The sequence below is a fragment of the Paenibacillus sp. NAIST15-1 genome (assembly GCF_001894745.1).
GTDB classification, from domain to species: domain Bacteria; phylum Bacillota; class Bacilli; order Paenibacillales; family Paenibacillaceae; genus Paenibacillus_B; species Paenibacillus_B suaedae.
Genome location: NZ_BBYF01000023.1, coordinates 1 through 57671 on the forward strand (window position 1 = coordinate 1; position 57671 = coordinate 57671).

Sequence of the window (57671 nt, forward strand, 5' to 3'; positions counted from 1 at the left end):
TAAATCATATACACTCTTAGTGTCCAAGTTCATTAAGGGGCTTATGAGACGGTGGCATCCCTTCCCTTGCCAGTCTAGTTTCAATTCCTTATAGGTACGTTACAAACAACCTGCCGATTTAATGAGACATGTTCCTGATAACGATGTTTCAATTCTTTATATAGGTACGTTACAAACTAATCAGCGCCAGTAAGATTGCAATTATTGCTTCACCGGTTTCAATTCCTTATAGGTACGTTACAAACCTAGTGCAGACCGGGCGTACGGTTACAAAGAGTATTTTAAGTTTCAATTCCTTATAGGTACGTTACAAACCCATTAAAAGCCCACTGTTATGGCATTTGTTGAAACCAAAATAACCCTAAAAAGAAAGAAGCCAACACCAATGCACCACACTTTTCCTTGACGTGATAGGCTTCTCAGTAAAATTCAATTGTCGTCGATCCCCCGGGGTTTTTACGCTATTGGGGGTCGACGACAACATTCCAAACAGTAACCTTGCCGAGTATAGGGTAATCCCTTCACCAACATACAGCAAGTTTACAATCCATCCCTGAGGTTTCGTACCTCATATAGCCCATGCCCGTTAGAATTTTTATCGCCGAGTCCCACATCATAGGTTAATTGAATCAAATCTAAATCGCCTTCCAATAAGAAATCTCCTGTCCATCCTTTAATCAGTGTTGACTTAAACTTAGATGTTATTGGCTTAATTCGTTCCCGATGAAGAGGAGTTAGCAAAAGCGGTTTATCGACCGTCAAAGGTTAATATAATTTTGATTCTCAATATCTTTCCCCCTGCTGGTGAATATCGATACTATCGTTATTTTTTAATTTTCCATTTACGTTTGAATTGCTACTAGCCTAAAATCTCTAAATACCGAAAGCTGATCCGTTACATTTCATTTCCTCGATCACGTTCAATATCAACGATTGGTAAAAATAACTTACATTTAGAATCATTCCTCATAGATACGTTACAAACCCCGTCCCTTTTTCATTAGGAAGGAGGTGAACCAAGTTTCAATTCCTCATAGGTACGTTACAAACTTAAAGTTATGCATGAAATAACTAATGACAATAGAGGTTTCAATTCCTCATAGGTACGTTACAAACCTGGCGAAATAAAGTTGGAAAAAAACGAAATTGGATAGTTTCAATTCCTCATAGGTAAGTTATAAACCCGTGAAAAGCCTGCTGTTACAGCGTTTTCTGAAATTAATATAAATCTTAATTGAAAAGCAACAACATCAATGTACCATACTTTCCCATAATGTCATAGGTTTCGCGACAACATTTAAAAATAAGATCGTTCCCGGTATAGTAAATAGAAAAGTTTTCTTCTATTCATCAATTTACAGCAAGTTCATTTCCAATCCCTGAGGGATCAATCACTTCATAAAATTCTTAGCCTTATAATTTCTGACAATTTATACAAACCGTTAGTCTTGGTAAAATTAACATTCTGAATTTACATTTTATGTTAAGCTTCATTTTCCTCTATCACGTTAATAATCTTGCAACCGCCACACGCTTCTCATCGCCATGCCCTAAATCCAATCCTCATGAATATTTTCAAACGTAACCATGAGAGCATATATTTGAACCATTTCTCTTTTTCCATTCCTTATAGGTACATTACAAACGTCAGGAAATGCACAGCCTGCTGATGTACTTGCGGGGTTTCAATTCCTCATAGGTACTTTATAAACACAGATACGAATACTGCATTGATCCAGGACACGGGGGATTTTAATTCCTCATAGGTACTTTTATAAACGCAAAGCGAAAGAAGATACAGCTAGTAGTCCATCACAATTTCAATTCCTCATAGGTACTTTATAAACCCGTGAAAAGCCTGCTGTTACAGCATTTTCTGATATTAGTATAAATCTTAATTGGAAAGCAACAACATCAATGTACCATACTTTCCCATAATGTCATAGGTTTCGCGACAAAATTCAGTTGTCGTCGATCCCCCGGTTTTTTTACGCTATTGGAGGTCGACGACAACATTTAAAAATAAAGATCGTTCCCGGTATAGTAAATAGAAAAGTTTTCTTCTATTCATCAATTTACAGCAAGTTCATTACCAATCCCCGATCAATCACTTCATAAAATTCTTAGCCGTATTATTTCTAACAATTTATACAAACCGTTCGTCTTGGTAAAATTAACGTCCCGAATTAACATTTTATACAAATCTTCATTTTCCTCTATCACGTTAATAATCTTGTAACCGCCACATTCTTCTCATTTCCATGCCCTGAATCCAATCCTCATAAATATTTTCAATCGTAAGCATGAGAGCATATATTTGAACCATTTCTCTTATCTCAATCCTTATAGGTACGTTACAAACCTGTTGCTGTCACAGAGCATGGTAACGTGTTCTCTGCTGTGTTTCAATTCCTTATAGGTACGTTACAAACGCGATTGCTCGACAACCCAGACGATTATGCAGCGCTCAGGTTTCAATTCCTTATAGGTACATTACAAACGTCACTACGAATCAAAGATATCAAGTTACGGTTGGCGTTTCAATTCCTTATAGGTACATTACAAACTCCAAAACATCATTGCCAACATTGTCCACGCTTGCTAGTTTCAATTCCTTATAGGTACATTACAAACCCGTTAAAAGCCCACTGTTATAGCATTTTTCGAAACCAAAATAACCCTAAAAGAAAGAAGCCAACACTCATATACCACATTTTTCCTTGACGTGATAGGCTTTTCAGTAAAATTCAATTGTCGTCGATCCCCCGGGGTTTTTACGCTATTGGGGGTCGACGACAACATTCCAAACAATAATCTTACCGAGTATAGGGTAAATCCCTTCACCACATTACAAACTTTGCAACCAACACGGGCTACGACCCTCTATGGGAGGATTTCAATTCCTCATAGGTACGTTACAAACCGGCTAACGAGCGTATAGTCGATTTTTTTACCCCTGTTTCAATTCCTCATAGGTACGTTACAAACCTGCTTACACGGGAGCAAGCGGTGGTCATGCTGGCGTTTCAATTCCTCATAGGTACGTTACAAACCATGACCTTATATATTTATACTGGCTCTGTGCGAAGTGGGTTTCAATTCCTCATAGGTACGTTACAAACTTTCATAGTGGGATCATTTGCTGTTCCCTATTTGATGTTTCAATTCCTCATAGGTACGTTACAAACCCGTGAAAAGCCTGCTGTTACAGCGTTTTTCTGAAATTAAAATAAATGTTATTGAAAAGCAACAACATCAATGTACCACACTTTTCCTTGATGTCATAGGTTTTGCGATTAAATTCAATTGTCGTCGATCCCCCGGGATTTTTGCACTATTGGGGGTCGACGACAACTTAAACCTAAACCATTTACTCCCTTTCTGTAAACCTGTACCACTTACTTCTGGGATGTTTTTAAGCGCCAAGACTTTGGATAGCCTCCGCCTTTTCCGTTATTGCTATCCTTGGCTATCTCATCAGCAGCATTATCCCAATTGACATCTTTCGGGTTTTGCTTTGTGCCCGCCCCTCCGGGGATCTTACTCTCTTCCACTTTGCTAAGCACATAGTTTTCGAAATGAACCTTATCAAAATAGGATATATCACTTGCTTCTTTCGTTCTGTACATTGCGTCAATAAACTGTTCAATATACGCCGACCGATTCTCTAATATTTTAATCGGATTCGTGATTAACGCATCGAAGTTGGCATCTTTACGCTCTAATTGAACATGCTTGATATGAATTTGCACCTTGCCGAATCCATACGGCTTCGCCCCGCCGATAAGTTCATATGCCTTATCAGCGAATTCACGATACGCTTCTGTATATTGGCTGTATTTGCTTGAAGATAGCACTTCTTTCCAGTCCAGGCTTAGCAGCAGCAATCCCAGTTCTGCTTCGGACAAATTTCGGAAATTAATTTTCCCTGTAAGACGAACGTCGTTACAAGATATGACTTCTCTAGTGCTTACCATATTTTTAAGCTTTTCATTTTCACTTCGCGGCTCTATCGGTTCAGGCAACACATGATAGTGTTTGTATCCGTTTAATTTAATATTTTCATCTTCATAAGTAAGCTTCTCTTCTGACGTCTGTCGAAGATACATTCCGCTAGCCGTTGCAGAAGGAGTCATAAGCAATAAATTCTCGACCTTACGAATTTGAACTTGACCTCGAATATCAAGCGGACTGAACCGAATTCTGGACTTATAGGCGATCGGGTAGTCATTATTCTGATCCTGTCCGTCTGGAATGAACCCGAATAAAGCATTGGCATAATCTATTTTTCTTTTATCCTGGACACCAATCAATTCGCCCAATTTTCCAATATACGGAATCTTAAAATATGGAGTACGTCCAATGCTTTTCACTTCTCCCTTTTCACACTGGTAGAAAACGATTAACCCATCCTTAATATCCTCTTCATTCTTCTGTGACTTGGCGAATGTTTCAGTTAGCTTTTCATATTCATCAAAAATATTATAAAATGCCTTAACCATGTCTTGTTTTTCGGTATCCGTTATGCGGAATTTATCTAAATTTTGATTATAAGCATTGATAACAGATTGCGGCACTAGAATGGACTGTGCATTTTCAGCAGGGCCCAGAACAAAATAATGGCTTCGTTTTGAGCTTGCATTCGATGAATTGAATAAATATCCTTTTTCTGTTAGTTCTTTCGAGTGGCTACATGCCAACTTTTCAATGCCGCCATTTGCGGTTGATTTGAAGTATACCCCTCTTTGATAAGGGATAAATTTAGAATTCTTATGATTTTTATAAATCATCTCATACATGAAATTTAATTCAGCCTTCAATCCCCATCTGTCCACATATAACCGATAAAGATTTTTCAGCTTTTCGATTTCAGTCTCATCCGCATTCCCAGATTGAATCTTGATTAATTGAGAGAATAGCTCCTCTTTGATTTGATTAAGCTTCCTGTTTCGAACCTCCCGCATTTTCCGATTTAGAGCAAATTCCCGAATAAAAGTATTGTCGATCTTACTCTGAATAGGTTTTAACGTCTCTTTTAATTGCTCTCGAAGCTGTTTGATCTCTCTCGTTTTCTGTTCAATTTCATCTTGCTTTTTATTGAAATCACGAACCCTTTTGTCATCCCAAATACATATGGTAGCGAATTGCTCCCCATGTCCATTCATTTGCATTAAGCGATGTTCTTTAATGGAAAGAAAGAACTTATCTCCCAACTTGCTTGCAGGAGCCACATAAAATTCATTGCCTTTTTTCTTCAAAAATCCAACGTGAATAGCACGTTCAATTCCAATATCACCGTTAGGCGTCCCTAATAACCGATTCCGATAACGCTTATCCGAAATATCCCGATACAGCATCTCCGTACGATTGATGAATTCAGGATAACCGGCACTCAATATTTCAGCATTCGCCCGTACTTTACCTCTGATCGCGCTACCGCTTATAAAGGAATCATCGCTGCTCCATTTCTTCCTTACTTCTATTGCCAGATCGGAATGGGGGCGTATCTCATATTCGATGCATCCGCTCAAACCGGAGAAATCATTATGCTTGGGAAGATCGCCGCCTGACTCTGTACATTCATACGGGAATTCGCGATGCTCCGGTTCGGCAAAAGGAATAAAATCATATGGCAGTGTCACATACGTCGTTTCTTGCTTCTTCTTCCCATATTGATTCCCGTTCCCTGTTCTATTCGGTTTGCCTTTATCCTCCCTCACGCCATTCACTCCTCTGTTAAACGGTACAACACCGTCTTGTCTACATATGCCAGATGACTCTCAGCATCATGTTTCAAATATTCGATTACTTCGACGGCCTCATAAGCCTTTACTTCTTCCTCATTATCCCGTTTCTGATTCACGATCGATGGATCGAGTTTATACGAGCGAATAATTTTCCATTCATCTGATACGGCATGGTCATGCTCCAACGGTTCGTACATCACTAATTTTTGATCTAGCTGACTGATAAAGATTTCTTTATCTTTATTAAAAAAATGCGCTTCAAGCAAGGCGTTCTCATCCATAGCTTCTTGTAAAACCTTCCTATGATCGCGCTCTCTCCCAATCAGCACTTGACTCAGCAGATGGGCAATGACAAAATACTCGCCACCGTCAAGCTGATTCGTCCATTCTTCCCGGTTAAACAACGTATGCGGCATTTTCAGTTGCACCACCCTTTAAATGATTCATAGCACACTTCAAGCCAGTTCCGGTTGTGCTCCGATATTTCGTTGGTCTCGATGCTCCATCGTTCCCCTCCGACATCTACCTCAACCATGTCTGCCGCAAACTGTCCTAGTCCGATGACGGTTCTACCTCCAATCGGCACGTCACCCGCTCCGATTCGACGTAACACATAAATGAGAGGGAATATATAGGGACTAAGCTTACCATCTATTGTGTCGTCGATAATAAGACTCAAGCGAATATCTGCTTCACCTTGAATTTCTTGTTGATGCTTCAAAGCCGATTTATATACGCATCCGGTCAGACGATCAATTTTAATATAGACAGGACATGTTTCTGCTTTCGTTTCATCCTTTTTGCTTGCTGTGTTGCGGTCGATTTCGACTAACCGCGATTTATCAATAATGGCATCGGAAAATACAAGTCTCCCTTTCTTATCGATACTGCCAAACAATTCGGCGCATCTATTTTCAACGAACTCGTTCAATTCCTGAGCATTCATTTCCTCTGCAGTTTTCATCCGTTTGAGTAAGAGACGGATCTCATTTTTGATTAATCCTTTCAAGCTCGTAGAAGGAATGTAGTATTTCCCCTGCTTGTACTGCAATCCCGTCATGTCCTTGCATGAAGGATCGTTAACCTTGAAACTCTGGTAGACACCATACGGAAAACATCCATTCATCGAGAAGGTTACGCTGGCAGAAGACTTTGGCTTAAATCGGTTCAATGTCTTCCAGTCGATGGAGGTTCCTTTTTCTTTATCCCTGTCATCAAATATGTATCCTTCCAGTTCCTCAACGCTATCTAGTCGAAATTCGCGTTTGCGGAGTTCTTTTATCTCAAAAGCGCCAAACCCATTGCTTTTCTGTCCGCCAAGCCGGAGCTGTCGTGTTTCCAATCCCTCGGCCAAGGTCCCAATGATTTGCTCTAATTCGCTGCTTGCAAGCAGCCCCTCATCATTTTGCTGGCTCGAATCATCTAGATCGATTAGCTCATCGCTTTCAATACGGAACGTAATTTCTGTTCCTTCCGGCAAATGATACAGCGTATATTTATGCATATCCTTAGCTGAGCCGTATTGTGGATCTATCGCTGTTCCTTCTTTGACCGCCTCATCTGAACAAACAACGATCCCATCACTTATATATAAGTTGCTTTCTTTAAAAGCCGATACTTGGTCGCCACCCATACTCTTCAAAATAAGCTCTTCCGGAATCGCAGTGCGCTTTAAGTAATCCCGGACGGCTCCTCCAATCGCATTTCCCAGCACAAGCGGTTGGCCATGTGCATTTCTGACTAGTTCCCCTTGCTTGCTATCGCCAAAATACGCTGGCGTTACCGCGCGAATCGTAAATTGATACGTTACTGCCCGATTCATTTGTCCTTCCTCCTTTGCTCAACATGCAGGCCCGTATAGAGAAGTTCGGCTATAAATTGCTGCTCTCGGTAGCGGGCATGAGAGAACAGCAAAGATCCCTTCTTGCCGTTCAACTTATTTTGGGCAAATCGGCTTAAGCTTCCCGAAGAAGAAGCGGATGAGCAAATGAATGTGATCAACTCTTTAAAATGATGACCGGCGATCGAACATAAACGGTTATCTTTTTTATAGGAGCGATCCGTATTATCAGACGGGAGAGAAGGCATATCTCCATTTTTAAGGTGCTTGATTAACGGTTGCAGTGTCTCCTTCATCTGCTGCAGCTGGCTGCTGTTCAATTGATTAGAAACGACGAAACGTTCCCCGCTCTGCTCGCCTTGCTCCTGCAACTTGCATGTCAATAACTCCAGCCAGCGCTGCTTGACAGGCTCAAGCCCCGCCAGAAGAATTGACATCACTTCCTCTTCCTGCGGATTTACGCTGCAATCTGGCTCGGCATATTTTGCGCGATCTTCTCGATATTCCGCAATTGGCTGTATAGAGCGAACCGCCATTCGTTCCGGGTAGGAAAGATTCACGGCAAGCCATCCGTAACCATCCTGAACGCGATAGCCCACTGGCTTGCATTCTAGAGCTTGCTTAACTTGTTTCAATTCTTCTGGTCCAAGTTCGATGTTCAGCTGATAGACCAGAACCGACCCTGCTTTCAAAGTCGTTTCTTTCGGGTATCTGGCTTTCCATTTCATATTGTAACCCTCGGTCATGCCTGCTTGAACATACTGCTTGATTAGCTTCACAGAAACACCCGTTATACGGTGAATCTCGCTTTCCGGCAAATAGTTGACGGGCTGTCCGTATTCATTCCGGAATACGCAATCCGACAAGCAGGTGATCGTGAGTTCGGAGGATGGTGATGATACTTTGCTGTTCAACAATGTGCGTAAGCCAAGCTGTTCTGTTGCTTCTCCGTACTCGGTTACATGAATTTCGAGCGGTTGCATGCGGCATAATCCGTAACCTGAACCTTTCGCGCCGCCCAAATACAAATTCATCGGCTGCTGCATTATAGGCTCGAGTACGCCTGCCAATGATTCGTCATATCGAATGATTGTCCGGAATGTATGTCCAGGCGCCAGAGCCTGATAACGGAACAGATTTTCCCGATCCTTCTCTCCCTTATTGCGGCTTGTATTATGATGAAGGCGATACTCTTTAACAGGATTCAGCCCTGTCAGTTCGCCATTTTGTACAGATATGAATCGAAAGGCCAAAGCATCATGATTAGAGAGATCACTGCCATCATGCAAGTTCGTCAGCGCAATCGTTCCGGCATTCCCGGAATGATCATACCGGCTTTCCGTCTTTGCTCGGCGATATTCGTGCTTGTTAATGCGCAAATTCTGCGGTGCCGGGATATACAAATTTCCATCAGCGCAAGGATAAGCGTTATAGCACTCCATTTGGGTCAGAATAGTGTTCATGCAATCATCAAAGAGCCTTCTCCGAATGAGCTGCCCGATAATCGCCCCCCGGATGGTGGAGCCCGGAATATAATCTTTTGACGGCTCAATTTGATTCGCTTTATTTCCGCCCGCTCCGATCTTCAGTGGTTCCAGATTCGTAATCTCTACCACGCTATACAATTGCATGCTGTTCACCTTCTTTACAACTGACCTTGCAGAAATCCGCATCCTTCCCATCAACGAGCAGCCTTGCCGTCACTTCGCCCCGCCCCCGGTGAATGCCGGCTCCTATCCGGCGGAATGAAGAGACAATCCGCTGTAAATCGGCCAAGTGATCCGACAAATCGTGTTGGTTGATTCGTTCCAGATAGTCCGCATCATAAGCATATGGTTCCATCGTGATGGATGAATAAAAAACTAGTCCTTGCTTGACCGTATGATACGTAGTAAGCATCCCCTCTTTTATCAATCCGTTCTCCAGTTGAATTCCTGTCCGAATGTGGGTTTGCGCCTCGATGAGATCATGCGGTGTAATCCGATAATACCCTTCTTCCTCATCTTCCGCTTGTAGCGCGATGAATCGATTGCGAATGCGTTCATCCAGTTCCAAATGGCCGAAACGCAATATGCCTGGCTGCTGACGGCAATATACTTTCATGAAATCAGCGTCACCTTGAGCGCACATTTCCTTTGCAAAAAGAGCGATTTCTTCCTTGTTGATTCCAAACAAGACCACGATAGACTTAAAAAAGGACTGGGCACGCTCTCCCTTCTTATCGATTTGCTGATACTGCTTTAATAGCCAGAACGCTTGGCGTTTTAGCTGCCCTTTAAAAGATTTAGCATGGAAATAGACGAAGCCGTATCGATCCGTCAACACTCTGGATTGCACGAGGTTGCGCTCTTTCTCTCCACTGCTGAATATCGTTTCACTGCGCAGCCTCACTTCGATTTTATAATCATGATTCACGTACATGAATGGCCGCCTCCCGATTCATATTGATGTAAGGCAAAGCATCGATTACATCATTGAGTAAGTAAGTAAATGATAAGGTCTGGCCCTGCTGTTCACTCATTATGGCAAAGTTGTCGCACGGAAAATGCTTCTGCATGATTTCGACCAAGTTCCGGCTAGCATCAGTCTTGTTCATATCTATAAATAACCGGTATGATTCCAAGCCGGAGTAAACAACCTTCTTAACGCCTTCGAGCAATGAACTGCTTATTTTTGCATTTGCCTGAGCCGACTGAATATCTGCTACCGCATTGAGAAATGCCTCATAGCTGAACACTCCATCTGCAACGGGCTGCTGCTGATCGATCCGAAGCGGCTTCATGTGGAAGCGCTCGATATCCCGGCCATGCTTGACGTAATCTTCGTAAGCATAAGAAGCAAGCACTTGTCCTTGCACGGTATCCCAATGGATGAATGACGCTCCGGACGAATCCCCCTTGACCCGATAGATCGCTTCCTTGGCTTGTTTACAGAGCAGCTCTGCAGTCTTCACCAGTTCAAAAAACGGATAATTATACTTGGCTATCGCCACACCTGCACAGGCACTCAGCTCAGCCTGCCCATCATCCAAGACAGGACGAAGGCGTGAGCCGTAATGGTGTTCGCGCGACAGCGTACGAATATTATTCACGATAGCTGCGGCGATCTGGATCGCATACTCTGCATGAACGATCAGGCAAATATCGTCGCCAGACAGTACGATCGGTGTATATGTGATGTCCTTGTCGACTAACTTAAACTCATTCAGTGCACGGACGACTGCCGATTCGTAGATTTCTTCGATTAGTTCACTGAAATTTCCAAGTTCTTCGAAAGATGAAATTCGGCGTACCATATCCCCCATCTTGTTGCCATCCAAGGCAATGACGCCAATATAGCTTTTTCCTTCTTCATCTTTCTTGTACTCCTTCAGCTCTTCCGTGACCGGAATTCCCGTCTTGGTTTCCAACCTTCCGTACAAGAACTTCTTAGCTAATTGATATTCTCGCTGTAAAGCACCGTTATGTAATACGGGCAATCCCGTCGCATCAATTTCCTCCACGCCATAGCTCCAGCGCTTGAATTTCATCATGCGCTTATCCTTCCATTTGTTCGCTTTATCGCGCAGCTTCTGGCGTATCTCTTTTTCTTTCTCCTCTTGCGCTCCCCCTTGCTCCTGCAGCTCACTCTCGTCTACGATGCTCATATATAATTCCATACTAGGATAAGTTCGATATACCTCAGCCGAATATGTTTGCACAAATTGCTTCGCATGTTCTTCGGTCGAAAATCTAATAATGCTGTTACCTCCGCCGGAATATACGAACTTATACTGATTCGCATGATTTTTCTCTACAAATTTCGTTAGCGAAAAGATCGATAGAGAAGCTTCGGACTTATCCTTGATATCTTCCGTAACTGCCTTAATCGCGAACGAATGATACAGATTTTCTTTCAGCTCATTACGTTTAAAAATAAACTCCTGCTTCTGCGATACATCTATGTACACATATGCAGCCAATTTATCCCCCTCGCTTTCTCAGCTATGTCTCAGTTATTTGCAACCAAGCTTTTTTCTTCTTTCTCACGTACTTTCTCCTGTTCGCGCTCAATGATACCGTTGAATCTTTTCGCATAGGCAAAATGTGGGAACAGCATCGGGTTATTGATGAGCATAAGCAGTTGGTTCAATTGCAGGTTCAGGGAAAGGAACGGATTATCTTTGATATGTAAGTCCTGCAAGGTATTCGTTAAATAAAGTTTTTCATTAAAACTTAATTCTGGATAATCCCTAGCGAGCTCATCTGTTTTTTGTTTATCTGGCAATTCTGACTCTTTTAATGAAAGGTGTTCTAATTTGAGATTCTCATCTCCATCCTTTACCCCGTTTAGCTTTCTTGCCCACCATGCTAATGATTTATCTTCATTTTTCACAAATAATTTAAATCTTGTCTCCTCATCTTGTTGCTTGTGAATGATAAAATCAAAATGTTCCCCTAGACCTAGACTATTTTCCAAGTTATCGGGACCTGACTCTGATTTATAGACTTTATTACTTGCCAAGATTTTAATTGGTCGTGTACCTTTCTGTGTTTGATTCGTTAATCCAGTAACATAACCTGTAACCATGCGCGCGATTCCCGAACTTTTTGTTGTTAAACCATCTATTTTCTCACTCCACTTTATTAAATTTTTTGTTGGTAAGTCCGAGCTCTTGCACTCTATCACGAGTGCTACCGCTTCAATGGGTATAAATTTCAACGTATTATATTGAAATACATAAGGCGTATACTGTTCGTCAAACACAGCAATATCCACTTCATTTGATACGTTACCGGCTGAGTCAATAATCATGACTCCTTGCGCCATCGAGTATTTTTGAGGAATGATGCTTCGAAATAACTTCATCCACATTTCCTCGCGAAAATTCCCGGTTATGCCGCCATGTTCAGAAGCAATGTCCATTTCTTCAACCATCATTTTGTTCAGATAATTGTAATTGTTATGAATACTCCAAAATACGTCCTTCATATTGTTTGTCATTGATGTATTCCTACCTCCCCGATTTCTAGCCAACATAAAAACACCTTGCCAGATTGGCCGCAGCCATTATGGTTCGTAAAGACTATCTATTACATTTCATCTAGTGCTATTATATCATTTTAATCTCATATATTCCCAACATGCGATTGAATTTGTCATATCCCGCCATTTTATTTGCACAAAATAGAATAAGCTTATGCAAGATAAGATCGTCTTATCCGCATAAGCTTATTTGGAGTCATTATTGATAGAGAATGATTGATGTTCTTTTGACGCTTATTTCGTATAGTCATGCTTTTTTTGTAATTTCTCATAGGTACGTTCAAAACTTACAAAAGTGCAGGCAGTACGTAAGCCTGAGTACGAATTTCAATTCCTCATAGGTACGTTCAAAACCTACTGTAGTGCTGGTTCGTGAAGCAAAGGCAATCAGATTTCAATTCCTCATAGGTACGTTCAAAACTGCTGATTATTATGAGTATTACGATAGAGCACTTGAATTTCAATTCCTCATAGGTACGTTCAAAACATAAAATGCCTGATGGATTATATGAGCCACGATGGGATTTATTTCAATTCCTCATAGGTACGTTCAAAACTCATTTTGATCCTGCAATAATTTCACTACGTCATCCATATTTCAATTCCTCATAGGTACGTTCAAAACCCACAAAAGTGCTGCTCTTACGCCAATTTTACTAAACGCTTCTTCTTCGCACAAGCCTAATAGAGGTACATGAACTAGCTCAGAAAATCAAATTATTTCACATCTAATCTACGGTTTCCGCTTATTATCTCCTTATTTCATTTTGTCGTCGATCCCCCGGGAATTTTACGCTATTGGAGGTCGACGACAAAATTTCACAGTCGCAATTCCAGTCACTGTTACTTTCATTATTAGATCAATTCTCACTATTCGGTACATATTCAATCAAGTCAGAAAGCTTACAGTTAAATGTATCGCATAGCTTTATTTAAGTTTCCAGATTTGTAGTTTCGATATTCGTTTCTCGATACAACTTATTAATCGAATTTCTACTAAGTCCTGATCGATTCATTAATTCGGTAATATCATCAATCCGATGTTCCGCCATTAATGTCCTGATATTAGACTTTATCATTTATATAGCTATAATCTGCCCGCACGTTTAAGATATACAATAATTCAGCTGTTAATTCACCTTATAAAGTTAATAATCAACTTCACAATTAACCCTTCAACGTAATATAATAACTCTACAAGGTTACTGAATGTGAGGATATGATCTATTATGTTGGATTCTCTTGAAGTGTTGGTTGAACCACTAATACGAAATCGATTGGATACACTGTACGTGAACTTTCAAAAAGCAATACCTACTACATCAAGCCTTCTACTGAACGTGACCAATATATTCATTCAACAACTACAAGACTCAATTCCTGCAGATTTTCAACCTACTATGTTTCTTCTTCAAGATGTACAAATATCCTTGCAGAATGCTTTTGATTTGAACCTACTGTTTACTTAAGAGGATTTAAAGTTGCTTTATATATAAGAAACGAAATTCAGCACATGTGATTATGATTTCATGATTTCTTTTCAAAGAGCCTAAAAGGCTCTTTTCATTTTTTAATACAAATTCGTACATTATAAAACTCGTGGCGTGATCCTTTTGAAACTAACCACGGCAATGAAATTCGTTATTTTTTAAGGGACGATGAAAATGCGGAATGGCTCTTAAAGTCAAAAATAATGATTGGACGGCTGCTACTTAATATCAGTTCTCAGACAAAAGTTTGCATTCCCGATTATTTCGGTGATAGATCAACCTAATGATATTTAATTCCTTATAGTTACTTTCAGAACTTACAGACATGAGTGACGTTTCTTACTTTATCGTTTCAATTCCTTATAGGTACTTTCAATACTAGTACCTACTATAGACAATATATCTAAATCATAGACGTTTCAATTCCTCATAGGTACTTTCAAAACTATTGGTGCATTTACAATCGACATTCCGATTATCGTGTTTCATTTCCTTATAGATACGTTCTAAACTCTTGTCCGTCAAATCCGCTGGTAATTTCATTGCAGTTTCAATTCCTTATAGGTACGTTCTAAACCAGACGGTCGCCTCGGCAACGTCATGTATCGAAGTGGTTTCAATTCCTTATAGGTACGTTCTAAACCCACAAAAGTGCTGCTCTTACGCCAATTTTACTAAACGCTTCTTCTTCGCACAAACCTAATAGAGGTACATGAACTAGCTTAGAAAATCAAATCATTTCACATCCAATCTACGTTTTCCACCTATTACCTCCTTATTTCATTTTGGTTCACTGTTATTTATTGAATAAATCATCACTTTTCCGGTACATATTCAATCAAGTCAGAAAGCTTACAGTTAAATGTATCGCATAGCTTTATTAAAGTTTCCAGCTTTGTTGTTTCAATATTCGTTTCTCGATACAACTTATTAATCGAATTTCTGCTGAGTCCTGATCGACTCATTAATTCAGTAATATCATCAATTCGATGTTCCGCCATTAATGTCCTGATATTACACTTTATCATATGTGTACCCTCCTATAGCTATAATATTAGCCCGCACATTTAAGATAAACAATAAACCAGCTATAATTTCATCTTGTAAAGTTAATAATTAACTTCGCAATTAACCCTATAATGTCATATTATAACTCTATAAGGTTAATAGAGAGGAGGATATGATCTATTATGTTGGATTCACTTGAAGTATTGGTAGAACCACTAATACGAAATCGATTGGAATCATTGTACGATGACCTTTCAAAAAGCAATGCCTACTACATAAAGCTTTCTACTGAATGTGACCAATATATTCAACAACTACAAGACTCAATTCCTACAGATCTTCAACCCACTATGTTTCTTCTTCAAGACGTACAATTATCCCTCCAAAATATTATTGAACCTTCGGTTTACTTGAGAGGATTTAAAGATGCTCTATATCTAAGAAACGAAATTCAGCACATGTGATTTTTCTGAAAAGGGCCTAAATAGCTCTTTTGTATTTTCTATATACAATCCTCTATTTCACAAACTCAAGACCATCTACTTCTGCATCGTTTAATTCATAAAATTCCCTTTAGGTACGTTCAAAACAAAATGCTGGATTCTACACCAGAAGAGTTATTCCCAGATAGTTTCAATTCCTTATAGGTACTTTCTAAACCAACTAGCCAATCGTTTACCATCGTCTTCTGGTAATCGGTTTCAAATCCTTATAGGTACTTTCTAAACTCGAGAATGTGAAACCAGTAGGGGCTTCGATACATTGTTTCAATTCCTTATAGGTACGTTACAAACGAAGCATTGACCTACGATTCTTTCTTGTATATGCTGTTTCAATTCCTCCATAGATACGTTCAAAACGAGCTCTCTGCCATGCTTTTAATCGCAACTTGTATGTTTCAATTCCTTATAGGTACTTTCAAAACCCAAAAAAGTGCTGCTGTTACGCTAATTTGACTAAATGTCTCTACTTCACACAAGCTATATAGAGGTTATTAGACAAACACAATAAATCGAATATTTTCACATTCTATCTACGATTCTCGCTTATTATCTCCATATTCCAATTTGTCGTCGATCCCCCGGGATTTATACGCTATTGGGGGTCGACGGCAAAAATTCACAACGAACACCAAGCACTAGTATAAAAGTATATACACTATAATGCTACCACAAATCTAGCATTTCAGAATACTTCCTCTATCCCCTATCCTTCAGCCTATACAGACTTCGTCGTAGGAATAGAAAATTGCCGAGATTTTATGGTCGTGCCGGCGTCGCTGGCTGGAGGCCAAAGCCTGCAGCGCATGCTGATACATTAGCGGAAATACATGCAGCATGCCGAGTCGTCCCGCAGCGGAACACATGGCGACAAGTCCTGCCATCCGGAACAAGCGGTCTTGTAGGAGCCTTATCTCCTGTAGCCTACTTTACACACAAGAAGCTTACTTTCGTATTAGCGAGTGCAGTTTCCATATTTCCGTTACGCCAAACTACTTAACCTTTTTTAACCCTCATCAGTAAAGATACAAAGGATTCGTGCCTAAACAAATGAAATTTTAAAATTAAACTATTCATCAAAAAGAGGAGACCAGCCAACAAAATAACCCCTTTTATGTGAATGATTCCACTCAAATATCCTCCAAGTAAAGGACCAATTAGATTTCCTAAAAATAGAGCGCTATGATAATAACCGAATGTTAAACTCTCCTTTTTTTTAGGTGCATATTTTCGTATTAAACTTATTACTGATGGGAGAAGTCCACCTATAAATATCCCCATTAAAAACCTAGCAAGCAGAAATAGCACGATAGAAGGAACCAATGCTTGAGAAACATAACAAATAAAATTTCCTAACAAAGAAATGAACAGAATAATTTCTGGGCCTACTTGATCTGCTTTTCTTCCTAAAATAGGAGAAAAAATCATAATAGAAATACCTGAGATAGAAACTGATAAACCTACCATTGTTGTTAAATAGGCATCACTGTTCCACATACTTTCTACATACGTAGCCAAAAATGGTGAGGTACTCATCGTTGAAAACTGAATAAGGAATCCAACCATAAACAAAGTTCCAATCAGAGGATTCTTCATAATTTCCCGCAGTTCAGAGAAAAAGGTAATACGTCTATTTCTAGATGTCGAAAGTTTCAAGTTATTTGGTTCAGGTTTATTAAGTTCTGTTAAAAAGAATAAAATAAGAGCCCCTGAAATCAACAACATAGCGCTAGACACATAAAGGATTTTATAAAATCCTATCCACTGTCCCAAAATTCCGCCTATCAAAGGTCCAAAAATATTTCCGGCGTAAGCACCAGATTGGGCTCCACCGAGAGCATATCCTATTTTTTCTTGAGGAGTATTCATTGTAATAAATGGAGCAGATGCAGGAATAAATCCACCGAAAATTCCTAAGATAAATCGCAGAACCAATAAATGCAAAACGGATGTACTATAGGTCATTAAGAATGTGGCAAACGCCATCCCAATAGCTGAACGGATAAGAATCGTTTTTCTACTCGTTCGATCTGCAATTTTCCCCCATATCGGCTGAAACAGGAAAGCAGATAAAAAAGTAGCTCCAAAAATCATCCCTGTCCAAAGCTGAATATCGGATTGAGAGTGAACTCCTAAATCATTTTTAAGATAGACTGGAATAAAAGGTATAATTAAGCTAAATGCAGACATGACTAAAAATTGTGCAATGCTCAAAATATACATATTCCTTTTCCAAGCTTCCAACTCTACATCCTTCTTTCACTGATTTAATAACTTCATAGAATGTATAGGATATCGATCACCCGCTGCTGAACCTGCAGGTAGAGCTTTATCAATAAAGTCCTTTACATCCTGTGGCAATTCAATATCTATTGCAGCTATATTTTCTTTTAAGTAGGATTTCCTTTTTGTCCCTGGTATAGGGATGATGTCTTTTCCATTAGAAAGCAACCATGTTAATGCGAGTTGTGCAGGACTAATGTTCAGTTGGTCTGCTATATCTTCCAATGGTCGAATCAATGAAAGATTTTGATTGAAGTTGTCTCCCTGAAAACGTGGGGCATTCCTTCTAAAATCGTTTTCTACGAATTTATCGACCGACTTGATCTTTCCGGATAAAAAACCACGTCCCAAAGGACTATATGGAACAACAGAAATATTTAATTGACGGCAAAGGGGCAAGATTTCCTCTTCGATATCTCTAGTCCATATGGAGTATTCTGTCTGTAATGCTGATATAGGATGTACGTTTTGCGCTCGTTTTATCGTTTGAGAAGAAACTTCTGAAAGCCCAATATGTCGAACTTTCCCTTCTTCAACTAATTCTTTCATAGCACCAACAGTCTCTTCTATAGGAACTCTGGGATCTACACGATGTAGATAATAAAGATCTATGTAGTCCGTATTTAACCGTTCCAGGCTTGCTTCACAGGCCTTTTTTACATATTCCGGTCTTCCGTTGATTTCAATTACCTTCCCAGCCTCATCTCTTACAAAAGCAAATTTGGTAGCTATGTTAACCTGTTGTCTGACACTTTTCAATGCTCGACCGACTAATTCTTCGTTCGTCCCTACTCCATATTGGTCTGCTGTATCAAAAAAATTCACGCCAAGTTCTAAGGCATAATGAAGCGTAGCAATCGATTCCTCAATATTTTGATTTCCATAGTATTCTGACATTCCCATACATCCTAATCCTAAAGATGAAACCTTTAAATCTCCAATAAATCGATATTTCATTTTTTTCTCCTCCTATCTTTCTTCAACAGGAAACAGTATATCGATTAGAGTGCACTTTAAGGCAAGTAAAAATTTTTATGTTCACTAATTATCAAAAAAAGAGACCCTTCAGATTAGGGTCTCTTCAATCTTATTAATTTGTATTACTTAGCTTTTTCCTCCAACTTCTTATAGTAGTCAATTTTTTCATTAATCTTGGTTAAATTATTCTCTAGTCGCCTAATTTGGTTAAGAACATTTTCTTGATGAGCTTCTAATAGTTCTCGTCTTTCAGTCACGGTAGAATCACCTTGATGTCTTAGTTCTGAAAATTTTTGCATATCCCTTATAGGCATTTCTGTGTTACGTAACCTAATGAGAAAATCTATCCATAAAATATCGGTCTTTGAGTATTTACGATATCCATTTTCATCCCTTTCAATCCCCTCTAAAAGACCAATTTTTTCATAATAGCGTAGAGTATGAGAACTAAGACCAGTGATTAAGGATATGTCCTGAATAGGTAATCGATTTTCCATGATTTGATTATACTACACTTGCCTTATAGTTCACTCAAAGAGATTGGTAGATTCAATATCAGCAAGACTATCAGCCGACGCTGGACGACTATCCCTCCCGAAAAACCTTGATACCTTAATGTTTTTCGATCTTCAGTGAAATATGTTTCTACTTCGTATAGGTACGTTCAAAACTGTAAAGCTATCCAGTTCAGATGATACCGTTGCAATGTTTCAATTCCTTATAGGTACGTTCAAAACAAGACGAGCAGCCCAAACGAGGGATCACTGTTAAGCAGTTTCAATTCCTTATAGGTACGTTCAAAACTTCACCAACTACTCTTTCATCTACGGTCACAAAGTAGTTTCAATTCCTTATAGGTACGTTCAAAACCCATAAAGTGTTGCTATTACGCTAATGTTACTAAATGTCTCTACTTCACACAAGCTTTAGAGAGGTGATTAGAAGACAGAATAAATCGAATATTTTCACATTCAATCTGCGATTTTCGCTTCCTATCTCCATATTTCAATTTGTTGTCGATCCCCCGGGTTTTATGCGCTATTGGGGGTCGACGACAATAGTTCACAACGAACACCAACACTTGTACAATAGTATATACACTGTAATGCTACCACAAATCTAGCTTTTCAGGATACTTCCTTTATCCTCTATCCTTCAGCCTTTACAGGCTTTGCCGCAGGAGTGGAAGATTGCCGAGATTTCATGGTCGCGGCGGCGTCGCTGTCTTGAATTCGGAAGGCGGCACATAAGCCAAGGAGCAGAAATCCAGCAGCACCGAGCAGGGCGGCACGATAAGCGAGAAGATTCATTTCAAGCTGTCCAGCATTGGCAGCATCTACAGCTCCGTTCGTTAGTTGGCCACTTGCCATTGCAGCCATAATGGCGGACAATGCGGCCATTCCTATGGCCGGTCCGAGTCTGTTCTGAACCGCGAACCAAGTGGTAGCGCGTCCCATCGAGGCTGGAGATACATTCGAGAAGGCCGCAATCTGAACGGCTCCGACTGTATGTCCTAAGCAGAGGCCAACCGCGAACAGCATGCCTCGTATGAGCCATGGGCTTGTTCCCGCCCCAACCATGCTTAGCATTACGAAAATTGCCGATGTGCAGAGCAGTCCGACTATAATAATTCGCTTGGGCCCGTACCTTGGATAGAACCGTGGTACAAGCTGGGAGGACATCATAAGTCCCAATGCCTCGGGGAAAGTCGTCAAGCCGGCATCTAAGGCCGAGGCCTGCAGCGCATGCTGATACATGAGCGGAAATACATACAGCATGCCGAGCAGTCCCGTAGCGGAGCACATGGCAACAAGTCCTGCCGTCCGGAACAAGCGGTCTTGCAAGAGCCTTAAATCCAGCAATGGCTTCTGCACCCGCAATTCAACGAAGACCAGTGCCGCCAGCAGCACCGTTCCCACACTGCCCGTAACAATTATCACCGGTGAACTCCAGCCCTGCAGCGAACCTTGACTAAGCGCATACATCACCAGTCCGAGCCCTGGTGCTGACAACAGGACGCCCGGAATATCCAGACGGCCTGCCTCTGGCTCTTTATGCTCCTGCAAGTACAGAAGGCCAAGCAGCAAAGCAGCAATTCCAAGCGGCAAATTCACATAAAAAATCCAGCGCCATGAAAGGTGCTCGACCATCACACCGCTCAGGATTGGCCCCACTGCAGGTGCAATTGCGATTGGCAGAACGAGCGACCGTGAGATTTTGGCCCGCTCCTGAGGAGGGAATGTCCGGAACAGCATAGCCATTCCGAGTGGAGTAATTAAACCTCCCCCTATCCCCTGCAGGATGCGGTAGAAGATCAGGGAGTGTACATCTGCAGCCGTTCCACACAGCACCGACGCACCAGTAAAAATCGTAAGTGCGAGCAAGAAGATACGCTTGGTGCCCCATCTGTCTCCCAGCCAGCCTGCCAACGGGAGAACGATCGCAATGCTTACCAGGTATCCTACGTTAAGCGCTCCCGATGCGGCTGGCGGAATGTGAAACTCGTCGCTTATCGTTTTCAGCGCAACGTTGAGGATGGTCGCGTCCATGGCAACTACGAACATAGCTGCCACGTACACGATGCACACTGCTTTTTTCGGATCCAAGCGCCTGCTCATTGAGCCTCTTCCGGCACGGATGCCACTGACGCCACCAAGCTTCGAGGCCTCATATCTATCCAATGTAAATTAATATATTCGATGCTCTCTTCCCGAGAAGCTGGGCCAAGAACCTTGCACCAGCCCTCAGGTACGGCCGCGAAAGCTGGCCAGATCGAATATTGCTCCTCATCATTTCGCAGCACCAAAAACGAGCCGTCTGCTTGCTCAAAAGGATTTGCCATTCTGCAACCCCTCCCCTTCATAAGTAGGTTTCATGTGCATTTCATTGAAAATAATTAGTTCGCACTTTGCCACGAAAATATTGATCCCTTGTTCCCCTTCCCCCTAACTTGCTCAACTAATCACCTCAGAGGGAAAATGGTCTTCTAAAAATAGAGGATACAGAGAATACCCGATACAGAGGATGCCTACACATGCATTTCAGAAACGCCCTTCCTACTGCTCGCATTTCGAAGCTTCTGTAAGATACTTGCCCCAATTTCAGCTAGCGGCCCTGGCTGGCACAAGTCTTTATGCCGGCATGCAATATCATGGCGTTCGATACGGCCGCCCACATAAGGAATCCACATCTCCGGCTCAATCGGATCGAACCAATCTGGAATGATCGTTGAGCGGAAGAACAACAGATCGCCCTCGTACCTTCTCGGCACATAAGCACCCAACAGACGGACTGAATTCTCATATGTAACCTTCAAATTCATAATCGTCGCTTCATCCAGTGTAGCCAAGGCACTGCTGTCGCTGCGCAAAATGCGGATTGCGCTTGCAATTGTCAGCGGCTCATCGCCGATACTGTCACGGTCATAACCTCCCAAGGCAAGCAGGGCGGTCAACGCTTCCTCTTCATCTGGTTCCCCCCGAATCGGCAAGTAGTGGCTCGGATAGGCGTCCAGCATCGCCAGAAACGCAACCTCTTCCCCTGCCTCTTGCAGCTGCACGGCCATCGCATGCGCGACATTGCCGCCCAGCGACCAGCCCAGCAAGCGGTACGGACCCTGCGGTTGAATCATGCGGATGTGGCGAATATAGTCAGCCGTCATCTCATCCAGTGTCTGCGGAAGCTCCTCAGCCTGTGCAATTCCGCGTGCCTGCAAGCCGTAAATCGGGTAATTTACACCAAGTTGCTTCATTAATCCGGCATAGCACCAGCTCAAGCCACCTGCCGGATGGACGCAGAATAGCGGAATTTCTTCGCCATGCGTACGCAGCGGCAGAAGTACTTGGAGCGCGCTGTTCCCGCTGTCCCGATCCAACTCCATTCGCTCCGCGAGTCCGGACACGGTTGGCGCTTCGAACAATACCGCAATGCTAAGCTCTCGTCCAAGCGCTTCGCGGATACGGCTGATGAGCCGAACCGCAAGCAGGGAATGTCCTCCAAGCTCGAAAAAGCTGTCATCGATCCCGACACGGCGAAGACCCAGCACTTCAGCGAACAAATCGCAGAGCACCTCTTCATGCGGCGTTCTCGGATTGCGCCCATCTGCATCAAGGGCAAAATCGGGTGCCGGAAGCGCCTTGCGATCCAGCTTGCCATTCGGCGTGAGCGGCAATGCATCCAGCCCAATAAGGGCTGATGGCACCATGTAATCGGGAAGCATGGAAGCCGCGTGTCGGCGCAGCTCCGCCGCATCCCAAGGGGCATTTGCAGCAGGAACCACATAGGCCACAAGCCGCTTATCCCCTGGACTGTCCTCCCGCACAATGACCGCTGCCTGAGCTACGTTTGGATGTCTGGCAAGCACGACTTGAATCTCGCCCAGTTCGATGCGGAAGCCGCGAATTTTCACCTGATGATCGGCACGTCCCAAATAATCCAGTCCGCCACCAATCACACGCTTTGCCAAATCTCCGGTGCGGTACATTCTGCTTCCAGGCGGGCCAAACGGATCGGCCACGAACCGTTCCGCCGTCAAAGCCGGCCGACCCCAATAGCCGCGTGCCAAGCCTGCTCCGGATACGTACATTTCTCCTGTTACGCCATACGGTACGGGCTGCAGTGCATCATCCAGCACATACACCCTCAAATCCGGAATCGATCCGCCGATCAGGCTGGATGCTCCCGGAACGTCGCAATTGCGATTCAGCTCATTGAAGCTGACATGAACTGTCGTCTCCGTAATCCCGTACATATTAATAAGCCGCGGCGCATCATCCGCATGCCGTTCGTACCAGTCTCTCAGTCGACCCAGCTCCAGCGCTTCTCCTCCGAAGACGATATAGCGCAGCGACAGCGCTTGCCCGAGGTTCGGATGCTCCCTGTCCGCCTGCATGAGTTGATAGAAAGCAGACGGCGTCTGATTCAGAACCGTTACCCCTTCTTGCACGAGCAGTCCCAGGAACTCCTCTGGCGATCTGCTGACAGCGTGAGGCACGATGACAAGTCGGCCACCATGCAGCAGCGCGCCCCATATTTCCCATACCGAGAAGTCGAAAGCATAAGAATGGAACAACGTCCATACATCATCGGCGCCGAAATGGAACCAATGCTCGGTTGCGGAGAACAGCCGCACCACGTTCTGATGCGGAACAAGCACACCCTTCGGTTTGCCCGTCGAGCCGGACGTATAAATGATATAAGCCGGACTGTAAGGAGAGAGCTTGCGTCTGCACACCTGCTCTACAGGATCAGACTCGGAACAGCTTGCTAACTTGCGCATCACTTCTGGATCATCAAGTAGGATGCGCGGCACTGCCCCCATCCCTCCATCTGGGAGCTTGTCAATCGTGTGCCGATCCGTCACGATACATACAGGTCCCGCATCCTCCAACATATAAGCAAGCCGTTCCGCTGGATAATCAGGATCAAGCGGCAAGTAGGCTGCCCCTGCCTTTAATACAGCCAATACGCCGACGATCATTTCCATCGACCTTGGCAAAGCAAGGGCTACAATATGCTCCGGCCCAACCCTGTGCTCCATCAACAGATGTGCCAAGCGATTTGCCTGGTTATTCAATTGTTCATATGTTAAGGCCACGCCTTCATGAACGATAGCAATGGCCTGCGGCGAACGGGCAGCCTGCGCTTCAAACAATTGCGGAATTGTGGCCTGCGCAGCATCTAGGGCAGATGAACTCCATGTCAGCCAATCATTCGCTAGATCGTGCCTCTCCTCTGGCAGCAATATATCAATTTCTCCAATCGGTTTGCTTGGTTCTAAGGCGATGCTTTCCAATATGCGCACATAACGCGCAGCGAGCATCTCAACCGTTTCGCGCTTGAACAGGTCTGCGCTGAACTCCACAATCCCATCCAGACCATCCGGCGCTCCATCTGCGTTACGACGCTCGTTCAATTCCCAAGTCAAATCGAACTTCGCCGTACCCACGCTCTCAAGCTGCAGGTTCGACGACAAGCCTGGGAATTCCAGCGAAGCTTCTGGTGTATTTTGCAGCACCAGCATGATTTGGAAAAGCGGGTGCCTAGCACGCGAGCGAACCGGATTTAATATTTCCACAAGGCGCTCGAAAGGCACATCTTGATGCTCATACGCCTCCAAACTGACCTTGCGCACTCTGGACAGCAACTCTTCAAAGCCTGGATTGCCCGACGTGTCGGTGCGTATGACAAGTGTATTGATGAACAGACCAATCAAACCGTCAAGCGCATCATCATTACGACCTGAGATCGGACTTCCAAGCGGAATATCATTGCCCGCTCCAAGTCGGGTGAACAGCACGGCCAACGCAGCCTGCAGCACCATGAACAAGCTGGCCCGATTGCCTCGAGCAAGCTCTGTCAGCCGACGATGCAGGACAGGATCAATTTGCAGTCGGACGGTGCCTCCCTTATGGCTAGCGGCCGCAGGTCTCGGATAATCGGTAGGCAGCTCCATTTCCTCTGGCAATCCCTTCAGTGCTTCCGTCCAGTAATCGAGCTGGCGCGCGATCAGACTGTCCGCTTGATCGGTGCTTCCAAGCAGCTGTTCCTGCCACAGCGCATAATCAGCATATTGGACAGGAAGCCGTGTCCACGCCGGCGCTTCGCCCCGGCAGCGAGCCTCGTACGCAATCGACAAATCACGAGTCAACGGCGTGAGCGACCAGCCATCGCCTGCAATATGATGCAGCAGCAGCAAGAGCACCTGCTCGTTCGCCGCCGTTCGGAGCAAGTGAACTCGCAGCGACGGCTCCTCCGAAAGACGGAAGCTGTATCGTACTGCTTCCTCTAGCTTGCCGTTCAGTTCCTGCTCACTTACGTCCAGCACCTCGAACGGTATTTGTACACCCTTGGAATGTTGTATCAGTTGACTTGATGTGCCATTCTCATCCGGGAAAATCGTGCGCAGTGTCTCATGACGATCCACCACATCATAAACTGCTGCCTGCAGCGCCTCGACATTCAACTCGCCCGACATTCGGGCAACGAGCGGAATATTGTAAGTAGGCGTTGCCCCCTCCAGCCGGTACAGAAACCATAATCGCTGTTGGGCAAAAGAAAGTGGCAGCCGCTCAGGCCGCTTGCCTAAGCTCGCGCGGATGGCTGGTCTCTGCTCCTGTGCAGAATCGAGACGCCGCACGAGAGACGCTGCGGTAGGCGCTTCGAACAGGCTTCCGATATTCATCTCAACGCCGAATGCCTCTCGTACACGCACCATAACACGTCCCGCGAGCAAGGAATGACCGCCGAGAGCGAAGAAATCATCATCGATGCTTACGCGGGGAAGCCCCAGCACCTCTGCGAATAAGGCGCATATGATTTCCTCTTGCGGTGTGCGCGGTTCGCGTCCCGCTGCTGCGGCAGCGCGATCTGGTGCAGGCAGAGCTTTGCGGTCGATTTTGCGATTCGGTGTCAGCGGCATCGCGTCAAGAACAACGAAAGCGGACGGCACCATGTAATCCGGGAACTTCCGTGCTGCATATTGACGCAGCTCCGCAGGTTCTAGTCCAGACGATGATGATGGAACCACATAAGCCGCCAACCGCCGTTCACCCGCATGATCCTCATATAGGGTAACCGCTGCTTGTAAAATGTCAGGATGGGCACCCAGCAGCGCCTCGATTTCACCCGTTTCAATCCGGAATCCACGCAGCTTCACTTGGTGATCCACACGTCCCAAATAATCGATCGTGCCGTCTGCCAACCAACGCACCATATCTCCTGTACGATACATTCGCGTACCAGGAGATCCGAATGGATCAGCAACGAAGCGCTCAGCAGTCAAATCCGCACGTCCCAAGTATCCGCGCGCAAGTCCGGCGCCTGCAATATACAGTTCTCCCACTACCCCGGGAGGCACTGGCTCCAATGAACTGTCGAGCACATACAGTCTTGTATTCCGAATTGGCCGACCGATAGACGGCTTTTTCGTCTGACTATGGTCAAGCAGCCCCGCGGTCGAATAAATCGTCGTTTCCGTCGGTCCATATTGATTGTTTACCTCGCCGTTCAACTCCTGTAGCGCCACCTTCAGCGCGAGCGAGATCACCTCGCCACCCGTAATCATTTTGAGCCCGGCGAATCGTTCCGGCCTGCTGTCGGCAAGCGCCTGCCACAGTGTCGGCGTCGCCTGCATGATCGTTGCGCCTGTTGCCGCAATGCGGCTTGCCAGTGCGGACGGATCCAGAATCGTTTCTTTGCGGGCAATATCGAGTACGGATCCAGATATAAGCGGCAATAGCAGCTCCATTACAGATATGTCGAAAGATATCGTAGTGACGGACAGCATCCGATCTTGCTGACTCAGCGCCAGCCGTGCCTTCATGTCATGCAGCAGATTGGCCAAGCCGCCAAAGGTAAGCATGACCCCCTTTGGTTTCCCAGTGGAGCCGGAAGTGTAAATGACATATGAAATATGCTGTGCTGAGAGTTCCCTGATCCTGTCCTCATCCGTAGGATTGTGAGCAGGTGATTGCGCCAGCGCAGCTATGGTTGCCGATTCATCCAGCACGATAGTCTTCCTGCTGCAAGGTGGCAAGCTCACGGACGTCTCCTTCGTCGCAATCAGACAGATCGGATCAGCATCCTCCAGCATATAGGCGAGCCGCTCCGCTGGATAATCAGGATCAAGCGGCAAATACGCGGCCCCTGTCTTATGGATAGCCAATATGGCAATGACCGCTTCCACCGAGCGTGGGAGAGACAGCGCGACAATACGATCGGGCCCGACGCCACAGGAAATGAGGTAATGGGCAAGCCGATTCGCCTTCGTATTCAACTCCCCATATCGAAGCTGCTCGTCCTCGCATACGACCGCAACTGCTTCGTGAGCGCGCTCCACCTGTTCCTCGAACAACTCTGGCACACTTATGCTCGGAACATCATGTGCAGTATCATTCCATTCTTCAAGCACCTGTCGGCGTTCTTCAGGCGTAATCACCGGAAGCTGTCCAATAGGCAGATTCGATTCGGCATGCGCAATTCCATCCAATAGATACAGGAAGCGCTGTTGATGGGCATATAGCTCGTCCAAGCTATAGATTTCGGGATTCGCGTCGAAATCGAGACGCAGCCCGCTGCCATCCGCATGGCTGTATACGTTAATCGTCAAATCATCGACAGGCCCTGCAGACAGGTTGCTGACTTTGCCGCGATAACCTGCGAAGCTGACATCTTCGACAAAAGGCATGACATTAATGAACGGGCCGATTAACCTGCGATTGTCGCCAAGCAGCTTCAAGTCTCTGCGCAGATCCTGATGGCGATACCCTTGATGACGCCGAATCATGCGGATCTCGCGTGTCACCTCACGCAGCAGGTCGCCAAGGCTTCTCTCCGGACTTACCTCCACACGCAGCGGAAGCAAATTCATGACCATACCAGGAACGCGCAATGCGGCTGATCCTAGTCGGCACATTACAGGCAGACCAAGAATGATCTCCTCTTCCTGTGTCAACCGATGCACATATATCGCGGTCGCTGCTGCGAGAACATCCGGCCAGCTTGTTCCCGACTCAGCTGCAATCGACTGCCATCCGCTCACCGTGGCAGCCGGAATATGCGCAGTGCGGCGTACGAAGTGACGGGCCGTTCGCTGTGCATGTCCTCCAAGGCTAACTGCTTCCGGCCTGTCGGAGAAGCGCTCCAGCCAGAATTCCCGGTCACGGTTCATCTGTTCCGAAGAACGATATGCCGCATCCTCCTCCAAAATGGATTGCAAGGAACCGAACATTCCGGCTCCATTCGGAAGATCATAGGTTAATGCTGTATAGTTTTGCGCCACACGCTGCATCAACAATGCTGCGCCGAATCCGTCAATGACAATATGGTGAATGCGCTGATACCAGAGGTACCGCTCGGTCTCGATCTTAAATAACGCCTCCGTGAAAAGAGGATCCGAATGCAAATCAACGGGCTTCTCCATATCGCGGTTCATCCACGCTCGGGCTGTGCCTTCCGGGTCAACCTCCCTGCTTAGATCAATCATGTGCAGCACCCAGTCGTCTGTGGGGACGATCTTCTGCCATGGACCGTCTGCATCCTCTCCGAAGCGGACATGCAGCGCCTCGGCCTCTGTCACCGCCTGGCGAAGAGCCGCTTCGAAGCGAGCAGAATCTATCGGCCCGCGGATGTCCACACATTCAGCGGTGTTGAATATAGGGTTGTCAGGATCGAGCTGCTGCGCAAACCAGATTCCAGCCTGTGCTCCCGATAGCGGCCATCGTTCCTTCTCCTGATCGTGCATGATGATGACCTCCTTTTATATCGAGTAATAATCATAATTAGGCACCGAGTTACTGCTGAGCTTGGCGGACAAGAGCTCCCACCAGCTTGCTACCGTCGGCCGTTCCGCCAATTCCACGAAGCTTACCGCAATGCTGCTGCGCTTCCAACGTTCCACTAAGCTCATAATCCGAATGGAGTCCAACCCCCATTGCGTGATTAGATTATCTTGATCGCCAATCGCAGACGGCTCCTCCTGCAGCAGCTCCGCAACCGTTTCACGCACAGTTTGCAGTGTTACTGAACAACCCGCTTCTGCTCCGGCTGTTTCCTCTGCTTCTTGCTCTGCAGCATTCCGGTTAAGAGCGTTCAGAACCCGTTCCGTCGTTGCCACTACTGCACAGCGCTCAGCCGCATAAGTTAACGCCATGCGATGCTTATCGAGCGAAAAATCAGCTACCGCATCTGCAATGAGGAACGGCTGGACATCCTGCATAAATGCCTCGCACGAGGTCATCAGGCAGCCAATATGTGCGTAAATCCCACATACGAGCAGCTGATCCCGTCCGCGTTCCCGTAATGTTTCAAGCAAATTCGTTTTCTGAAAGGCACTGTAGCGCCATTTCGTCACGAGAATATCGTTCACCCGCGGCGCCAGCTCGTCAACGAACTTTTTCTGATATGGCCCATCATTAATTCCCGACCCCCAGAAGTCTTGCAGCAATCCGCGCTGCTCAGGAGTCTGCCCCCCTGGCTGCGCCGAATACACGACAGGTATGCCAAGCTCCGAACAGCGTTCGCGCAGCTCCTTAATATTCGCAATCAGTTCAACCAGCGGCGATTCGCCAGCCTGATAGGCATCGACAAAATACTGCTGCATGTCATGGATGAGCAGTACGGCACGGCTTGGATCCGGACTCCAGTCGACCCTGTTCTCTGGCAGTTCTGCCTCACTTGGCATTCGATATGGAAGGATAGTAGGAAGACCCATCGTTTCTCCTCTTTTCACTAGTTTTTATGGATAAACTCTGCAACAACACGAGACATTTTCATGAACACGAAACCTCATTACTTTTTACATACTCCAATAGAACTTCCATAGTACTGCTTCTAACGAATCGGATACATTCTCAGACAGTCCTATAGGTAGGTATTTTTTGGGTACTCTTTAGGCACCTCTTTAGCCACTTCTTCTGGCACTTTTCCAGCACCTTCATTAGGCTCTTGTCAAGAACTTCCTCTGGTTTCTGCAGTTACAATTTCTAATGTACTTCTAATGCTTCATCACATCTTCAAATGCTTCTCGATCATTTTTTCTCTTATTTTTTACTTATTTTTTTGCTCACTTCTTGCTCAATGCCCCCTGCTTCGCAGCGATCAGCTCCCGCAGCATCTTCTTGCTCACCTTGCCGACTCCCGTCTGAGGAAAGGATTCGACGAACTCTACGCGGTCGGGAATTTTATATAATGCAAGCCCTCTGTCTCTTAGAAAAGCCTTCAACTCGCTGCCCGTTAGGACAGCTTCATAGGGAATGACGAATGCGCATGTGCGCTCGCCAAGAAATTCATCCGGCATAGACACAACAGCGGCATCATGCACACCAGGATGGGCAAGCAAATGATTCTCGATTTCCTCAGCCGCCACCTTATCGCCGCCGCGATTGATCTGATCCTTCGCCCGCCCTTCAATCACTAAATATCCAGCCGGAGTCATTCTGGCCATATCTCCTGTGCGATAAAAGCCGTCAGACGTAAAGGATCTTGCATTGTGCTGCTCTGCTTGGTAGTATCCGCGAATGGTGTACGGCCCGCGCGTCAGCAAATGTCCCACCTCGCCCGGAGCCACTTCGTCATCCTCATCATCGACGATGCGGATTTCATCATACGGAGACATCGGACGGCCCTGCGTATTGATGATCGTCTCTTCGGGGTCGTCGAATCTCGTATAGTTCACCAAGCCCTCTGCCATCCCGTACACCTGCTGCAATGTGCAGCCAATCGTCGTTCGCACCCGCTTGGCAGCTTCTGCGCTGAACTTGGCGCCCCCAACCTGCAGCACTTCCAAGTGAGTGAGGTCGTAGCGGCGCGATTCCGCGGCATCCAGCCAAATTAAGGCGAGCGGTGGCACAACGGCTGCAATGGTGACGCCTTCCTCGGCAATAAGCGGGAAAGCTTCATCAGGACTTGCTCCGCGGGCAAGCACGATCCGCCCTCCTGCATATAGCGTGCCAAGCACGCCGGGAGAGCTAAGCGGATAATTATGCGCGATCGGCAGCACCGCCAGATATACGCTGTGCTCATTCAACTCGCAAACTTCTGCGCTCATACGCAGGCTATATATGTAATCGTCGTGCGTCCGTGGAATAAGCTTTGGCAAGCCAGTTGTCCCGCCAGATAATTGGAGGAAAGCGACATCTCCAGAGCTCGGCCCCTTAATCTCGCCAATGCTAGGCTCAGCATACAGATCATCCAGCGCTGTATATTCACCTGGCTCTCCTACAACAATAACGCGGCTCGAATCTGGCAGCGTGTCCTTCACCTGTGCGGCGAGCTCGCGATAATCAAACCCCGCGTCCTTATCGGGGATTACATACGCTGCTGCCTGTGTGAACTCGCATAAGTAGCCAATCTCGTTCCTGCGGTGCACTGGCAAGGAAAAGACAGGCAGTGCTCCGATGCGAAACAGCGCAAATATAACTTCAAAAAATTGTGGAATATTCGGAAGCTGGACAATAACTCGATCCTGCGCCCTAATCCCCAAGCGATAGAATCCAGCAGCAAGGCGATCCGCCTGCTCATCAAGTTCCGCATAGCTGACTCGCCGATCGCCGCTCACAATTGCGATGCGCTCTCCATATTGGGCTGCACGGTGGCGCAGCATCGTGCCGAATGTCTCTCCCTGCCAGCATCCTTCCTGTCTATAACGTGCAGCAAATTCTTCCGGCCATGTCGGGCATCCTGACAGCATCGTTCATCCCCCCTGCATCATCATCGGTTGTTGTTCATTCAGCCCCATCGCTTGCAGCAGCGTGCGAAGCTTGGCGGACGTCTCGGCAAGCTCCGCTTCCGCGGACGAGCCGACTACGATTCCCGCTCCCGCAAAGAGACGCAGCGAGCGGCCCTCCACTTCCGCGCAGCGAATTGTAACGGCCCATTCTCCGTCTCCGTTCGCATCGCACCAGCCGACCGCCCCCGTGAAGAACCCACGCTCGAACGGTTCAATCTCCCGGATCAAGTTCCGAGCGGCCTCCGTAGGCGTCCCGCAAATAGCAGGCGTCGGATGCAGCGCTAGAGCAAGCTCTAAGGAGGAAATGTCATGATCCGCAAGCTCCCCGTTTATCTCCGTAGACAGATGCCACATTGTCTTCGTAGACACAAGGGACGGGCCTTCCGGCACATGAAGCTTGCTGCAATACGGACGGAGAGCGGATACGACCGCCTCAATGACGACCGCGTGCTCATGCCGATCCTTGTCCGATCTTAGAAGCTGGGCGGCACGCCGCTCATCCTCGTTCGGATCATCGCTGCGTGCTGCTGAACCAGCCAACGGGTTCACCTTAATGTGCATTCCCCGCTTCGTTACGAGCAGCTCGGGGCTTGCTCCAATTAACGTTTGGGCTGTTCCATTAGCAGCAGATATGCCCTTGTCCTTGCTTGTATGCGGGTGCTCCATCGTTAATGGCACTGCAAACGTATATCCACGAGTGTTTTGGCAGAGTAATCGATGCAGCAAGCGCTGCACATCCACATCATGCTTCAATGTCACTTCCAAAGATCGGGACAACACCACCTTCTGGAGCTCGCCCGATTGCAGCCGCTCAAGAACCTGGTTGACGCCCTGCTTATACTGTTCTGGCTCCGGAACAGCTCGTACGCTATAGCTGTCTCGTTCCGTTTCCTGTTGCAAATAATCATGCGCATCCATGCGCAATGGCTTGTACCGGTGCACTTCCTTCGGTACATATAGACACACAGGATCCTCCATGTGAAACGGAATTGCACCGACAACGACCGGGCAATCACGATCCCCCTGCCGAGCTGCATCCAGCAGCTTCGACACGGCCTGAGGCAAGCTCTCTTCATCCACGGCCTGCCAATCCACCAGCCGCGCCCATTCCCCGTGCGTCAGTAATGCACCTTGAGGCGACGAGAATAGAAAGGACGATCCCGTCTGATATTGTTCTAGAAGCCGTATCCCCTCACTTGTGGGAACGGTATCACATTTCAACATGTCAATCGACTCCTTCCGATATATCAGACACCTAGCCTAAGCATCAACATCCCAATGTCGCACCGCCGTCGATACACATGTCGTGCATCGTGATGTGTCTTGCCTGTTCGGATGCGAGAAACAAAACAGCATCAGCAATATCCGATGGCTGCGCGATTCTGCCCAGCGGTATCCCGAGGCGGAACGATTCAGGCGAACCCGCAATCATTGCTTCCGCTCCGTTCTGACCATTCCACAGTGAGCGCTGCATCTCCGTATCTGTAGAACCTGGTGACACAATATTGCAGCGAATATGATGACGAGCATATTCCAAGCCCAAGCACTTCGTGAACATCGTTGTAGCTGCTTTCGATGCCGCATAGGCGGACATCTGTGTGCGCGGTACACCGGAGGCATTGGAGCCTACGGTCACAATCGCTCCCGATCTGCGCTTCGCCATACGCGTTACGACAGCGCGCGACATATAGAATACGCCATTGACATTAACACTGAAGGTCGACTGCCAATCTTCATCGCTCAGCGTCTCAATCGGGCCCAGCCGCAGAATGCCTGCCACATTAACAAGCACGCCGATCGAGCCAAGCTCTTCTTCTATCCGCTCCACCGTTCGATTCACAGCCGCACTGTCGGATACGTCGACTGGATAAGCAGCAGCATGATATCCGCCTGCATTAAGCTCGGCTGCGAGGCTGGTGCAACCAGCCTCATTCCGATCGACGACGGCCACGATTGCACCTTGAACGGCAAGCGCGCGGGCCACCGCCTCTCCGATTCCCTGTGCCGCACCTGTGACAACGGCCACCTTGCCTTCAATCCCTGAATATCTCATTCAACTAACCTCTCTTTATTTGTCCGGATTCAGTGCGAATCGCAGCGCCCGGCTCACCAATATCGGAAGCACCGACACATGGCCTTCCTGCTCGAATTCCTTGTATTCCGCCTCTACTCCTATGTCTGCTGATATAGCCGACAAACGATTCGCCAGCTCGTTCGCGCGCTCACAGTTACGGCATACATGCGTTTTTTCAAGCTCTCCCACACCAAGAAGCACCTGTGCAGGAAATGAGCGTTCTCTCATTCGTGCTTGCGCGATAAATTTCCGCTCCAGCTCTTGCATGTAGTCTGGATTCCAATGGAGTGATGGACTGCCCGCGATGTAATATCGAAAAGCCTCTGGCTTGCTGAACAGCGTATAGATCGTGAACAAGCCGCCCAGCGAGTGACCGAACAGCACCTGACGATTGCGGTCGATCTGGAACTCACTCTCGATCTGCGGCTTCAGCTCCTCCTCAATGAATTGCTGGAAAGCCCCCGCCCCGCCTTGCTCGGGGAGTGGTGTGCCGTCTGAGCGCTGTTTGAAGTCCGAGGCAGGCAGCGGTGTGAAGTCGTAGAAGCGATCTGGTGCATATGGTCCGTTCGTCTCATACCCAATGCCTACCACAACTGCGGGCAGCACACCGGTCTTATCCGGTCTGCGACACTGCAGCCGCAGCGCTTCCACCATCATGCCGAATACGGAATTGCCATCCAGCAAGTAAATAACCGGATAACCGCTTGGTGGAGGCGATCCTAGGGGCTGAGCCACCATTATTTGATACGATCGCCGTTCTGCGCGTGAACGAAGCACCCACTGTTCTGCAAGTGGAATCTCGATCCTGCGGCGTGAAAAGTCGGTAAGCGTCAGCGTTGATTTCATTTGTTCCAACCGCTTTGCCCCCTATTCCGTCAACAGGCGAACCGTGTCGTCAACGATTTTTTCATACGCAATCAAGCCGCTTCCAAGCCAGTACTGGTTGTTCACTTCATAGACATGACCCTGCTTAGCTGCAGGCATGCTCTTCCAAATTGGACTGTCCATCATCTCTTTCATGCGGTCGCTTCCTTGATCGTAAGCGTTGATGACAAAAATATAGTCAGCATCCATTTCAGGAAGGACTTCTAGCGAAAGATTCGCGCTGTTCTCATTGGCCACCAGCTTCGTAATACCAAGTCCCAAATCTTGATGGAGCACATATCCGCACAAATACTTGCCTCCCATCAGACTAATACCTCTTGGCGCAAACCGAATGATGGCGACCTTCTTGTTCTCCACAGCCTTGCTCAGCTTCTCCTTGGCGTCCGTTACCTTTTGCCGATATGCCTGTAATGCTGCATCAGCCTCAGTGGACTTACCGAGCAAGTCTCCTATCGTGACGAGCGATTTCTCGATATTTCCGGACGCATTTTTAAAAACATACGTCGGCGCGATCTTCGCATAGCTCTCATATATTGTTGCGTCCTTGGCGTATGTCTCCGTGTGCAAGATAATTAATTCCGGGTTATAGGACATTAACACCTCCGGCGAAGGAAGCCCTGCCGACAAGTCCAACTTAGGAACATCCTTCAGTTCTTCTTGCAAGTACTCATGCCCCTTCTTCCCGTTAGACCATTGAGCCACAGGCTTCACGCCCAGCTTCAGCAAGGAGTCCTCCATGTTAGGGGCGAATACCCGCTTCGGTGTGGACGGAAGCTTGATCTCATGCCCAAGCTCGTCCGTTACCGTCCGCTCTTCGGTTGTCGCAACATTCTTCGCTCCCGCGGCAGCGGCTGACACATTGGACGTGGCTTCTTTCGGGCTCTGAGATTCGGATGCGGCATTGCCATCCTCCTTTTTGGCCCCGCAGCCCGCGAGCAAACTTCCGATAAGTACACAGCACAATAGTGCTGTTAGTCTAAATTTCCAACCTTTTGCCCCTGCATTCCGTCGATTTAACACGATCCCTCTCCTCCAATGATAACGATTCTCAATCGACTCTGAGTATACTCACGTTGCGAAGGATTCACCATAGCCATAATCCTGAAATGTATTTGGACAATTTCCAGTAAAGAGCAGCAAAGCCTCATCCAGCATCCGAGCTATCGCAACCGCTGAATATTCGAACCAAGGATCTGCGGTTATCGGATGGACATGCCCGTTCCGTACCGCTTGAAGCTGTCTCCATTCGGGCGAATGCTGCAGTGACAGCCAATATTTGCGGGATGAAGCCTCTGGGCACACGGCAAGTAGAATCCGTTCGGGATTCAGCTCACGAAGCTCATCCATCGAGATCGGGGAATGGCCTTGCAGCCCTCTTTCGCAGGCAGCCTTGAGATGCAAGTCATCGTACAGCACTTCCTCTAAACCTCGATTCTGGTACACGAATAATTGAGTCTGGTAGATTCGCAGTGCCATGACGCGATCGTCTCCCAGCTGCTGCGCCGCTTGTGCGCGTCCGGCTCGGGCGTTTTTGTCGTAATGATCGATCCATTGCTGCGCAAGCTCTTCCTTGTTCAAGAAGCGGGCAATTCCCATAAGCTGCTCTCTCCAGCCCGCTTTACTGGATACATTGTGAACAGGAGCGATCCCATTCAGTTTGCTGCTCTCGCGCATTTGGAGCTGATCTGAGGCAATGATAACGTCCGGCCGTGCCCGGCACAGCTTATCCAGATTAATTTCAAATGTGAATTTATGATAAGGATCAGTTAAAAGAAGATGCGTTTTAATTTTGTTGCTGTAGAGGTTGTAATAATAAGGAGACCACTTGGGATCGAGAGGCGCTGCCTCCGGGATGAGTTGGAGCGCAAGCAAGTGGCCTATTGTCGAAGATGAGCATACGGCGATGCTCCTCTTGGAATCTTTAGCGAAATCGGATGGCGACAAGCCGACCTCCTTTTTGAACTTGCGGCTAAAATAGAACTCGTCTCGGTAGCCTACCTTCTGCGCAATGTCTCGCAACTTGGCGTCTGATTCCGTCAGCAAGCGCTTCGCATGCATAATGCGCACATCCGTCAAAAATTCCATAGCGCTCTGACCGAACCTTCGTTTAAATAAATCCACAAAATATTTGGGGCTGATGCTCGCCATCTCCGCCAATTGCCCAATGGTGAGCTGCTCATTATAATGGCGCTCCATGAACGCTTTGATCTCCTTCAAATCCGTCTTCTGCATGTGGCCCATCACGTTCGAGCCGTTATCTGTATGCGCTGTTTCTGTTGCACGCATAAATTCCCCTCCTCTTGAAATCGCGGTGAAGTTGATGAATAATATAAATATAATATATGGTGATAATGATTCTCATTTTCAAACATAAACTAACACACCATTTTAAGGAAGTCAACGAAAATATGAACAAAAAAAGAACCTCAACATCTGTTGAGGTTCTTTTTTTGTCGAATACATAAGAGAACAATGTGAACGAGGTGAAAATCATGCTTCATCAGGAAATGGAAGATGGCCGCTATCAGATTGCGGTTGTTGCTTTAGACGAACTGGTTCCCCAAGATCATTTGGTTCGTAAAATTGAAAAAGTCATCGACTTCTCCTTCATTTACGACTTGGTAAAAGACCTGTACAGCGCAGATCAGGGTCGGCCCAGCATTGACCCAGTGGTCCTCATTAAGATGGTCTTCATTCAATATCTGTTCGGCATTCGTTCCATGCGCCAAACCATTCGTGAAATCGAAACTAATGTGGCTTACCGCTGGTTTCTCGGCTATGACTTTACCCGGTCCATTCCTCATTTCAGTACCTTTGGCAAAAACTATGTGCGTCGCTTCAAGGATACCGACATTTTCGAGCAGATTTTCAGCCAGATCCTGAAACAGACCTGCCGCCATAATTTAGTGGATCCCTCCGTACTCTTCATCAATGCGACACACGTAAAGGCCAACGCTAACAAGAAGAAATACATCAAGCAAATGGTGGAACAAGAGCCGAAAAGGTACCAGACTGAGTTCGAAGCGGAACTGAATCGGGACCGGGCAATGCACGGAAAGAAGCCACTGCCCCAAAAGTCTGAAGCTGCTGTCAAGGAAGTTAAGGTCAGCACAACCGACCCGGAAAGCGGCTGGTTTGTGAGAAATGAGAAAGAGCAAACCTTTGCCTATTCGGTGCATGCTGCCTGCGACCGAAATGGCTTTATCCTTGGAACAAAGGTCACAGGAGCTCATGTCCACGACAGTAAGATGTTGCTTGAGGTTTTAAAAGAAGTTGCAGATAGCTTTGGCTGCCCCCAAGCGGTAGCTGCAGATGCCGGATACAAGACCCCACACATTTGTAAAACGTTGCTGGTAAGCAGATTCGCCCCGTTATGCCCTACACCCGTCCACATACGAAGGACGGATTCTTCCGGAAGCATGAATACGTCTATGATGAGCATTACGATTGTTATCTCTGTCCGGCTGATCAGGTGTTAATCTATGAGACTACAACCCGGGAAGGATATAAGCAATACCGTTCGAATCCGAGTATTTGCAGAAATTGCCCGTTACGGAGCCAGTGCACGGAGAGCAAAGACGTGATCAAGCGAGTGACCCGTCATGTCTGGGCGAGGTATGTGGAAGAGGTTGACCATCTTAGGCACACACCGGATAACAAGCAGTTATATGCTAAACGAAAAGAAACGATTGAACGTGTCTTCGCCGATCTCAAAGAAAAGCATGACATGCGATGGATCACTTTACGAGGACTTCAAAAAGTGGCCTTGCAGACGATGCTTGTTTTCAGTGCCATGAACCTCAAAAAACTGGCGAATTGGATGTGGAGGAAAAAAGGACCTTTCTCTATTTTCAAGCTCTGAAAACCATTTTTTTGAAAAAATGCCCCGGTTACACATGTAACCTGAGGCATTTGTCGACAGTCTGAAAGCACCTAAAGGTGCTTTTTTTATTAATAACATCTAACTGCGAGTGTCTATTACCAGTCTGTACGGTGTGTTAGGATCATAATCCGAAGGGTATCTCCCTCGCACTAATACATACACGTCTTCACCCGGATTAATAGTGGTTGTCAGAAAACGCGTTATTGCAGGACTATTGCCCTCATCTTTGAACGAAATAACTTGTCCGTCATTTTTGAATACAATAAACATCAGATCATACGTTCCACCACTATTAGGTGGGATAAATAACGCTGCTACTGTACGCATGCCTGGAGTAGTGTTCTTTACATGGTAGAAATCAAGATCATCGGGAGCGTCGAGGTAACCGCCATGCTCATGCACATAGCCAAGGTCAACCTCAATTGCAGTATCAAAGGTATCTGCAACACCTTTTTGCGCAAAAGCAGATGGTGCAAAAGTTAGTAGTAGCACGGAAGTAATCAAGGCTGTTATTACTTTTCTTATTCTCATAAACATTCGCCTCCAAATGCAATATGAGTCGGCCGAACTCTTAACAAAATATTACCAATTAATCAACCTTCTGGTATATAGTGCGATAGGACTAATATTTTGTCGGTTATTAAACATTAATGTAATATTCTATAAAGAAAACTTAATCTAAGTGGATTGTGGACATAGCGAGGGTGTAAAATAGAGTATGCCTTTCTCAGTTACTTATATTACTGTTGCTCCAGAATAAATGTAGTGACTTGTACACATAAAGAATCGGTGATATGAAAGAGCGTTCGAACATTCGGAATACAGGGGCTCGGTACACAAAAAGCCCCGTTCAATTGGCGGCAGCTTCTTTAAACTTCAATTCCTCATAGGTACGTTCAATACCCCAAAAATGCCGTCACTACGCCCATTCTAACAAACAGTCTCCTTTGTATAATTAGTCGTCGATCCCCAAGACTTTTTACGCTATTGGAGGTCGACGACAAGTTTTTACGTATACTAAGATTTATCGTCACCTTTATGATTTCTCTTTTCAATATTATAATATAGAACCATAGTAGCATACATAAATCAGTTCCTTCATCGTTCTATTAGAAAAAAATGCGGTTGAACTGATGGCAAAAGTGTGAATGGAGGGGCAACATGAAAGTAATTGGTTTGCTTGGCGGAATGAGTTGGGAGTCTTCGGTTGAATATTATCGGATAATTAATGAAGAGGTAAAAAGAAAACTGGGAGGGCTGCATTCAGCGAAATGCCTTCTATACAGTGTTGATTTTGATGAAATCGAACAGTACCAAGCAGAAGGAAATTGGGAAAAAGCCGGTGAAGTATTAGCTAACGCTGCTCGCTCTTTGGAGAAAGGAGGAGCCAATTTTATCGTTATTTGTACAAATACGATGCACAAAGTTATAGATGATATCCGATCCAAAATCAATATCCCCATTGTACATATAGCAGATGCAACGGCAAATCGAATTAAAGAAAAAGGGCTTCGAACCATTGGGTTACTTGGCACCAAATATACGATGGAGCAGGATTTCTATAAATCCCGCTTAGAGCTGAATGGGATAAAAGTTATTGTACCGAATGCCGATGAAAGAGAACTTATCAATAAGATTATTTATGAAGAATTATGTTTGGGAAAAATTCATCAAGAATCAAGGGACTACTATAAAAAAGTGATCCAGGGGTTAATTGAATTAGGAGCAGAAGGAATTATATTAGGTTGTACAGAGATTGGATTATTGGTAAAGCCGGAGGATTCCAAAGTGCCTGTATTTGATACAACCTATATACATGCTGTTGAAGCTGTAAATTTATCTCTAAATAAGGGACAATAAAAGACAATAAAATAGCCATATCCCTGGAATGTTATGAACTGGTGGAAGCCTTTCTCAAAGTAGCAACTCTCAATCGGATATGAAGTCCATCTCGTTGATGGAATTACCTAAGCCTTAGTCAATTGACTAGGGCTTCTTCCTTTCATGAACTCGAATATGTAGTTTACAATTCAATACTTCGATGCAACAATCTCTCCCACACTCACGTTATGTAGAATGAGGTGATGTGAATGAAAAAATCAATCATGCTGCCACTGGTATGGGTAAGCACGCTTATTTTTCTAGTCGGCAGTACGCAAAGCGCATATGCGGCCAACCAGCAGCAGTCGCAATCGAAGCATCAAGTTCAACAAATCAAACCGTTGCCCGCCAAGGGCAAGGATAAAAAGGAATCGAAGCCTGCATTGCAAACTACTTTATCAACCGAGAAAAAGAAAGACCGCCTGCTCATTCATATGAAACTCCGCAACACGTCTGGCAAAGATATTACTCTCTCTTACAGCTCACAAAAATATGAAATCATCGTTAACAATGAAAACAATGAAGAAGTGTTCAACTGGTCTGACAACAAAGCATTCACGCAAGAACTGATCATCCATGATTTGAAAAAGGATGGTGAGCTATCGTTTACAGCGGAATGGAATCTCAAGGACAAGGCGAAAAAGAAGGCACCGAAAGGACGGTACACCGTTCAGGTAAAGATGTTAGTAGATGTCACTTCTGATACTGATTCCTCAGCTTCTCCGAAATTGATTGCCAGTACGATCGTTGAGCTAAAATAAACCTTATCAATGATTCGAAGTTCCCCAAAAAAGTGAGAAAAATAAAAGCACCTTCTGATGAGTGTTCTTATCGCAAGATAAAACATAATCTTGAAGGTGTTTTCGTGCTGTGCTGGATCTAAATTTCTTCCCATCTTCTATTTGTCGGCGTTTCTCGTTAACTTTTCATGGTATACGGTGGCAGCAATAACAAGAAAGAGACTAACATCAACCATCCTATCCCCCATTGCAATATGATAATATTGTTAACAGGAGAAGGAGGCATCTATGAAGAAACTATACATACCTTTCCTGCTTTTGGTCGTATTGCTGACAGCTTGCACACCAACAAGTACGGAAACTCAAGGAAACATCCAGAAAGAGAAGCCTAAGCAAGAGAAGCCTAAGGCGCAATCGTCAGACGTATTGAAAGTATATTATCTGGACGTTGGTCAGGGAGATTCAACCCTAATTCGCACGCCCAAAGGTCAGCATGTCTTAATTGACGGTGGGGACAACAGTCAAGGTGAGAACGTGGTCAAATATTTGAAACAGTACGGGGTTAAACAACTTGACGCAGTCATAGCCACTCACCCTGACGCCGATCATATTGGTGGTCTGGATACCGTGCTTAATGCGATTCCAGCCAAATCCGTATATGCGCCCAGAGTATCTCACACAACGAAGACCTATGAGGATTTCCTTGTAGCGGTCAAAAAGCAAAAACTCAAGATCAAATCCGCAAAAGCAGGGGTCGAGCTCCCGCTCGATGGCGTACAAGCTGAGTTCCTTGCTCCAGTCGGAGACTACGGGAAGGACTTGAATGCATGGAGCGCAGTTCTTAAGGTTACATACAAAAATACATCGTACTTATTCTCTGGGGACGCTGAGCGTAAAAGCGAAACCGACATGGTCAACAGCGGTGCGAATTTAAAAGCAGATGTATACAAAGTCGGCCACCATGGGTCGGATACGTCTACCTCAGCTGAGTTCCTAAAAGCAATTCATCCAACGTATGCGGTAATCAGCGTTGGCAAGGATAACAAATATAATCATCCGAAAGATGTCATCATGAAACGCCTCAAGAAAGCCAATGTCAAAGTGTTCCGAACTGATAAAGAGGGCACTGTCATTTCAATAAGTGACGGAAAATCAATAACATTTGAGAAGGCGAGGTAACAACATTGATTCAAGGGGTAATCGACCAGATTGAATGTGATATCGTAACCATTGAAGTAGAAGATGGACATACCATCGAATATCCGAAGCATCTGCTCCCCGCAGAAGCTGAGGTTGGAGATGTTGTTCATATTGTCGGAAATGTAATCACGATTGACAAACAAGCTACAGAAGAACGCAGAAAAGAAGTCGACCAGCTGATGGATGAGTTATTCGAAGACTAATCATTTGCTTTCACAATATGCAACCATAGAATAGAAAACGGACTGCGATAACCTGCAAGCATCCTTAGCCTGGGATAGATATTCCCCTGCTAAGGATGCTTTTTCTTTTGCCATGAATACGGGAACGATGAGACTTAATCTCTCACATATAAGCTGTATAATCTGTATATAAGTATTAATCTCCTTAGTCTATTCATTTCATAGTACCCTGCTGCACAAATTTGTGCTCTCGTTCGTAAAAAGCTAAGAAATGATTGATCACCGCCACATAAATGGGTGTAGCTTACACATCCATTTTGCTCAGTCGGTTTCGGACTTGCCAGCATACTCTAGTAAATGTAGTAAATGTCGTGTAGAAAAGAAAAGTGCTTCATACAGCTATTCCCTACTAATAAAAACAGCCTTGCTTCATCAGCAAGGCATAACACGATGATGTCGATCATTGAAGTCGGTAACGATATTGTTCAATCCTATCGTATTATATAGAGCAAGAGCACAAGATGATAACCAACAAGATAAACAGAACTAAGATTGCGCCTGTGCTCGTAAAGCCTCCAAATCCACAGCTTCCACAGCTTCCAGCAAATTCACCCATTGAGATGACCTCCTTTCGCTAGGTACACAACATAGTATGATGCAGCACAAGGATAGACACGGCGCTTTGCCCATGCAGAAATAATTAGGCATTCACATAAGACAAGCAGCGTTTGTCCCTTAGCAAGACCCCTGTACTCTTTTCTTCTGTAACCAACAGAGCCAAGAAGCAAGCACAAATACCGCCAACGAAATTCGTTGGCGGTACTGTTGTGTATATTGCAAGTAAGCATAGCTGCCTTTCCGACTCTACCCACTGTTACCCCTTCACTGCTCCTGCCAGCATCCCCTTCATAATCTGCTCTTGGAAGATCAGGTACATAATGATCGTCGGAACGACCGACAGGCTGAGTGCTGCAAGGGTCAGACTGTAGTCCGTACCGTAGCCATCCGCGAAGATGGAGAGGCTGAGCGGCAATGTCTTCAGCAGCGGATTGCTAATGAAGACGAGCGGGAATGCGAAGTCGTTCCAGAAGCGCAGGAAGCCAAGTACAGACACGGTTGCGAGCGCCGGCATCGACAGCGGCAAAATAACCCGCAAGAAGATCCCTGTATATCCTGCACCATCGATCAACGCCGCTTCCTCCAGTTCTTTCGGGAAGGAGGTCATATACGCGGACAGGACAAATATCGCAACTGGCAGTTCAAATGCCGTATAAGGCAGTACAAGCGCCGCATAGGTGTCGAGAATGGACATTTGCTTCATCATAATGAACAGTGGAACCAGTGTACTATGAATCGGAATGAGCATCCCGAGCAGGAACAATCCCATGATGTACGGCTTCCACTTAAACTTGAATCGTGACAATACAAAGGCTGCAAGTGCGCCGATCAGCAGGGTGGACACGAGTGAAATTACCGTAACAGCCAGAGAATTGCCGAAGGCAACATTCATGCTCGCTACATCCCATGCTCGAACGAAGTTATCCCATCTCCACTCGCTTGGCATGCCAAATGGAGAGGAGAAAAACTCTTCGTTGCTCTTGAAGCTGCTGATGAACAGCCATAGCAATGGATACAGGGTCAATAATGCATACAGGGTTAGCAGCAACCAGACCAGTCCAGCTACCCCCTGCTTCCACACCCGGTTGGAAGCGCGTCTCCTTGTAGAGGAAGGCATGCGGCCAAGCTGTTGAACGGGTTGGTTCCCCATGTTCCTCTCCTCCTATCTTCTTGGACTTATAAGTGGTAACCATCGAAGCATGATCGTGTCTGATCAAAAATCCGCTCCTATGTTACTCATCATGTTCGAGTCCTTCCTCTACTTAGAGCGCATCCTTCTTCCGATTCATCAGCAATTGACTGACTACAATCAGGATTAAGCTTAGAATGACAATAGATGTCGATACGGCACTTCCATACCCATATCGGAAAATATTGAATGTGTTATTGTACATATACGTGGCCAGAAGCTCGGTTGAGTGTGCCGGACCACCATGCGTCATGATAAAGATGAGATCGAATGCCTTCAAACTTCCCGAGATGCAAAGAATAACAGCCACCTTAATCATGCCCCAAATCATCGGCAGTGTAATGAGGGACAGCTTCTTCCACCCTTCAGCACCATCCAGCTTGGCCGCATCATTCACTTCGCTCGGAATATTTTGCAATGCTGCGATAAATAAGATTAGATACGGCCCGATATTACTCCATATGATCGGCGGTCCAATCGACAGCATTGCCACCTTCGGATCGGACAGCCAGCCGAGCTTCCAAGAAGACAGTCCGAGCGAATCCAGAAGGAAGTTCAATATCCCGATCTGAGGATGATAGATATATCCCCATACTAAGCCGATCACGACCGAGGACAGCACCATCGGCATGAATACCGAAGCGCGGATGAACTTCTCGAACCAGCGATTGCGCACGAGCAGCAGCGCCAGCAGCAAGGCAATTGGAACTTGACCGAATACAGAATAAGCCACGATATACAGATTGTTGCGGAATGAACCCCAGAAGATTGGATCGCTTAGAACTTCTATATAATTTTTCAATCCAATGAACTTCATATCGCCCATGCCTTTCCAGCTAAACAGGCCATAATACGATGACCAAATCACCGGAATGACGACGAACACCAAATAAATAAGAAGCGCGGGCAGCAAGCCAAGCATGATAAACATCCGCGCTCGCGATGCAGCGGTCATAGTCATCTATCCTTTTCTTTTGTTAGGCTGCATGATCCCAATACGTAAGTAGGGTCAGTAATGGCCTTACGTCCAAACACAAGCTACTCCTTCAACCCTTGCTCCTGCGCATCCTGAATCTTCTTCGCGATATCTTCCGCCTTCCCGCCGAGAAGCAGCTCCTGCAAGCCGTTATTGACGACCTCTGTTGCTCCAGACGTTAATTTCGCATCATAGACAGGTGTACGCTTCACTTGATTCACGAGATCATACAGCTTGGCGAACAATGCGTTCACTTTGCTTTTATCGAGATCTACCTTGAAGCTGACGAGCTGGTTCGCCTCTAATGTTGTCTTCTGAGCTTCCGGACCAGCCAGTGCTAGAATGAGTTCTTCCGCTATCTTCTTCTTATCGCCTTCTACCTTGCTGCTCAGCGCAGGTCCAACCCCGATCGCGCCGGACACCGAGTTCGGATCTCCCTTGCCTCCCGGAATGGATGGCAGCACAGCAACGCCTGTGGCGTCTAGTACCTCTTGAGGCGCCGTTGCGACTAGATTCGTTACCGCCCATCCGCCTTCAATGATCATCGCGGCTTTGCCCTGTGAATACAATTGTTCCATTTGTGTCCCGTCGATCGCGTTGAAGCCTTCCTGGAACGCACCAACCGTAGCAAGCTCCTGCAAATGCTCAAGCGCCTTCACGAATTCAGGATCTGTGAACTTCGCTCCGTCTTGTGCAACCGCCTTGTTGAACCATTCTGTTCCCGTCACGCGATCTGCCAGCGAGCTGAGAATACTGGATTGTGCAAGCCATGGAGCTTTATTGCCAAGCGCGATTGGAATGATATTTTTGGATTTAAGCGTTTTAACTGCGTTCAATAATTCATCCCAAGTCTTCGGTACAGTCAGGCCATTATCCGCTAGTATTTTCTCGTTGTAATACAAAATAGACGTTGGAGACAGTCCCATTGGCGCACTGTATATTTTCCCGTCAAACGTGAAGTCATCGAAGGAGTTCGGCATGTAGCCGTCTTTCCAATCCTTATTCGCATCAAGCAATCCATCAAGCGGCTGAATCAAGCCTGCAGCTGAGAACTCCTTGGCAATCGTACCCGGATGCATAATGAATACGTCCGGCATCTCATTTGCAGCCGCAACCGCTTTCAATCGTTGGCGATACGCATCCGGCGGAATTGCTTGAATCTGCAAGTCTACATTCGTGTTATCCTTCTTGAACTGTTCAATGATCCCCCGCATCGCCTTGGCGCGCAAATCTTCCCCAGTGAAGTTATGCCACAGAGTAAGCTGAATCTTACTCTTCGGATCCACTTTCGCCCCTGAGCTCGAATCTGATGGGGATGTCGATCCACCTCCGCAGCCTGCCAGCACCAATGTAAGCATCATCACAAGCATAACCATTTGGCTCCAACGCATTTTGTTTTTCAACATGTGCAGCCCTCCTTATGACTTCAGTTCATTTTTCACAAAAGTGTTTGCCCAACAGTACCATCGGCCCTCTATCCACGCTGTACACTACTGTGGAAGTGTCGCACTTTTATGAACGATATCTCTTTGGTACCACTATAAAAGAAAGACATTGGTAAAGCAGGTGATATTCTTCGGTGAAAGGGGAGACTTTTTTCAGTTGTGCTGCCGAAACTGAGAAGGGGATAATCCGATATGCTTTTTGAACAGCTTGCAAAAATATTTCACATCCTCGTAGCCGCAATCGCTTGCTACCTGACTTATCTTCCGCTCCGATCCCGTTAGCAGTTCCTTCGCAAGCCCCATTCGCTCCAATGTTACGAAGTCAATGTAATTCATGCCGGCTTCCCGCTTGAACACCTCACTGAAATGATTCGGATTCACATGCACATAAGCAGCTACCTGTTGTAGCGAGAGACTCTCATGCAAATGTTCTCGAATATAGAACATCGCACGCTGAATATAGGAATTCGCGCGATTCCGTTCATCGTATTGCTGATAGCGTTCCATGACGGCGCAGCAGGCGCGATACAATCCCGCTTCTACTTCATGATTCGGCAGAAGACGATGGCGAAATTCACTGAGCGTACGTTCTTCGGGCACCATTCGCTCCAGCCAGCGGCAGGCTGACACCAATATAGACTGCAAATAGGCCAGCAGCGATTCAGGCGTTGTCTGTTCATCTAAGACTTGCGCCTTCACAATCTCCTGAATCCAGTGTGCCAGCGTCGCCCGATTGCCTTGTGTTAATATCGTGGCGAGTTCATTCTCTTCCTCCCGTGTACATACCGTTCTACCGCCTGTTCGATGCTGAATGTCTTTATACTGGATGACCCTTCTATCGCTAACGATATGCGCATAGGCCAATGCTCGCTCGGCTTCCACGTAGGATTGCCGTATCTTCTCATAGTGAGGAACAATAGATCCAAATGCCGCTAAGATCGAGCATTTTAGAAGATTCTCACAATTGGCGAACGTCGTAGACAGCATTCTCGTCTGCTCATGCTCCGTCTTCTGCTTCCATAATAGAACCATGTGATTGGGGCGAAGCGAGATATCACAATGCAATGCTTCGCCTATAATATTTGAAGATGCAAACAGCAGCAGTTGTTCATCCTTCCAACCTGATACAGTGAGGAAAATAACCTGATATGCTCTGCTCTCCGCCTTAAGCTCCAGAAGCTCCAATACTTGTCCGCGCGCAAGTTGTTCTTCCGAGATTCCTTGCGTCAACAGCTGTTCCAGCAGCTGCTTCTTGAGCAAATGGACATTCAAATGTCCGATCCGATCATGCTGCTGTCTTGCCTCCCATCTCTGCTTCGCCTTCAAGACCGCCTCCATGATCTCCTCTGGACGGCTCGTCTTCAAGATGTAATCCTGCGCGCCTACGCGCATCGCTTGCTGTGCATAGGCAAAGTCATCATACCCAGACAGCATGATTACCTCTGTTGCTGGATATTGTTTTCTCACTAAGGACGCCAGCTCCAACCCACTCATTGCTCCCATTCGAATGTCCGTCATCACGATATGGGGCTGTTCATTATGAATCTGCTGCCATGCCTCTTCTCCCGATGCAGCAGGCTGCAAAGCCGTGATCCCGATCGCAGACCAATCAATGACTTGATGAATGCCTGTACGAATAATAACCTCGTCATCCACGATTAGCAGTTTCATTGTCTTTCAACCTCCTTTTCGATAAAAGGAATCATAAAGGATACGGTCGTCCCCCCACCTTCTACGCTATGAATTTGCAACCCAGATGCCTCCCCATAATGCAGCTTGAGCCTCTGGTTCACATTTCGCAGCCCATAGCTGTGCTCTGGCTTTCGTGTCTGGTCTAATGGAAGTTCGATCTGCTGAAGGAGTGCGTCCAACTGTTCCTGCGGCATCCCTTGTCCGGAATCTTCAATCGTGAAGTGTATATAGTCATCTGCAGTGTGTTGTGCAATTACCGTAATTCGGCCTTTTGATCGCTTGCCAAGTATTCCATGAATGATTGCATTCTCGATCAGCGGCTGAAGAAGAAGCTTCAGCATCCACTGCGATTCAAGCTCAGGACTGATATGGAACGTGATGTCGAATTGATCCGGGTACCGAATCTGCTGAATCGATGTGTAGTGCTGTGCATGAAGCACCTCCTGCGTGACCTGACAATACTCGCTCCCCTTATTCAAGCTGAAGCGCAAGAAATCGCTTAATGCCCCGACCATCTGCGCAATCGTGGCGTCTTTGTTCATGAGCGCCATCCAATGGATGGATGCCAGCGTGTTGTATAAGAAATGAGGGTTGATCTGGGCTTGCAGCGCCTGCATATCGGCTTCTTTCTTCATGGATTCATGCCGCTTCACCTCTTCCATCAGCACATGGACACGTTCTCCAAGCTTGTTATAGCTATGCACGAGCATGCCAATTTCATCGGATGAGGTAATCGGAAGCGCAATGATATCCCCCTCGGGACGAAACCCCTTCAAGGAGACTGCCACCGTCTGCAGCGGCCTCGTTACCCGCATGATAAGGAACAGCACGATACCCGCGATGATAACCATCGCTAGTCCAATCGTCATGGCCGTTATCGTTACGACATATTGATTCTGCGCCTGATACTGCTCATAAGGAATCACTGCCAGCAGACGCCAGTCTACATGCGGAACTGTCGTATACACGATTGTTTTCTTGTCTTTCCCTTCCCCATAGGTGACAAATCCCTGCCTGTCTTGCATCCCTGGTACATCCCACTTCGGAAGCAGTTCCGTCACTGACTGCGACAGACTATCCCGAATCGTACCTGAGAGAATTCGATTGTCCCGATCTACTAGCAACAAGCTCTCTCCACTGCTCAGAGCCGGCTTCATCATAAAATCAGCAATCGCTGCTTCGCTTATGCTGATGGATAGCATCCCCTTAGGCTGATAAGTCGTGATGCTCCCTATCGGCCGTACGAAGGAAATGACCTTCTCTGCTCCGTTCGTCGTCACGTTCGTGTAGAGAGAGCTCCACCATTTATCCTTTACCTGTTGGATGTTCGTGTTCTTGTTGTCTGTGAAGAGTCCGTTGTTGAAAATCGTCGTGTTGGATAGCGTATGATTGCCGTTGTTTGGATAGATGGAGATGTTGGAGATGTATGATTTGGAAAAAGCAAAGTTCGATAAGAATCCCATCAGTTTAATTTGCAGCCCGCTGCCCTGATTCGTGGACGCGAGATATCGCTGAATGTCCTCCTGTGCAATTAGGAAAATGGACATATTCTCAACGTCCTGCACGATGAACTCCAGATTTGTCTTGATCTGATCCAGCAGCCCCAGACTGGACTGCTTCGTTCGTTCTTCGGCCTCCTTCGCTGCAATGCTGTACAATACAAATCCCAGTGACAACAATGGCACAAGGATGGCACCTAGCAGCATTATCGATAACTTGCGCTTCAATGACTTGCCTAACCAACGCTGCATAATGAAGCATTCCTCCTAATATCGACATTTCAGTTAGGTAAAATTATACAAGGTATGGGCAAACTAAAATATACCACAGCCGGTCTACTATACAATCTATCAATTTCCTGCAGATTAAATAGCCGAGAAGACAACCTTCGGGCCACGAAAAGAAAATAACCCGCAAGAGGAGCTCTCTATTTTGCAGAGCGTCCGTCTTACGGGTCTTTGTCTTTTAACTAATTGTCGTTAACTATGATTAGCGATTCTGTTGCCTCTCGTCATGCGCCCAAGATACATCGCCGAATTAATGCGTACCTGTTACTCTAAAATCATCAACCGATGATTGATCCGCTCGGTAGAACATGACATCCCCATCCTTTAGTTGGAACGTAACGCCATACGGATCTGTGAATTGCGGGTGGGAACCCTCCCGCTTCCATTGATTTGTGAGCGGTGCTTTTATGTATTGCAAATGCGGCTTCCCCTTCTGCCCGTCCCGTACCGTCTCGATATCAACGTTCACGATGAGGAACCCATCGCGCAGGAAGAATGGCGCCTTGTCGTTAAAGCTGAACTGTTTCGATAAATCAAAGCCCTTCGGCACGATATACAGCTTCGCGGGCAGATTGTATTCTCCATACCACTGTTGAATCGACGAATATGCACGTGCTTCCGAGACTCCAGTTGGCACACTTGTCGGCCCCATAAATGTCCGGACATGGTACGGCAGGAAGAGATCACTGTAGCTGCCAATTGTCGTCGGCTTCTTCGCTGCCCTTGCCCATTCCTCGATGTAAGCTTGACGGCTTGTCGATATGCTGCTGGCGAACAGCTCATAGAAGGCGCCCGCTGCATCTAAGATGCGCTGCTCTGGCACATTGCGAAGTCGCGCATTAAGCTCCATACTCCGCCTTACCTTGTCCTCTGCTGAGCCAATCCGAATAAATTTCCGTTCATCAGTATGGTAATAGACGTCTACTTCCTGCCGCTTCTGCCCCTTGCTGTCCGTGAAGTAGAAGGTAGGCTTAAGATGGATGCCATCTCCTGAGCCAAACATATTCCCCTTTGTCTTCAGGTCGAACTTGAACGCATATCCCGTCTTCACAGCTACATTTTTATACGAGGAATCTGGATGGCTTCCTTTGCGGACAGGAAGCTCATAAGGAAAGGCATTGCCGCGCGCTTCTCCGTCAATCCCTTTGCGCCCCACCCAATAGGAGTTTCCAGTAGGTTCACTGCTTCCCTTCTGCTTGCGAAATACCGTCTCCCAATTGAAGTCCATAATGTCCGTCACATGGAAATCGTACACCCTGCCAATGACCTCGACCGCGATTTCATAGGTCGCCACATGGTTCTCCCAATTCGTATTGGCTGTTGGCTGATGCGTGAAGGAATCCGGCGCATTTTCCGCAATCGTGCGGTATAAGACCGAATAATCCCCCTCATCGACCCAGACAGGCAGGAAGAATGTCGTATCTAATTGGTTAACCGGTATGTCCGTCCACGTGCGCTTCGGGATGAATCTGCTGCGATCTGCGGTATAGACATCGAATGGGAACCATACCTGCTTCATTCGGAAATATTTCGCATAATCACGATCTCCGTATCCCGGATAGTTCACATGCTGCCCGCTCGTAGGCATTCGGACGGTAAATGGCCGATCCAGTATCAAGGCGGCACGATTGTAGTTGGGTGTTGTCTTTTGGTTATGTTCACGATCATCCGTAATTGAGGAGTAATTCACAACAGGTGTATGTACGGTAACGGTATTGATACCGTTGATTGGGAATTGCTTGTCACTGCCGCCATTTATGTTGCCGGGAACAAGATTGTAGTAGATTGCGCCAGAGCTTGGGGTGTTGGCAGCATTGACGAGCTTGCTGCTAATGAGCATACCGCTTCGATAGAGAACATTTTGACCAATGATCGTAGGTGAAGGGATATTTCCAGGTGTCGTTCCATGTTTCGTCGTCCAGCTATTGCTCATAATCGTTGTGCCGTTGAAGGTCACAAGATCATTTCGTACTTCTGGCTCTCCCGTTTGTGATTCAGCCCTGCTTTTGAGTTGTGATTCATCATTTGGCACGCTCGGCCTTGTATACATTCCTGGTACTGTTGCTGGTGTAAATGAAATTGTACCACTATCCTTCGGCTTGACGTGAGCCGATGCATCCGAATTGTGATCCGTTGAAAGAGAAGGGGCTGAGTACCCTGATGGCTGCAGCGTCACTGTCCCATTAGGCAGTGCGTAGTTGTTCAAGCTCGCTCGTTGAATTCCGTATACTTCGATGTTGTTGATCTGCCAATACGAATAGTCACGTTGGAAGGAAAAGCTGTAGGTCTTGGATTCTGTATCTCTCATCGTCAAATCCGGTTGCGGCGTGCACACACGCTGCCCTTGTTTATTCGTCGTGCACACATCTGGTTGCTTCTGCTTCCACTCCAGCGCATAGGTAACCTCTACCTGGCACTGATAGTTTACTTTGCCTGACATTTTAGCAAACGTATGTTGGAATAGATACTGATTCGCAAACACATTAGCATACAAATTCTCGGAGGTTGGAATCCCTCTGAGTACATCGAATATCTCATTGCCACGGTTGTCTGCTTTGATCATTCCTGTTACATCTGGATTCATCTTATTCCCGGTTACTGAGCTTCCCGATGAAGGAGCCGCAATCGTGTACTTGCACTGCCCCGTCCCCCCACCAGGGTTCCCTCCGCTGTTATCGTCGTTACAGGAGTTCCCTGTTCCCACGGTCATAGAGAAGTCTGCCTTTTCATCTAACGCTTGAGTAGAGTCAGCAAAATGAGCAGTAATGGATGATGTTCCGGTAGATGCCACAGCTGTAACCAGGCCTGAATTGTTGATGGTCATTACACTAGCATTTGAGCTTGTCCACGTTAGTTTAGCATGGTTTTTCAGCTCCCATGTGGTGCCATCAACTTTCGTTAATTTGGCAACCAATTGTGTAGTCCCACCAGGGGCAACACATTTGTTCCCCGTAATCTCTAGTCCCGATGTTCCATCGGCATATGTAGCGATAAGTAATTTGTCTTTGTATCGGTATGTAACTGAGTTGAAGTCAACAAAGAATTTAGAGAAATACCAGACCTGCTTGGCCCCTGGATTTGCCCAGTATTTATTGTAGGTATCGTTATTGAAGGTTTGCTCGAAAAAGATTGTGATTTGGTCTAAGTTTAATAGCCTAGCTACCTTGCCCCCTACTGTACTAGGATCAGTTTTACCAGTGGATCCATGTACATCATATATATCAGTAGTTCTATCTATGTTAACGTTTGAAGCAGTAACATCTTTCAGTTCTTTAGAAATTGCAGATGTTTTTATCCAATCTCCAAGCATCGGATCATTAGATTCGTTAATCTTGAATGGCTGATTTCGCGGAATATCCGCTTCTAAATATGGATCCGTACAACCAGGATACCTTGGCAATAGATGGCCATTTATATTTTCTTTTGGAACATTAGCATCACACCCTCTGCTATCTGCAACACTAACTCGACCAGCGCCAGCACGCCAATGCTTACCATCCCAGTTACCAGGATCATTGATAGACCAACGATCCCAATAATATACACCACCGAAGTTAGTATTTCTTTCAGATGTCACCTTCAATCGAGTCCCTTGCAAGGTATCTTTTAATCCATCTGTACTTTCATATTTTGATTTACCTGGTGTAAAACCATTTACAGTTCTAAGAACAAACTTTGTTTCTTTATCAATCCACTCTAGTTTTTTTATAACTTTTCCAGGCTTAGAAGGCACAATAATTGGATTTGTTTCAAGAGATGATTTAGACGAGAACAAATATCCTTTAAAATCATACTCATCAGCAGAGGCATTCAAAGAGAATAAGATTTCCTCGGTTACTTCCCCAGCAGCAAAAATACGAGTGTAATCAAGTAATGATATAGATAAGTTAAGAAAAAGTGTGAATAGAATTGCTATCGAGGTTATTTTGACATTCCACTTCAAACCATCACACCTCTACTTCCAACAAAGTGATGTTGACAAGTTACTAGAATATAATGGAGCATTAAAAGGGATAGTTTCAGCCATGATAAATATTTTTCCATTTGTTTTGAAGTTTTCTTTTGGTATTACTAAACCATACACATTCTTGTTTGGATCGAGTGATTTAATGGCAATGGACTGATTGATAATTTTAAATTCACCAGTATACCCTACTATTGAGAGAGATAAACGATTAACAGGATATGCCTTTGGTTTCTTATTAACCACTAACTGTGAGTCAATAAGAACTACATAAACCTTCATTTCATCGGTCATTTTAATCTGCTTACCTGCTAAATCTAAGACCAGCTTATCTTTATTAGGCAGTAGTTTTCGATTTGGATCCTTTGGATCGTTCCAGTCAATTGCTGTAAGACTATTAACCTGACCGACCACTGTATTATTGGGGGCTGCCACGGTTAGATTTTTTGTTTTCCAAGAATAAATACCGAAGTTCCCTTTTGAATACTTATCATTCTCCGGAGAATTAAAAATCTCTTCAGCGACCGTGAAAATATTCGTTTTGTGCCAGTACATCTCGGCCGCAGCAACAGCATATTTATCGACGGCTAATTTGTCGCCTTTCTTTGCGGACAGCAATCGTTCAATAACGGTAATCGCTTGTGCTCGCGTTGTGCTCCCCTTAGGTGTTAATTCTCCCGGCGCCGTACCGGACATAATGCCATTTTTCGTTGCGAGGTACATCCATTGCTTATCCTCTACTTGATCTATGCCCAATGCTCTCACTGCCATCTTCGACATTTCTTCACGCGTCAACGTTTGGGTCCAATTCGTATCTTCCAAGTCACCAGCCTTGTATATCCCGGCTGCTTCAGCTGCATGTACATAGGACTCATACCATTTCCCATTCGATTCCTGTACTTCAATTCCCAGAGCAGAAATGGTCATCTTTACGAATTCCGCGCGAGATACATTCTTATTAGGAAGAAAATTGCCATCAGGATAACCTTCCACATACCCCTTATTGATCGCTTGCATAATACTGTGTTCTGCCCAGTGTCCGGAAATGTCCAAAACCTTCGGCGTTGTTGCACGATTTGAACTATTATCATTACCGCTTGAGGTGATAGTGGGTTTGTCTACTTGTGGAAATGCATTCACTGTGATGGGATGTATGGAAGCTTGCGCGGATAAAAGCAATAGGGCTGCCGTTCCTATTAACAATGACTTTTTCATGTTATCCTCCTAATCCATAATTTCAAATTCCATTTCTTGTGTTCCTCATGTAAATACTCGTATCTCTTTTATGCAGCCTCCTTCACTCCGAAAGTAGTGATACGGTTCGCACCGAATAGGATCATCACCCTAATATTTGATATCAGACACAAGTCCTGAATTTATAGGTTAATTATACCAAATTATCTTGATTTTCGGAACATTCCGACGAGGTTTAGAGGAAATATTTTACTCGATTACGTATAAAAGTGGATAGACAAAGGAAATCAAAATAAAAAAACCGTGAAATTTGTTGCTTGGTTAAGAAGCCCTTACGAAAGTACAAAAGTTACTTTTCTTAAACTTAGGACAATTATCCTTTCGATTGCTTAAATTATGGAATTTTGAAATAATCGTTATTAAGTGAAAGGTACCGTTTTATAAAAAGAGTATGTAAAATAATCTAATCTTAATAGAGAGTAGGAAAATGAATGAAACAAGAATTTCCGATAATTGAAACGGAAAGGTTAATTTTAAGAGAAGTATCAACAGAGGATGCTAATGATATGTTTACCTATTTATCTGATAAAGATGTTGTGAAACATATGGGGTTAGCACCTTTCCAAACCGTTACAGATGTTTGTGATGAAATTAATTGGTATAACTCTATTATCGAAGAAGGCACTGGCATTAGATGGGGAATTACATTAAAAGATTTTGGAAAAATTATAGGAAGTTGTGGCTTTCTTAATCGGGTTACCAAACATCATCGAGCTGAAGTTGGATTTGAGTTAAGCAAAGATTACTGGGGAAAAGGAATAGCTAGTGAAGCATTAGAAGCAGTTATTAAATTTGGGTACCATCACTATCAGTTGGAAAGAATTGAGGCTTTAATAGAACCAGCAAATCTCCCGTCGCAAAAATTGGTAGAGAAGCGAGGATTTATAAGAGAGGGGTTGCTAAGACATTATGAATATACTTGTGGTAAATTTGATGATTTATATATGTACTCAATCTTAAAAAGAGACCTTAACCTTTTGTAAGGAATGTATTCAACAAATACCAGCTAATATGAGTTAAATGAATTTTTGAAAAGGGGGCTTTGATGAAATAAAAAGGAGAATGCATATTATATATGTCTAATATGTTTTCTCCTTTATTTTTTTTGGATTTTTATAAGTTAGATCTTGATAACTATTAGGCTGCCCTCAGAATCTATGCTTCTACAAAAGTCTTGATGCCCTTAACTTCGTACACAGCGTGTTGCGACCCCAGAATATGCTCTGGTTTCGGCTTGCCGCGGCTCTGTCTGTGGCCTTCAATATGTGCCTCGCTTGTCTCCCATTTCTTCCACGCTTCTTCGGATTCCCAGCGAATGAGAATGACGACTTCTTCATCTCCTCTGCTTACCTTCTTGACGCAAATGCTCAAGTCAATAAAGCCCTCGGATTTCTCAATGACTCCCTCTCCGCTGAATCTGTCGACCACGAGCTGTGAAGTCCCTTCCTTCACTTGGATGGTTTTCGTCTCGATAAACATATCTCTATCTCCCTTCATCGCATGATGCATTTCGTAGAATGATCTTCGTTCCTACCCTTGAAAAAGTTCCCATTCTCCCTATATTACAAAAAGAGTGCATGTGAAATCCATGGAATATTTCCTGATGGAAAATGGAGATTTCGAGCTATTTTCGTCTAATTCTGCTGATTAACTTCTTGATTGGCTAGGCTTGCAATTTGTTCGAGTACATACTCATAATAACCTGCTCTGGAAGGGACAAAGTCCTGTATCGTTAAGTCTACCTTAATCCCGCTCTCTCCACTCGATGGCACGAATTCCTCGCCAGTAATTTGCTGTGCCTC

Annotated in this window: 38 protein-coding genes, 2 pseudogenes and 2 CRISPR repeat arrays (1 of these 42 running past the window's edge); of the genes and pseudogenes, 7 read left to right on the plus strand and 33 right to left on the minus strand. The window is 45.6% G+C overall.

The genetic code is table 11. The features are described 5' to 3' along the window. Positions 1–540 precede the first annotated feature (540 nt). The 10 genes and pseudogenes from PBN151_RS27680 to PBN151_RS27730 form a co-directional block, all read right to left on the minus strand. Entirely contained in the window at positions 541–762 is a 222-nt protein-coding gene (locus PBN151_RS27680; protein ID WP_072731877.1) for a CRISPR-associated endoribonuclease Cas6, read from the minus strand. Positions 763–2893: 2131 nt separating this feature from the next. Then, a CRISPR array of direct repeats spans positions 2894–3188; the repeat unit is 30 nt; unit sequence GTTTCAATTCCTCATAGGTACGTTACAAAC. A 210-nt stretch (positions 3189–3398) separates the two neighbouring features. Further along, entirely contained in the window at positions 3399–5720 is a 2322-nt protein-coding gene (locus PBN151_RS27685; RefSeq protein WP_072731879.1) for a hypothetical protein, read from the minus strand. A 5-nt stretch (positions 5721–5725) separates the two neighbouring features. Beyond that, positions 5726–6178 (minus strand): hypothetical protein, encoded by a 453-nt coding sequence (locus PBN151_RS27690; RefSeq protein WP_227775159.1) that lies wholly within the window; start codon positions 6176–6178, stop codon positions 5726–5728. Continuing rightward, complete coding sequence (locus tag PBN151_RS27695) at positions 6166–7569, minus strand: RAMP superfamily CRISPR-associated protein (protein ID WP_072731881.1); 1404 nt, start codon at positions 7567–7569, stop codon at positions 6166–6168. Before PBN151_RS27695 ends, PBN151_RS27690 begins: the two co-directional genes overlap by 13 nt. Beyond that, positions 7566–9227 (minus strand): hypothetical protein, encoded by a 1662-nt coding sequence (locus PBN151_RS27700; RefSeq protein WP_175560817.1) that lies wholly within the window; start codon positions 9225–9227, stop codon positions 7566–7568. The genes PBN151_RS27695 and PBN151_RS27700 overlap by 4 nt, the downstream gene beginning before the upstream one ends. Continuing rightward, positions 9205–10008, minus strand: a complete 804-nt coding sequence (locus tag PBN151_RS27705) for a hypothetical protein (protein ID WP_072731885.1) — start codon at positions 10006–10008, stop codon at positions 9205–9207. Before PBN151_RS27705 ends, PBN151_RS27700 begins: the two co-directional genes overlap by 23 nt. Next, complete coding sequence (locus PBN151_RS27710; RefSeq protein WP_072731887.1) at positions 9992–11548, minus strand: Cas10/Cmr2 second palm domain-containing protein; 1557 nt, start codon at positions 11546–11548, stop codon at positions 9992–9994. The genes PBN151_RS27705 and PBN151_RS27710 overlap by 17 nt, the downstream gene beginning before the upstream one ends. Before the next feature lie 29 nt (positions 11549–11577). Next, positions 11578–12570: a DUF6602 domain-containing protein gene (locus tag PBN151_RS27715; RefSeq protein ID WP_072731888.1), complete on the minus strand. Its 993-nt coding sequence runs from the start codon at positions 12568–12570 to the stop codon at positions 11578–11580. A gap of 299 nt (positions 12571–12869) precedes the next feature. Continuing rightward, positions 12870–13237: a CRISPR direct-repeat array (repeat unit 30 nt; unit sequence ATTTCAATTCCTCATAGGTACGTTCAAAAC). Between the two features lie 235 nt (positions 13238–13472). Then, positions 13473–13691: pseudogene (locus tag PBN151_RS27720) on the minus strand (helix-turn-helix domain-containing protein). Between the two features lie 1226 nt (positions 13692–14917). Next, on the minus strand, positions 14918–15130 hold the full coding sequence (locus tag PBN151_RS27730; RefSeq protein WP_072731890.1) for a helix-turn-helix domain-containing protein: 213 nt from the start codon (positions 15128–15130) through the stop codon (positions 14918–14920). Between the two features lie 1228 nt (positions 15131–16358). On the opposite strand from PBN151_RS27730, the gene PBN151_RS32165 reads away from it, so the two are divergent. Further along, complete coding sequence (locus PBN151_RS32165; RefSeq protein WP_227775161.1) at positions 16359–16610, plus strand: hypothetical protein; 252 nt, start codon at positions 16359–16361, stop codon at positions 16608–16610. Here PBN151_RS32165 and PBN151_RS27740 read toward each other — a convergent pair. The 13 genes from PBN151_RS27740 to PBN151_RS27800 form a co-directional block, all read right to left on the minus strand. Next, entirely contained in the window at positions 16607–17854 is a 1248-nt protein-coding gene (locus PBN151_RS27740) for an MFS transporter (protein ID WP_083545362.1), read from the minus strand. The two genes, PBN151_RS32165 and PBN151_RS27740, sit on opposite strands and share 4 nt — an antisense overlap. 15 nt (positions 17855–17869) lie before the next feature. After that, positions 17870–18850 carry an aldo/keto reductase gene (locus PBN151_RS27745; protein WP_072731894.1) on the minus strand — a complete coding sequence of 327 codons (981 nt, stop codon included), beginning with the start codon at positions 18848–18850 and terminating at the stop codon, positions 17870–17872. Between the two features lie 143 nt (positions 18851–18993). Beyond that, positions 18994–19368 (minus strand): MerR family transcriptional regulator, encoded by a 375-nt coding sequence (locus tag PBN151_RS27750; protein WP_072731896.1) that lies wholly within the window; start codon positions 19366–19368, stop codon positions 18994–18996. A 651-nt stretch (positions 19369–20019) separates the two neighbouring features. Next, positions 20020–21489, minus strand: coding sequence for a DHA2 family efflux MFS transporter permease subunit (locus PBN151_RS27755; protein ID WP_072731898.1), 1470 nt, complete (start codon positions 21487–21489; stop codon positions 20020–20022). After that, positions 21486–21713: an MbtH family protein gene (locus PBN151_RS27760; RefSeq protein WP_072731900.1), complete on the minus strand. Its 228-nt coding sequence runs from the start codon at positions 21711–21713 to the stop codon at positions 21486–21488. Before PBN151_RS27760 ends, PBN151_RS27755 begins: the two co-directional genes overlap by 4 nt. Before the next feature lie 186 nt (positions 21714–21899). Beyond that, complete coding sequence (locus PBN151_RS27765) at positions 21900–29114, minus strand: amino acid adenylation domain-containing protein (protein WP_072731902.1); 7215 nt, start codon at positions 29112–29114, stop codon at positions 21900–21902. 15 nt (positions 29115–29129) lie between these two features. After that, positions 29130–30083, minus strand: coding sequence for an isochorismatase (locus PBN151_RS27770; protein ID WP_072731903.1), 954 nt, complete (start codon positions 30081–30083; stop codon positions 29130–29132). A gap of 351 nt (positions 30084–30434) precedes the next feature. Beyond that, on the minus strand, positions 30435–32060 hold the full coding sequence (locus PBN151_RS27775; protein WP_072731904.1) for a (2,3-dihydroxybenzoyl)adenylate synthase: 1626 nt from the start codon (positions 32058–32060) through the stop codon (positions 30435–30437). Between the two features lie 3 nt (positions 32061–32063). Then, a complete protein-coding gene (dhbC, locus tag PBN151_RS27780; protein ID WP_072731906.1) occupies positions 32064–33323 on the minus strand; it encodes an isochorismate synthase DhbC in 1260 nt (419 codons plus the stop codon). 43 nt (positions 33324–33366) lie between these two features. Continuing rightward, complete coding sequence (locus tag PBN151_RS27785) at positions 33367–34152, minus strand: 2,3-dihydro-2,3-dihydroxybenzoate dehydrogenase (RefSeq protein WP_072731907.1); 786 nt, start codon at positions 34150–34152, stop codon at positions 33367–33369. A gap of 15 nt (positions 34153–34167) precedes the next feature. Further along, on the minus strand, positions 34168–35019 hold the full coding sequence (locus PBN151_RS27790; RefSeq protein WP_072731956.1) for an alpha/beta hydrolase: 852 nt from the start codon (positions 35017–35019) through the stop codon (positions 34168–34170). A 21-nt stretch (positions 35020–35040) separates the two neighbouring features. Further along, entirely contained in the window at positions 35041–36078 is a 1038-nt protein-coding gene (locus PBN151_RS27795; protein ID WP_072731909.1) for an ABC transporter substrate-binding protein, read from the minus strand. 48 nt (positions 36079–36126) lie between these two features. After that, positions 36127–37344, minus strand: a complete 1218-nt coding sequence (locus PBN151_RS27800; protein ID WP_072731910.1) for a helix-turn-helix domain-containing protein — start codon at positions 37342–37344, stop codon at positions 36127–36129. 206 nt (positions 37345–37550) lie between these two features. Here PBN151_RS27800 and PBN151_RS27805 point away from each other — a divergent pair. Next, positions 37551–38920: pseudogene (locus PBN151_RS27805) on the plus strand (IS1182 family transposase). Positions 38921–39019: 99 nt separating this feature from the next. Here the strand turns inward: PBN151_RS27805 and PBN151_RS27810 are convergent. Further along, entirely contained in the window at positions 39020–39472 is a 453-nt protein-coding gene (locus tag PBN151_RS27810; protein ID WP_072731912.1) for a hypothetical protein, read from the minus strand. Between the two features lie 630 nt (positions 39473–40102). Between PBN151_RS27810 and PBN151_RS27815 the strand changes: the two genes are divergently transcribed. The 4 genes from PBN151_RS27815 (at position 40103) to PBN151_RS27830 (ending at position 42965) form a co-directional block, all read left to right on the plus strand. Further along, positions 40103–40801: an aspartate/glutamate racemase family protein gene (locus tag PBN151_RS27815; RefSeq protein ID WP_072731913.1), complete on the plus strand. Its 699-nt coding sequence runs from the start codon at positions 40103–40105 to the stop codon at positions 40799–40801. Between the two features lie 230 nt (positions 40802–41031). Further along, positions 41032–41583 (plus strand): BsuPI-related putative proteinase inhibitor, encoded by a 552-nt coding sequence (locus PBN151_RS27820; RefSeq protein WP_072731914.1) that lies wholly within the window; start codon positions 41032–41034, stop codon positions 41581–41583. Positions 41584–41850: 267 nt separating this feature from the next. After that, positions 41851–42741 carry a ComEC/Rec2 family competence protein gene (locus tag PBN151_RS27825; RefSeq protein ID WP_072731916.1) on the plus strand — a complete coding sequence of 297 codons (891 nt, stop codon included), beginning with the start codon at positions 41851–41853 and terminating at the stop codon, positions 42739–42741. A gap of 5 nt (positions 42742–42746) precedes the next feature. Next, positions 42747–42965, plus strand: coding sequence for a DUF3006 domain-containing protein (locus PBN151_RS27830; RefSeq protein WP_028532574.1), 219 nt, complete (start codon positions 42747–42749; stop codon positions 42963–42965). Positions 42966–43818: 853 nt separating this feature from the next. On the opposite strand, the gene PBN151_RS27835 is transcribed toward PBN151_RS27830, so the two are convergent. The 7 genes from PBN151_RS27835 to PBN151_RS27865 all read right to left on the minus strand — a co-directional run bounded on the left by PBN151_RS27835 (position 43819) and on the right by PBN151_RS27865 (position 55830). Continuing rightward, entirely contained in the window at positions 43819–44712 is an 894-nt protein-coding gene (locus PBN151_RS27835) for a carbohydrate ABC transporter permease (RefSeq protein WP_139295441.1), read from the minus strand. Between the two features lie 112 nt (positions 44713–44824). Beyond that, positions 44825–45706: a carbohydrate ABC transporter permease gene (locus PBN151_RS27840; protein ID WP_021262218.1), complete on the minus strand. Its 882-nt coding sequence runs from the start codon at positions 45704–45706 to the stop codon at positions 44825–44827. Positions 45707–45789: 83 nt separating this feature from the next. Continuing rightward, complete coding sequence (locus PBN151_RS27845; RefSeq protein WP_072731918.1) at positions 45790–47133, minus strand: extracellular solute-binding protein; 1344 nt, start codon at positions 47131–47133, stop codon at positions 45790–45792. Positions 47134–47325: 192 nt separating this feature from the next. Then, entirely contained in the window at positions 47326–48843 is a 1518-nt protein-coding gene (locus PBN151_RS27850; RefSeq protein WP_072731920.1) for a response regulator transcription factor, read from the minus strand. After that, positions 48840–50615 carry a cache domain-containing sensor histidine kinase gene (locus PBN151_RS27855; protein WP_072731921.1) on the minus strand — a complete coding sequence of 592 codons (1776 nt, stop codon included), beginning with the start codon at positions 50613–50615 and terminating at the stop codon, positions 48840–48842. The genes PBN151_RS27850 and PBN151_RS27855 overlap by 4 nt, the downstream gene beginning before the upstream one ends. 286 nt (positions 50616–50901) lie before the next feature. Continuing rightward, positions 50902–54228 carry a DUF5704 domain-containing protein gene (locus tag PBN151_RS27860; protein WP_227775163.1) on the minus strand — a complete coding sequence of 1109 codons (3327 nt, stop codon included), beginning with the start codon at positions 54226–54228 and terminating at the stop codon, positions 50902–50904. Positions 54229–54606: 378 nt separating this feature from the next. Then, entirely contained in the window at positions 54607–55830 is a 1224-nt protein-coding gene (locus tag PBN151_RS27865) for an S-layer homology domain-containing protein (protein ID WP_072731922.1), read from the minus strand. A 470-nt stretch (positions 55831–56300) separates the two neighbouring features. Here PBN151_RS27865 and PBN151_RS27870 point away from each other — a divergent pair, with 470 nt between their 5' ends. Continuing rightward, positions 56301–56852, plus strand: a complete 552-nt coding sequence (locus PBN151_RS27870; protein ID WP_072731923.1) for a GNAT family N-acetyltransferase — start codon at positions 56301–56303, stop codon at positions 56850–56852. Positions 56853–57024: 172 nt separating this feature from the next. Here PBN151_RS27870 and PBN151_RS27875 read toward each other — a convergent pair whose 3' ends face one another. Together PBN151_RS27875 and PBN151_RS27880 are read right to left on the minus strand one after the other, a co-directional pair. Continuing rightward, complete coding sequence (locus PBN151_RS27875) at positions 57025–57348, minus strand: antibiotic biosynthesis monooxygenase family protein (RefSeq protein ID WP_021253717.1); 324 nt, start codon at positions 57346–57348, stop codon at positions 57025–57027. Between the two features lie 155 nt (positions 57349–57503). After that, positions 57504–57671 carry the end of an NUDIX hydrolase gene (locus tag PBN151_RS27880; RefSeq protein ID WP_072731925.1) on the minus strand. Its footprint extends 486 nt past the window's final position, so the window shows 168 of its 654 coding nt (coding positions 487–654); its start codon lies beyond the right edge, outside the window; the stop codon is at positions 57504–57506.

What these genes read in the sequence shown, in the direction of transcription:
- PBN151_RS27695 (WP_072731881.1), bottom strand. Translation starts at nt 7,569, where the DNA reads ATGAATCGGGCAGTAACGTATCAATTTACGATTCGCGCGGTAACGCCA.
- PBN151_RS27705 (WP_072731885.1), bottom strand. Translation starts at nt 10,008, where the DNA reads ATGTACGTGAATCATGATTATAAAATCGAAGTGAGGCTGCGCAGTGAA.
- PBN151_RS27715 (WP_072731888.1), bottom strand. Translation starts at nt 12,570, where the DNA reads ATGACAAACAATATGAAGGACGTATTTTGGAGTATTCATAACAATTAC.
- PBN151_RS27730 (WP_072731890.1), bottom strand. Translation starts at nt 15,130, where the DNA reads ATGATAAAGTGTAATATCAGGACATTAATGGCGGAACATCGAATTGAT.
- PBN151_RS27745 (WP_072731894.1), bottom strand. Translation starts at nt 18,850, where the DNA reads ATGAAATATCGATTTATTGGAGATTTAAAGGTTTCATCTTTAGGATTA.
- PBN151_RS27750 (WP_072731896.1), bottom strand. Translation starts at nt 19,368, where the DNA reads ATGGAAAATCGATTACCTATTCAGGACATATCCTTAATCACTGGTCTT.
- PBN151_RS27755 (WP_072731898.1), bottom strand. Translation starts at nt 21,489, where the DNA reads ATGAGCAGGCGCTTGGATCCGAAAAAAGCAGTGTGCATCGTGTACGTG.
- PBN151_RS27760 (WP_072731900.1), bottom strand. Translation starts at nt 21,713, where the DNA reads ATGGCAAATCCTTTTGAGCAAGCAGACGGCTCGTTTTTGGTGCTGCGA.
- PBN151_RS27765 (WP_072731902.1), bottom strand. Translation starts at nt 29,114, where the DNA reads ATGCACGATCAGGAGAAGGAACGATGGCCGCTATCGGGAGCACAGGCT.
- PBN151_RS27770 (WP_072731903.1), bottom strand. Translation starts at nt 30,083, where the DNA reads ATGGGTCTTCCTACTATCCTTCCATATCGAATGCCAAGTGAGGCAGAA.
- PBN151_RS27775 (WP_072731904.1), bottom strand. Translation starts at nt 32,060, where the DNA reads ATGCTGTCAGGATGCCCGACATGGCCGGAAGAATTTGCTGCACGTTAT.
- dhbC (WP_072731906.1), bottom strand. Translation starts at nt 33,323, where the DNA reads ATGTTGAAATGTGATACCGTTCCCACAAGTGAGGGGATACGGCTTCTA.
- PBN151_RS27785 (WP_072731907.1), bottom strand. Translation starts at nt 34,152, where the DNA reads ATGAGATATTCAGGGATTGAAGGCAAGGTGGCCGTTGTCACAGGTGCG.
- PBN151_RS27790 (WP_072731956.1), bottom strand. Translation starts at nt 35,019, where the DNA reads ATGAAATCAACGCTGACGCTTACCGACTTTTCACGCCGCAGGATCGAG.
- PBN151_RS27800 (WP_072731910.1), bottom strand. Translation starts at nt 37,344, where the DNA reads ATGCGTGCAACAGAAACAGCGCATACAGATAACGGCTCGAACGTGATG.
- PBN151_RS27810 (WP_072731912.1), bottom strand. Translation starts at nt 39,472, where the DNA reads ATGAGAATAAGAAAAGTAATAACAGCCTTGATTACTTCCGTGCTACTA.
- PBN151_RS27815 (WP_072731913.1), top strand. Translation starts at nt 40,103, where the DNA reads ATGAAAGTAATTGGTTTGCTTGGCGGAATGAGTTGGGAGTCTTCGGTT.
- PBN151_RS27820 (WP_072731914.1), top strand. Translation starts at nt 41,032, where the DNA reads ATGAAAAAATCAATCATGCTGCCACTGGTATGGGTAAGCACGCTTATT.
- PBN151_RS27825 (WP_072731916.1), top strand. Translation starts at nt 41,851, where the DNA reads ATGAAGAAACTATACATACCTTTCCTGCTTTTGGTCGTATTGCTGACA.
- PBN151_RS27835 (WP_139295441.1), bottom strand. Translation starts at nt 44,712, where the DNA reads ATGGGGAACCAACCCGTTCAACAGCTTGGCCGCATGCCTTCCTCTACA.
- PBN151_RS27840 (WP_021262218.1), bottom strand. Translation starts at nt 45,706, where the DNA reads ATGACCGCTGCATCGCGAGCGCGGATGTTTATCATGCTTGGCTTGCTG.
- PBN151_RS27845 (WP_072731918.1), bottom strand. Translation starts at nt 47,133, where the DNA reads ATGTTGAAAAACAAAATGCGTTGGAGCCAAATGGTTATGCTTGTGATG.
- PBN151_RS27850 (WP_072731920.1), bottom strand. Translation starts at nt 48,843, where the DNA reads ATGAAACTGCTAATCGTGGATGACGAGGTTATTATTCGTACAGGCATT.
- PBN151_RS27855 (WP_072731921.1), bottom strand. Translation starts at nt 50,615, where the DNA reads ATGCAGCGTTGGTTAGGCAAGTCATTGAAGCGCAAGTTATCGATAATG.
- PBN151_RS27865 (WP_072731922.1), bottom strand. Translation starts at nt 55,830, where the DNA reads ATGAAAAAGTCATTGTTAATAGGAACGGCAGCCCTATTGCTTTTATCC.
- PBN151_RS27870 (WP_072731923.1), top strand. Translation starts at nt 56,301, where the DNA reads ATGAAACAAGAATTTCCGATAATTGAAACGGAAAGGTTAATTTTAAGA.
- PBN151_RS27875 (WP_021253717.1), bottom strand. Translation starts at nt 57,348, where the DNA reads ATGTTTATCGAGACGAAAACCATCCAAGTGAAGGAAGGGACTTCACAG.